Here is a 57,671-nt window from a genome sequence, read left to right as displayed (position 1 = left end):
TTTAATATTATGAGTGTATTCCAAAAGTTTTTTTGCTACTGCACCGCCTATAACATGACCTATCGTGGTTCTTCCACTACTTCTCCCTCCTCCCCTATAATCGTAATTACCGTACTTAATATTGTAGGTTAAATCCGCATGTCCTGGTCTTGGGGTATTTTTTATCTTGCTGTAATCCTTTGATTTTTGATTTTTATTATAAACCATTGCAGAAATTGGAGTTCCAGTTGTTTTTTCGTTAAAAACTCCTGAAAGCAATTCAACTAGATCTTCTTCCTTCCTAGGAGTTGAAAAAAGACTGTAACCTGGACGCCTTCTATTTAATTCCCTTTGAATATCATCCTGAGTTAAAGGTAAGTTTGCAGGACAGCCATCAATCACGGCACCAAGAGCTCTTCCATGACTTTCTCCCCATGCTGTAACCCTAAACATTTTTCCTATAGTGTTCAATTTATCACCTTTTCTATAAAATTAATGATTATTTACCATAAAAGTGTACAAACCCTAATATAGTTTAATTTATTATAGTATTATCATAAGTATATATTATAAATAGTTAAAATGGGGGATTAGTATGATTGCAGTAGTAGGGGGCGGACCTGCCGGTAGATTTTGCGCCATGGAACTGGTTAAAAGAGGTTTTGAGGTAGAAGTTTATGAAAAGGATAAAATAGGTGGCACCTGTTTAAACTATGGTTGCACATACCTACTAGCTTTAAGGGAAGTTGCCGATGTTATTGAGAATATTAATTCAATAAAGGGCTCTAAAACGGTTTTAGAAGATATAATATCATTTAAAGAACTACAAGAAAAGATTTCATCGATCCACAATAAAATAAGAAATGTGCTAACAAATGAGATGATTGAAAAAGGAATCAAAATTCATTTTAAAGAGTTTAGTGACGCAGATTTGCAGAATAACGACTACAGTCATGTAGTTTATGCAACAGGGCGAAACTATCCAACAGAATATGAAGGTATAAAATGTTTAACCCATAATGATATACCTAATTTAAAAGAGCTCCCTGAAAAGATTTTAATAATTGGGGGAGGCGTTGTCGCGGCAGAGCTTGCATCCATATTTTCAACCTTTGGAAGCGATGTAACTGTTTATGTCCGCTCAAAATTCTTAAAAATGATAGAAGACCCGGATGTAAGAAATTATATTAACAAAATAATAAACTTCAAAATCACAAACGATAAGGACGTTTTAAACGAGTTATTACATGATGACGAATATACAAAAATTCTTGCAATAGGAGGGGCTCCCAAATACAATAACAACGATGTTGATGAATATCTAAGATTAAAGAACGATAGCAACAATATTAAAAAATACGTCTGTGGCGATGCTGTCAAAGGGGGATTTACCCCAATAGCTCGAAGAGAGGGAAAAGTCGTTGCGGAAAATATATATAGGGAGTTGAATAATAAACCATTAATAAAAATGAACTATAATTTAATACCCTACTCTATAAGAATGTCATTAAACATATCAGCAGTAGGAAAGCAGACCAACGATCACAAAACAATACCGAACAGTGCTGGAAAGGGAACATACTATAGGGTACTAAACCACGTAGGTATTAATAGGATATACTATGAAAACGGAAAGGTTGTTGGCTGTGTGACTATGACTCCAGCAACAGAAACTGTATCGTACTTTGCACAGTATTTAAAAGGAATAGATGTTTATAAAGATTTTGTAGAAATACATCCATCTACAGATCCATTCTACAAATTACTACTTTAACTTTTTATTTGCCACCTCTTGACGATTTATCCTAACTTGGAGATAAAAAATGATAGATTTCGAAATATTCAAAACAGTAGGACTTGGGATTGTTGAAAATTATGGTATCTTGGGAATTTTTTTAATCGGATTCTCAGAACCTATATTTCAACCAGTTCCTACTGAAATATTTATAGTTGGAGGCGTAGCATTAGGGCTGGACTGGAAATCTGTTTTAATAGTTTCCACATTTGGCACCACTTTTGGTTCAATAGTTACATACTATCTTGCTTCAAAATATGGTGAAAAATTAGCTTTAAAATTATTTAATTCAGAAGATATGGAAAAAGGGGAAAAATTTTTGCAGAAATACGGCATAATTGGGGTTATAGTAATCAGTTTTACACCATTGCCCTTTGAAATTATATGTTGGATTTGCGGAATATTCGAAATGCCGTTTAAAAGGTATGTGACGGCGGTATTCTTAAGTAGGCTAATAAAACATGGGCTGTTCGTACTACCCTTTGTAGCTCTTACATAACCTAGTATTTACGATATTTTTAAATATGGTTTAATTATATATGGCTATATTACGGTCATCATTATACATTAGTTATTAATATTCCGGTGATTATTACTATGTGTTTAGCCATACCTTGTAAAGTAATAGATATATTTGAAGAAAATGGAGAGAAATACGCACTTGCAGAATATAAAGGCGTAAAACAAAAAGCAAAACTTGCATTACTTGAGGATGTAAAAATAGGTGACTATATACTTATCCACACAGGGTATGCTTTAGAGGTCCTAAGTGAAGAGGATGCAAAACTAAGTTTAGATACTTGGGAAGAACTATTTGAAGCCCTTGATGAGATGGATAACGAATCAGAAAGAGAATCCAAAAGTAATTAAATTTATTAAAAATTTTAAAAAAATAATAAAGATAATACTATCTTTTTTTAACAAAGCAAAAATATTATGGTCCAAAAGAACCTATTTTTAACACATTATTCTTTAACGGTTATCGCATCTGTTGGACATACATCTACACATACCATACAAAATGTACAGTCATCTTCTTTTGCTACAACTACTTTATCCCCTTGGATTTCAAATACTTCCATAGGACATGCGTTTACACATTCAGCACATTCTGGACCTTTACATTTATCGTAATCTATTGTTACACTCATTCTATCCACCTCTTTTAGGTTTACCTGTGTATCTATCTAATATGTGCTATTAATATTTTTCTATTCTTGTTTCATGGATTCTAAAATCTACTCATGTTTGGATTGTTCAATATCCTCTCTATGTTCCATAATTCATTGAGAACATTTGAATTAATGTTGGCCCTTAAAAGTGGTACTCTGAAACCAACCCCAATGTGTGAAAATGAGGTCTTATTTCCTTCGATTGTTGGAATTAATCCCTTTTCAAGGAGATAACTAATATAATGATACATTTCGGTAAGGGTGCCCATGTTGTACGGATTTATTTTTGAAAAATCTGCTTCTTCGTTGATACCATCTGTGCAGAGCATCCCATCAAATTCAACTATTTCATAGCTTTCCAGATAATCCAACTCAGAAACTCTATCATTATATTCCACAATGGCAGCTCCCGTTAGTATGTCTATATCTTCCTCATCAGCGATATTGTTTAAAATAGATTTAAATTCATCCATCTCATTAAAAACATTTTTACAGACGTATTCTCCATTAAAGTTCATAACATCGTATTTTTTGGATAGTTCATTTAAAATCCTATTATATATAAATGCCATTTCCCCTATGGACTCCACCATTGGGATAGCTATTAACTTATTTTCTTTATCTGTCAAAACTGAACAGCCTAAAATAGGAATTTCCGTTGATAGCACCCCACCAATGTGTTTAAACAATGGTATATCCATGCTGTTTGCCGCAGCTCTTGCAATGCTTAAAGAAACCCCCATTGTTATCTTTGGACTATCAACTGAGGTATCGCATATAAGCGAGTCTATAAAGTCTTGATCATGGGCAGGATATCCGACTAATTCCGGTGCTACTACATTTTCTACATCTGAAACTACATAATCAGGATTTTCTACATCAATCACATCATAACCTATCCCTGTTGTAGTAAATGTTGTGATTTTTACTTGGATTTTAGAGTTTTTAAAAACTTTTTTTGCACTTATTCTTTCAATAGTGGTAGTATTTTCCACAAGAATCCCCTTGAAAGTTGAAATCATCACATATTATTTAAAATTATTACAAAAATAAATATAACTTAAATTATTCGTTTTTCTTTGAAGGCCTTTTAACTTTCAGTGGAATTATATTATTTTCAAATTCCTCTCTTGCAATTTCCAATGAAGATCCTTTTCTAGATTCAATTACTAAGGGAGCTCCATTTGAAATCTGTAGTGACCGTGCGCCTAAAATTCTTGCACATTCGAATTTTGTGTATTTCATAAAATCACCATCTTAATTTAAGTTTAGTTACTTATGAGATATATGAAATATAAATGGTGGGGCCACCGAGATTCGAACTCGGGTCGCACGCCCCCCAGACGCACAGGATGGTCCAGGCTACCCCATGGCCCCTATTAATCTATTAAACAAAGATGTACTTGTTAAACTCCAAATATGGGATCTTAAGCCCTACAGACGTACATATTGACCACATATTTGTAAATAGTATAAGAATTAGGCGAAATCCAATGGATTTCGTTATTTTCCGTTCATTGATTTCCTGCTATTCTTCGTTTAGTCTATTTAAGTTTAGTTTATCAGTGATCATCTACTATTTTAATTAAATAAAATTAAATTATTTATAATTCATGATGTCTTCAAAGAGCTCTTTACCATCTTCCACTCTATGGGATATAAACATTCTCCTACAACAATATTTTTTAATTCCTAACTCATCTAAAATATCGTTGGGGTCATCTCCATTATTTAATTTGAAGATGTACTCGTCATAAACTTCAGAAATTACATTTCCGCAAGAAAAACACCTAACTGGAAATATCACTTTTACCACCTAAAATTAAATAAAAGTTAAACAAAAGCAAAGGCTTTTGCATGTTCCCTTTTCGGGAAAAAAGAAAAGCAATTATCTGTAGGATTTTTGTCTTTTTGCTCTCGGACCTTTTGTAGATCTACTTGGTTTGTGAGGTTCTGTCCTTCTTGCATCGCTAACAAGTAAGGTCCTGTCGTAAGCTACAAATTTCTCTTTTAATTCCATGTTTCCAGTAAACTCAACAATAGCTTTACCAATAGCAGTTCTTGCAGCTTCCATCTGACCTGCAATTCCACCGCCTTTAACAACAACATCAATATCAATGTTGTTTAAAGCATCTCCTGCCAATATAATAGGTTCCATTAATCTCATTTTAATGTATTTTGGTTCCATAATTTCTAAGGGTTTTTTGTTTATTCTAACCCTTCCATTACCTTCTTTTGCAACTGCCCTAGCAACTGCACTTTTTCTTTTACCAACGGTATGGATGATTTTCAATATACCACCTCAATTAAAATTTAGCTCCTAAATATTTACTGAGCTCTCCAATAGTTACAAATTTGTTCGTGTTTGGGTTGCTTGCAAAGTTAACATCTACAACTGTTCCCTCAGGAACTCCAACATTAACTTTAACTTTTTTGAATGCGTCTCTTCCTCTTGGTTTTTTGTAAGGGAGCATTCCTCTTATTATTCTTCTTACTATATCTTCAGGTCTTCTAGGGTATTTTGGACCCATTCTTCTAGGGTTTGTTATACTCTTTCTTGTTCTATTTTGCAAGTATTTTTTGAATATAAATTCTTTATTTCCTGTCATTATCGCCTTTTCAGCGTTTACTATAACAACTTCTTCCCCGCTTAATGCAAGTTTTGCAGCATAAGAAGCCAACCTTCCAACAACGGCATTTTCGGCATTTATAACAACCATAGTATACCTCCACTCGTGTTTTATCTGATTATGCCATAATTCTTACATTTGAACCTTTAGGATTTTCTTTAACTAATTCTTCAATTGTTAAGCACTTTCCACCTGCAGCTTCAACTGCCTTTTTAGCTGTTTCTGTGAATGCAAATGCTGCAATAGTCACCTTTTGTTTAAGTGATCCAGCACCTAAAACTTTACCTGGAACTATTACAACTTCTCCTTCTTTTGCATATCTGTTTATTTTACTCAAATTAACTTCAGCCCTCTTTCTTGCTGGCTTGGATAATCTTTTAGCAATTTCTTTCCAAATTTTTGCATCGTTTTTAAAAGCTGCTACTTTCAAATCTTGTACCAATTCGACAATTTGTGGATTGGTAGCCAATAATTTTCTCATAATTTCACCTTATGCCATTAAATCCCCATATTCAATCATTCGCTTAATTACAACTGATAATGTATAGATAATATAACCAATCTGTTTAGTACTTAATCTATAAAAATTATTGGTCTTTTAACTCATAACCTTCCAATTCATATAAAAAAATCTCTGCCTTGTTTTTTAATATTTCCACAGAGGATCTCAAAATATCTTCAGAGTCCATGTTTCCAAAAGATTCGACCAAAAACTCAACTTCATCTTCATCTGTTTGTTTATAAACAACATTACATGGCTGCCATTTGGCATGGATCTTTCCAATACCTACCAAAGCCTCACATTCCAACTCTACTTTTTGCCCTTCAGACAGCTTAACTATTGGAATGTTTTCAAATGCAACTTCACCAACTTCAGATTTTAAATCTGAAGAATAAACCGTACAAGGGCCCTCTTTAACAAGTGTGAAGGTTATTACTTCATCATTACTAACTGGTTTCCCCTTGATCGGAATTAAACCTAATCTATGGGCCAATACTTCATCGTACATTGAGGAAGTATTTTCATAAATATATACATTTTCAACTGCATAAGTAGGAACTTCAGATATCATGATCCTCCTTACTGCACTAGAAAAAGATAAGGGAGCTTTTAATTTAAACTTAAGTGATTCCCCTATCTTTGTTTTTTCTTTTTGAACATCATTAATCAAATAGATCACCAATTATCTATTCTTTCTTTTTGGTGTAGTTCCGTCATGAGGGATTGGTGTTGCATCTTCGATTCTTCCAATTCTAATTCCGGCCCTTGATAATGCCCTAATAGCAGCCTGTGCACCTGGACCAGGGTTTTTTGATTTTTGTCCACCTGCAGCCCTAACTTTTACGTGAACGTGATCTATACCTTTTTCTCTTATTAAGTCAGCTATTTTGAAAGCAGCCTGCATTGCTGCGTAAGGGGATGATTCATCTCTCTGGTTTCTTACAATCATACCACCGGAAATCTTAGCGATTGTTTCCGCCCCGGTTATGTCTGTAACGTGTATGATCGTGTTGTTGTATGATGCATAAATATGTACTACGCCCCATTTTTCACTCATCTAATCACCTTATTGATTTTCTTCTTCGCTAACGGCATTTGTTCTCTCAGGATGGTTTTCGGATGCTAGCGGGGAGTTTGGAACATATGATATAGTGTCTTCCTCACTTACTGGAACTAAGTAGCTTGGTGAAGTAACCCCTCTTCCGTTTACCGCTATATGTCCGTGTACGATGAATTGTCTAGCTTGTTTTGGTGTTTTTGCGAGACCTTTTTTGAATACAAGTGTTTGTAATCTTCTTTCCAATATGCATTCAACATCTAATGAGAGAACGTCATCTAATGTAGGGTCTTCTTTAGACAATATACCGTATCTTTTTAAAACATTGAATAACTGAACGGCTTCTTTTGCACCTTGTTTTGTGGTGTCGCTAATTAAGGTTCTAGCTTTACCTCTGTAGTTTCTTAATTTTGTTTCCATTTTCCAGAATTCTTTCTTGTTTACTAAGCCGTATTTCCTACATAATTCGTGTTCTCTTTTAATCCTATCTCCAATCCATGGATGGTTAGGAGTATCATACTTTTTACTTAATCTCCTTGGATCTCCCATGTTTTTCACCTTCTTTAATTTAATTTACTTTTTTAATTTATTTCCTCCTCTTAACACCAACTGTTGTACCGTGTCTGAATGAACCTCTTGTTCTTTGTCCTCTACATGGTAATCTCAATTCGTGTCTTATACCTCTGTAGCATCTTATCTTTTTCATTGTGGTTATATCCTCTTGGACAGCAAGCATCAAGTCTGTTTCAATTAAGTGTTTATCCACACCTGAATAAACATCTTTTCTTCTGTTAAACATCCATGATGGGATTCCATGTTTCGCAGGATCTAATAAAACATCCTCTATTTTTTTAACATCCTCATCAGATAAGTAACCTGCTTGTTGTTTTCCATCTAATCCGGTTACTCTTAATATGGCTTTAGCCATAGCCCTACCAATACCTGCTATATCTTGTAAAACATATTCTAATGGATATTGACCTTCAACATCGGTTTTTGAAATCCTAATTCTGTGTCTAAATTCTGTCTGAGTCAAGTTTGCACCTCCAGAGATAATCGTGTTTAGTGACTGAAATAATGAAATTAAAAAAAATAAGTGGCGCAGAGGGGGGGATTTGAACCCCCGCGGGGCAGTGCCCCATGGGATTTCCAGTCCCACGCCTTTCCAGGCTAGACTACCTCTGCTCGATCATAATGTCTAGACTAATAGTATGTTATTATTTCAGTCACTTTCTCGTGTTTTTTTACCAACCAATATCTTGGCAATTTCATTTATATATGTTTCGATTTGTGTATAACACATATATAAATTAAATATTCGTATTTCTGCCTCGTGTTTCATATCGGATGATTTTCAGTATAAATAACGATATTATAGTATATATCCTTTTCTATTTTATGATCACTTATTGATACATTAGTACTGTAAATACACTAATTATATACACCTGGTTGTTTGCGGATTTACGTAGTCATTCAGTAAATAAATTTTTGAAATAACAATAAATTATGCGTGAAAAATAAATAAAGTATGATTATACTTTTAATTTCATTGAAGATTGTGATCATCGAACGAAAGTTCGAGCTACAGAATTCAAAGATTTTATCTAATTTATAACGCAAAATAATATAAAAATTAAAACAAACCTTAATAAACGTACTTTCTCAAAATAAGATGGTTAAAAAATACCTATAAAATGAGGGTGAATTCGTGAAAAAAGCACTTATAATTATCTCAATATTTGCACTGATACTTGGTTTTGTATCGGTAACATTTGCCGATACCTACACTGGAGTGAACGCTTTCAACAGTAAAGCCATTATGACAATTATTATACTTATCATGGTAGCTGTCCTATTTCTTACAGATGCTTTGCCGCTACCAATAACTGCAATGCTTGCTCCAATTACACTTAGTTTTCCAGGTATTGACATACTAACAAGTGCAGATGCATTTAAAGAGTTTGGTAATAAATGGGTAGTTTTATTCATGGCCGCATTTATAATTGGCGAAGCAGTTTTTAAAACAGGGTTTGCCGATAAAGTAGGTAGGGCCACAGTTAAAGCGGCAAATGCCAGCCAGCTTAAATTAACAATTTTAATAATGATCACTATAGGTTTTATGTCTGCATTTTTGTCAAATACGGGGACCATTGCGGTTTTTATCCCCATAGTCATTGGTATCTGCGCATCTGCAAACATAAAACCAGGTAAAATTTTAATGCCAATGGCATTTGCTGCATCCTTGGGAGGTACTATGACCCTAGTTGGTACCCCTCCTAACGCGATTGTAAATAGTGCATTAGAAAGCGCAGGTTTGGAACCATTTGGTTTTTTTGAATTTGCCAAAATCGGTGCTATTTTATTTATTGCAGGTGTTCTTTACCATGCATTAATAGGTTACAGATTATTGCCAGATACCGACCCCATTACAAAATCATTTGAAAACAAGCGTTTAGAATACCGTACTGAAAAAATGTGGATTTCTGTTGCAATACTTGTGTTCGTTATATTAATGACAGCCACTAAGATGATACCGTTAGTAACTGCCTTTATGTTAGGTGCATGTTTAGCAGTATCTACCGGATGCATTACTATGAAGGAAGCATTTGATAGCATTTCTTGGACTACAATCTTTCTGTTTGCAGGAATGATTCCACTAGGTACTGCTATGAACACTACAGGAGCTGCAAAATTAATAGCCGATATAGTGGTCTCCCATGTTGGTAGTCCAATTGCCCTTTTAGCAGCTACCTTTATAATTACTGCAATAGTTACAAACTTCATGTCCAATACTGCAACCACAGTTCTAATGACCCCAATTGGAATTGCATTAGCCAATGGATTTGGTGTTAATCCAGAACCTATAGTTATAGGCATAGCCATGGCAGCTTCAGCCTGTTTCCTGACACCAATCGCCACACCACCTAATACCATAGTTTTAGAGTATGGAGGATACAAATTTATAGACTATCTAAAAGCGGGCTGGATACTACAAGTTATAGTTGCGATTTTGAGCATAACATTAATTCCAATAATTTGGCCATTTTAAAAAAGAAGCAATAAACAATGACTAAAAATAAAATATTAAAAAAGTAAAATGTAAAAATACTTCCTTACCTTCTTCTTCTATTATTGTTGTGGAAAGGTCTGTTTTTTCTTCTTTTATCTGTACGAACTTCCCTTATTTCATTATATTTTTCCTTATTCAATTCATCCTGGAATGAATATTTTAAGAGAGCGGCTAAAACTTTTTCAGCATCATCTACGTTCAGCATGTCCTGTGCAAGTTTAAGGTACTCGTTGTAGTCTCCCGATTCAATGATACTCTCAATTTCATTTTTTATTTTAGACTTTTTTGCATTTATTACGTCATCCACTTGAGGTAGTTGTCCTTTTCTAATATCTGCCTTTGCTATTTTTTTAATGTAACTGAGTTTTCTATATTCCCCAGGTTCTATGAAAGTTATGGCAGTTCCTTGATTTCCTGCTCTTCCAGTTCTTCCTATTCTATGTACATAGGATTCAGGATCTTGTGGTAATGCATAATTTATTACGTGAGTTAAATTATTCACATCTATGCCCCTAGCTGCAACATCGGTAGCCACAAGGATGTTAATTCTCTGCCCCTTAAATTTTTTTAATATTCTTTCTCTTTGATACTGGGATATGTCACCATGTAAAGCCTCTGAATTATAGCCTTTCTCTATAAGCTTGTTTGCAACATTCTCTACATCGAGTTTTGTTCTACAAAATATAATTCCGTAAAACTCTTTTTCAATGTTAATGATTCTACACAGTGCTTCAAACTTATCTAAAGGAGATACTTCAAAATAAAGCTGTTCTGTTAAATTTGTGGTGAGCTGTTCCTTTTTTACAGATACAAGTTCATACTTTCCCATGTACCTTTTGGCAAGGGCCAATATTCTTTTTGGCATTGTAGCAGAAAATAGAAGCATCCTTTTGTTTGGATTTGTATTTCTTAAAATTTCTTCAATATCATCTATAAAACCCATATTTAACATTTCATCTGCTTCATCTAAAACTGCATATGATATGTTTTCCAGTTTTAAAGTTCCTCTGCTAATGTGGTCCAATACCCTTCCAGGAGTCCCTACTACAATATGAGCTCCTCTTTTTAACATTCTAATTTGTTCTCCTATTGACTGGCCCCCATATATCGGCAATATATTTAATCTTTTATTACCTTTTAAAGAGTTTAACTCTTCTGAAACCTGAATAGCCAATTCCCTAGTTGGAGTAAGGATAATGGCCTGAACAGTTCTTGACGTATCATCTATATTTTCAATTAATGGTATTCCAAATGCTGCAGTCTTTCCAGTACCTGTCTGAGCCTGCCCTACAACATCCAGTTCCCTGTTTAGAAGAAGTGGGATAGTTTTTTCTTGAATCGGCGTAGGTTTTTTAAAACCTTTCTTCTCTAATGCATTTAATATATTTTCTGATAAACCAAGTGCTCTAAATTCACTCAATGTTTCCATACTTATTCCTCTTTTCTTTCAATTTTAACTATTTTTGGAGCATGTAATTCAAATTCATCAAGGTAATTCGTATATTTTTCCTATTCAACAAATATGCCTGTGTTACTACAACTCCAATCTTTAAAAGAGAGTTAAGGCCCTAAAAACACAATAACCTATCTATTTTACATAATACTTTTAAAATATGTATATTGCATAAAATAGCATTATTTCCTATATTTTAGCTTAGACTTTTAAAAACTTCCAAACTTAAAATAGGTACTGGAAGTTTCCATGCTAAAAAAGATGAGAGACATGTGGGATATTAATCTTAATCTCTCAAATAATTGATTTTGAAAATTCTGTTTCCATCCATATCAATTGGTGTTTTTAAACCCTTAACTTTCTCTTTTGTACTATGCTGGCATCACTTATATATCTTTCTAATATGTTGTACTACAGCTCACTATAAAAACATGTGAACCATGTAATTACCAGTTTAGTTTTTAGATAATTCTTCATCTAAAACTTTACCCAATCGTTTAATCCCTTCCACTATTTTTTCTTCAGGCATGTTTGAGTAGTTTAGACGGAGAGTATTTTCATGTCCCTCATTCGGGAAAAATGGGCCCCCGGGTACAAACGCCACATTCTTTTCAAGCGATTTTACCAGCAACTTCCTTGCATTGATGTGTTCAGGGAGCTCTACCCATATGAATAATCCACCTTCTGGATATGTGTATTTTACATCCTGTGGGAAATACCTTTCAATAGCTTCAATCATCAAATCACGGCGTTTTTTATAAACTTTTTTAAGTTTTTCAATGTGTAATTCTAGATCATAAGTTTCCATGAATGCGTTGAGCTCTCTCTGTGACATTGAATTACTTTGAAGGTCTGCAGCCTGTTTTACTAAAACATACTTTTCTAAAACACTTTTATCTGCACATACCCAACCTATTCTTAGGCCCGGGCAGAAAGTTTTCGAAAATGTTCCTAGAAATACAACCCTTCCTTCTTTATCAAATGATTTAATTGCAGGTGGTATTTCACCTTCGTACCTTAAATCCCCATATGGATTATCTTCTATTATTGGTAGATTGTATTTATTTGCCAATTCAATCAATTTCTTACGTCTATCTATCGACCAAGTTCTTCCAGAGGGATTTTGGAAATCAGGGATTACATAGATTAGTTTGGCATTTGGAGTATTTTCTAGTATTTTTTCAAGCTCTTCAATAATCATTCCATTATTGTCAGTGGGCACCTCTACAAACTTACATTGATACGCTTTAAATGCAGTGATCGCCCCTAAATAGCTGGGACTTTCGCATATAACAACGTCATCAGCGTCTAAAAATATTTTTCCACTAAAATCAAGTCCTTGCTGAGAACCGCTTGTAATCAATATATTATCAGCTGTTACATCTACCCCAAATTTACTCATCCTTTTTGCAATTTTTTCCCTCAGGGGCAAAAATCCCCTTGTAGGACAGTACTGCAGAGCTCCATGACCATCTTCATCTAAAACTTTAACTGAAATTTTTTTCATTTCATCTATTGGAAAGAGCTCAGGAGCTGGCAGTCCCCCTGCAAAAGATATAATTTCTGGGTTGGATGTTAATTCCAATATTTCACGAATTTCTGAAGTTCTAACTTCATTCATGCGGACTGCATATCTCAAAGTCATTTAAACACCTTTTTGCAATTTGAATGTATAATGGAATAATATATCCAGCTATTTTTACACATGTGGTGTGTTAATTAATCAAATATACTTAAATATTAAATTTTTTAATTAATATATACTATTAGCTATTGGTATCTTTTAGTGTCTTAAATTGTAGTCAAGACAATCACAACCGAAAAGTTTATATATTAGAAGAATAATCTTTATTGTGAATCTTACGAACAGATGATGAATCACGTAAAATAAGTCAGAAGTTGGTTAAGTGCCAGGGTAGTCTAGTCCGGCGAGGCAGCGGACTGCAGATCCGCTTTAGGAGGGTTCAAATCCCTTCCCTGGCTCTTTTTTTATTTTAGTAATAATCTATATATTTAAATTAATAATATTAATTTTAGTCATAGTGCAAATATATATAAAATACAATATATTAAATGCAAAAACAATAGTTTAATTTTGTTCGTTTAAAAAACATTTTAGATTTTATATTATTTATTATTTTAAGGAGGCGATTATTTGCATTGGGCTGATGGTATATCTGAAAAAATAGTGAATAAAAGAGAAACAGAAAAATACGTGGTTTCAAGCGGTATTACTCCATCAGGACACATCCACATAGGTAACGCAAGGGAAACACTAACTGCGGATGCCATATACAAAGGATTAGTTAGTAAAGGGGTTAATGCTGAACTTATTTTTGTTGCAGATACCTACGACCCACTTAGAAAGGTGTATCCATTTCTACCAGAGGAATATGAAAAATACATAGGAATGCCACTTAGTGAGATTCCATGTCCAGAGGGTTGCTGTGAAAGTTATGCAGAGCATTTTTTAAAGCCATTTTTGGACAGTTTGGAAGATTTGGGTATAAACTTAACAACCTACAGAGCAGACAAGTGCTATAAAGATGGATTATATGATGAAAAAATAATTTTGGCACTTGAAAACAGGGACAAAATCAAGGAAATACTGGACAAATATAGAAAGGAACCATTACCTGAAAACTGGTACCCTTTGAATGTTATTTGTGAAGAATGTGGAAAACAGAGCTCCACAAAAGTTATAGAATACGACAGTGAAAATCAAACTGTAACCTATGAATGTTCATGTGGTTTCAAAAACACTGTAAAACCATTTAAAGGAAGGGCAAAACTACCGTGGAGAGTTGACTGGCCTGCTAGATGGAGCATATTCAATGTTGTTGCTGAACCTATGGGTAAAGACCATGCCGCTTCAGGTGGTTCATACGACACAGGATTAAAGATAGCTAGGGAAATTTACAACTACCGAGCTCCAGAAAAAATAGTTTATGAATGGATACAGTTGAAGATTGGGGATAAGGCAGTTCCAATGTCATCTTCATCAGGTGTGGTATTTGCAGTTAAAGACTGGATGAAAGTATGCCATCCAGAAGTATTGAGATTCTTACTATTGAGAAGTAAGCCTACAAAACATATAGACTTTGATTTAAAGGCTATTTCAAACTTGGTGGATGACTACGACGAACTTGAAAGAAATTACTTTGCATTAAAAGATAAAGCGGAAAAAGAAGAATTAAATGAAAATGAAAAGGATAAAATTAGGCTTTACGAACTTATAACACCTAATATACCTGAGAAGTTACCTTTGCAGGTGCCTTATAGATTCTGTTCAATAATAGCCCAGATAGCCTACGATATGGAATCAAAAGAAATTAACATGGAAAGAGTAATGGATATACTCAGAAGAAACAATTACGATTTAGAATCAGTTGATGAATACGACCTAGAAAGATTAAAAACAAGGCTTTCAATGTCTAGAAACTGGGCTTTAACCTATGGAGAAAAGTTGGAAATAATAGACATAAATAAGGCAAAGGAAATATACGAAGAACTAAATGAAAAACAGAAGGAATGGATTAAAACATTTGGCGAAAAATTAAAGGATGTTGAATTCGATGCAATAACTCTCCATGAACTGATATACAACAGTGCAAAGGATTTGGAATTAAATCCAAAAGAAGCATTCCAAGCATCCTACAAGATAATACTTGGAAAAAAATACGGCCCTAAATTAGGAAGTTTCCTTGCTTCATTAAACAAAGACTTTGTTGTAGATAGGTATTGTCTTTCTAGATAACTAACTTACAAATATTTATTTACATTTTATTACTTTTTTATAATCTTGCGGGAATTTTATATACTATTGTGGTATACTTTTTTTATCAATGAGTTAAGGTCTAATTTTAATATAATATGTTAAAAACACCATTTTTCCATATGGGTGATTAAATGATCGAAGTTGTAGCCTATCAGGAGTTTAAAGGAAACGATAAAGAAATCATAAACTCCGAATTTGAAAAACTAATTGAAGAATTAAAAACCAATTACAATGCTGAACTATTATCCCTGGATGAAGAAGAGGGTGAACTATACACAAAAGTCGGAGAATTAAAGGTAAAATTCGATTCTTTTTTAGATTATATCAAGTTTTGTTTAAAATATGGCGTAGATTTAGACGTTGTTGAGCCTTCAAAACTAAAAATAAGCTCAAAAGAGTTTGGAGAAGCTATAGCACATATTATAGATTTTTTCCGAATATTTTGCAATAAATACGGAGTTATGTTTAATGTATATGTACGTGAGGAAAAAGAGTTCGAGCTCGATAAATACAAAGAAGGAATATATGATGAAGATGATATATTTGCTTTTCAGGATGAAGACAGTCTTTTAAGGATAAAGGCTGTTTTTGAAGGGGAAGGGAAATCAGAAGAGGATATTGTCAAAAAAATACTGATGTCATTAAATGAAGAAATGTTAGTTAATAAAATAATAACAAAAGAAATTGATGATAGCAAAGAAGGATTTCATGGATTGATTGCAGTTGAAATATTCTGCAAACCTTTCGATGTTGTAGAATTGGCGTACAAGTTCTTACCTGTAACAATTTCAATTGAAAATAAAGATATCGAAATTGACGCTTTGGAATTGCAGGACATAGGAAATGATTTAGGAGGTGCAGTTTTCGAACTATCCCATGCTGCAGCTACCATGAAGAAAAAATAAATTTTAAAATGATTAGAATAATCTATTTATTTTAAAGTTCCATCTATAACTTACCATATTTTTTTATAGACATAAAGTATATTATAAATCAATCCATTACATGACACTATTGATCATAATATTTTGTAGGTACGATACATTCTATAATACGATATATTCATCCATATATTATATAATCATCATAAAGTCATACACTCATTAATTTAAGATACTATATATTTCATATTCAGATTAAGGTGATAATATGCATCCAGCAATAAAATATATGAGAGAGGATAGACTCCCACACATATTCTGTGCAGGTTGTGGAAACGGTATTGTTTTAAACTGTTTTGTAAATGCAATTGAAAAATTAGACATAAAGCCTGAAGATTATATTGCATTATCCGGAATTGGCTGTTCTTCAAGAGTTCCTGGGTACTTGTACTGTGATTCAATCCACACCACACATGGAAGACCAATAGCCTTTGCAACAGGCATTAAGGTATCAAGACCTGACAAAAAAGTTGTAGTATTTACTGGAGACGGTGATTTAGCAGCCATTGGTGGAAACCATTTCATACACGGATGTAGAAGAAACATAGATATTACTGTCATCTGTATAAACAACAACATATATGGAATGACCGGAGGTCAGTGCTCCCCAACAACACCACATGATGAAAAAGCCACAACTGCACCGTATGGAAACCCTGAAAATAATATGGATTTATGTAAACTTGCAGAAGCTGCAGGAGCTACCTATGTTGCAAGATGGACAACTGCCCATCCGATCCAACTTGTAAATGCAATAAAAAAAGGTATGGAAAAGAAAGGATTCTCATTTATTGAAGTAGTATCTCAATGTCCAACATACTATGGGAGATTTAATGTTTCAAGAAAACCTGCCGACATGATTAAATTCTTAAAGGAAAACTCAGTTAACATTAAAAAGGCCGAAACATTATCCAATGAAGAATTAAATGGTAAAGTAGTAGTTGGCGAGTTTTTAAACATTGAAAAACCAGAGTACATTGAACAGTTGAAAGAATTATTACATTAATTGCAGTAAAACCTATATGGAGATGTAACTGAAAATAAAATATCATCATTAAAGGTGAATAAAATGAGAAAAGAAGTGAGATTTTCCGGTTTCGGTGGCCAGGGAATTATACTTTCAGGAGTTATCCTTGGTAGGGCAGCTTCCCTTTACGATAAAAAAGAATCCGTTCAAACACAATCTTACGGTCCTGAAGCAAGAGGGGGAGCAAGTAAATCTGAAGTGGTAATTTCAGACGAGGAAATAGACTTCCCTAAAGTTATAGTACCAGATGTTTTAGTATGTATGTCACAACCAGCATTTGATAAATACGGTATGGATATTAAAGAAGGAGGATGTGTTTTAGTCGATAAAGACCTTGTAACCATTCCTGAAAACTACGACAACGGAAGCTTCAAAGTTTATCAAGTCCCATTTACAGAAATTGCAAACAAAGAAGTAGGATTAGGGATAGTTGCAAATATTGTTATGCTCGGAGCATTAACAAAAATAACCAAACTTGTTTCAAAAGAATCCATGGAAAAAGCCATACTTGATAGCGTACCTAAAGGAACCGAAGAAAAGAACATCAAAGCGTTTGAAAAAGGATACGATTATTTCTAGATTATAATATAGGGCAAAACCTTTTAGAAAAAGGTTTTGATTCCAAAATCTGATACCTACTCAACTTCGTTGAGTAGATATATTTTAGTCCGTTTATGTCAGAGGTAGTATTAATTGTTATGCACCGGACTATATAAGAATAAATCATTTCATTTCAAAAATCAAAAAATCTACTTTTTTGACTATATGGTATCTACCATATATATTCATTAAATTTTTATAACTAAAGACCTAATTATTCTACAATATTTAACAATATTGATGTGGATAACTCAATTTTCACAACTTATCATTAAAACAATATGAAATAATTATTACGGGTGTAACGATGATAGATAACTGCAAAATATGTGGTGGATCTGGAAAAAAAATTATTAATTATAAAACATGTCCGGAATGTGATGGGACCGGATTTTTAGAGGAATTTAACACTAAAGAACATTTTAAAAGGGCTTCTAAAAACACAAAATATGATTTGGATATTGCAGAAGTGCCTTGTAGTAACTGTAATGGTTCTGGAAAAGTGCCAATATATGGAGATTGTGACTACTGCGGTGGAAGCGGTAAAGTAGTCAAATGTGATAATTGTGGAAAAGAAATTGGAAGGTATCCACAAGATAAAGACAAAAAACTCTGTGAAAAATGTAAAAAGGAAGAAGAATCACGTAGAAGTAATTTAAAAACAGTATATGTTATAGACGAATTATGTGGGATGGGAGATTTAGAGGAAGGTAAATTCTACAAAGGTAAAGTTTCAAGGATTGAAAAGTACGGGATATTCATATCATTAAACAACCAGACAAGGGGGTTGTTAAGGGCAAGAGAAATGGTTGGAAAAAGGCTAAACGATTTCAAATTAGGGGACGAGGTAATAGTCCAAGTTTCTGAACTTAAACTTGGAAAAAGAGAAGTTGATTTTAGATACCTGCCAATTACAGACTATCAAATTGAAAAACTTGAGAAAGAAGTTCAATTAACCACCCTAAGAGAAATAATAGATAAAGGAATACTTGAAATGAAGGATAAAGTTGTCCATATCCAAGGTGAGATAGTTCAAGTTGTCCAGACTCCAGGTCCTACAGTATTTACAGTAACTGATGGAACCGATGTAACCTGGGTAGCTGCATTTGAAATGGCTGGTTTAAGAGCTCACCCTGAAATTAAAGTAGGAGATATTGTAGATGTTGTAGGTTCTGTTTCAGTAAGGGATGGAAAACTCCAAATTGAAAGAATTAAAATGGCAAAACTTGAAGGAGAAGAAGCAGAACGTGTAAAAAATAAAATCGAACAGGAAATAGATAGAAAAGCAGAACCTGCAAGGGACATTGAATTCCTTGTTGAAAGTGAGGTTCTAGAAAAATTAAGGCCAAAAATGGCAGATGTTGCAAAAAGAATAAGAAGAGCAGTATTGGATGGAAGACCTATAATAATAAGACATCATGCTGACACCGATGGCTACTGTGGAGGGTTGGCATTAGAAAGGGCCATATTACCGATACTTGAGGAGTTCTCAATAGATACAGATGCTCAATGGCATTACTTCAGAAGAAGTCCTTCAAAAGCTCCATTCTATGAACTGGAAGATGCCACTAAGGATTTGGTATTTTCGATAGAAGATTACCTTAGATTTGGTCAAAAGATGCCTTTAATTGTACTGGTGGATAACGGAAGTACTGATGAAGATATTCCTGCAATATCAAAAGTTAAGGCATACGATATAGAAGTTGTTGTAGTTGACCATCACTATCCTGGTGAGGTAATAGATGGTAGGGTTGAAATAGACGATTATATAGATGCCCACGTGAACCCATACCTTGTAGGTGGAGATAGCAACTTGACCGCAGGGGTTCTAGCAACTGAAGTAGCTAGAATGATAAACAAAGATGTCACCGAAGAAATAAAGCATTTACCTGGTATTGCCGTAGTTGGTGACCATGCAAAAGGAGATGAAGTTGAAAGTTATATTAAAATAGCATTGGATAAGTTAACAAAGTGCAGTAAAAAATACGATATTGGAAAAGAATACACAAGAGAAGATTTAGAAAAAATAGCACTTTGTATGGACTTTGAAGCATTCTACCTAAGATTTATGAATGGAAAGGGTATTGTGGATGATATATTAGGAAAAGATGAAGAATCATTTAAAAGACATAGAAAGTTGGTAGATATACTGTATGAACAAGCCATGAAGATGGTTGATAGACAGATGAAGGCTGTTATTCCAGCAATAAAAACTGAAGAGCTCGAAAATGGAATAATCCTAAACATACTGGATGTTGAAAAATATGCCCATAAATTCACATTCCCTGCACCAGGTAAAACCTGCGGTTTTGCCCATGATTCAATAGTTCAGAAGTATGGTGAGGAAAAACCTATAATTACAATAGCTTATGGACCTGATTTCGGTGTGGTCAGAGCTACCGATGCCGTTAGCGAGAAATTCAACTTTAACTTAAACCATATTGTAACGCAGCTCATAGAGGAAATTCCTGAAGCTTCCTTAGATGGTGGGGGACACGAATGTGCAGGAAGCCTGAAATTTGTTGAAGGGCTTAGGGGAAAGGTATTGGATAGGTTCTTGGAAATTATAAAGTCCATGAAATAATTCAAAATAAAACCTTTTTCAGTTTCTCGACAAAAATCTTCGAATTTGTGAGTCTCAACGATCCACCGCAACACAGTTGCGAGGAAGTTGAATAATCTATGATTATTCAACTAAATCAAAGATTTTCGTGAGTTAGTAGGTCCTTCGGATTTACTTCGACAGCAAATCCTTCGGAATTTGTCTCGATAGCCAATATGTGATACATTCTCCTTAGTTAAATCTAACTTTTTTGGTGGAACAATGGGAGTTCAATTCAACGACATAATCCCAAGAAAGGAAATTACCTTAAAATTTTTAAAAAATAAAACTGTGGCAATAGATTCAATGAATGTACTCTATCAATTCCTGTCAAGTATAAGATTAAGGGATGGGAGCCCGTTGACAAACTCAAAGGGTGAGATAACTTCCACATACAACGGGGTATTCTATAAAACAATACACATGCTGGAAAATAACATAACTCCTGTATGGGTATTTGACGGAGTAGCTCCAGTACTTAAAGAGAAAACCAGAGAAGAACGTAGAAAAATTAGACAGGATGCTTTAGATAGTTACTTAGAAGCGAAAAAGAAGGACGATATTGAAGAAATGCAAAAATATGCAAAAAGAGCCAATTTCTTAGATAGCACCATCGTAGAAAACTCAAAAAAATTACTTGATTTGATGGGAATTCCTTATATAAATGCACCGTCTGAAGGGGAAGCTCAGTGTGCCCACATGGTTAAAAAAGGAGATGCATTTGTAGTTGTCAGCCAAGATTACGATGCAATACTGTACGGTGCTGAAAGAATCGTTAGAAACATGACTTCCAACAAAGCTATTGAATTAATTGAACTAAAAGATGTTTTAAAAGAATTGGACCTAGATTTAGATCAGATTATTAATATTGCAATACTAATTGGTACTGACTATAATCCCGGGGGAATTAAAGGTATTGGACCAAAAAAGGCCCTTGAAATTGTAAAAAACAATAAAGTTCAAAACTACATAGATAAAATAGAAAACTATGAAGAGATATACAACATATTTAAGAATCCAGCTGTTACGGATGAATACAATATAAAGCTTAAAACTCCTAAAAAAGAAGAATTAATTGATTTTTTAGTTAACAAAAATGATTTCTCATACGATAGGATAGTGCCATACGTGGATAAATTGTGTAAAATTATAGAAGAGAAAAATACTCAAACCAGTTTGGAAGCTTGGTTTTAAAGTGATACTATGTTAAAAGTTTATAGATTAAATGGACTTTCACTGATACTTTTATTGCTACTAATCTTGGGAGTTTTTATAGTTGGCTTAATGCTACTTGGACCCATTGTATTGGCGGGATTATTTCTAATTTTCCTTTATATAGGCTATATGAAATTTAGAAGGTCCATTAATGAGTTCATAAAGAATATCAAGAAAAAGAAGATAAAAATAAAAAACGAATCCGACAATGGGGAGGTAAAAATAAACTTTGCAAAAACTATTGAAATTAATGATGAAAATAGTAATAATGAAAATAAAAACAAAAAAGAAAGTGGTACCATAACTTTAGATAAACAGAATGACCCTGCCCAAAAGTATATCGAAAAAGATCAAGACCTTTCTCAATTCATTAACTATCTTAAGGAGCATGGATTTGAATTAAAAGATGGTATTTTATACCATGGCGATAAAATCGCTTATCCGATCTATAAAAAATCCTATCCAGTAAATGAAATCATAAAATTGTATGATGAAAGACCAGTATGCGATATTGTTGTTATAGGACTTAAAGGAGAGCCTTCAAATCCCAAATTTATATATATTCTTCCAATTGATAAAACAGAAAACAGAATGGGTATTGAAGAATTGAAAAAATACGAAACAAAATTAAAATAGTGAAACCATGACGATGGTAATATTAGATAATTGTGTTGGATGTGGTGGATGCGTCCCATTCTGCCCTTTTGATGCCATTAGCACATATGGAGTGGCAACAATTGATGGGGAAAAATGTACAGAATGTAAAACCTGTATAAGCTACTGCCCATTAAATGCAATAATATATAATAAATAGCCAATATATCGAGTTAAATAATATAATATCGATAATAATTAGAGGTGACCTGACGTGTATATTGGAAGATTTTTAGTTGTAGGAAAGACAAGCGAAGGAAAGCCGTTTGTATCATACAGAGTTTCAAGTAGGAGTTTCCCAAACAGAGAGGCAAAAACTCTAAACGAAAGTACTGTTTCAATTATACCTAAGGACCTAAATGAAATATTTTCAAACCCATATATTACCTACAACTGTGTAAAAATAGTAAACAACAATATAATAGCAACTAACGGCTCCCATACCGATGTTATTGCTGATAAAATAAAGTTAGGACTTCCAATAAGAGACTCATTGGCCTACTCATTGGTTACAATGGACTACGAAAAGGACGACTACAACACCCCAAGAATAGCGGTGGTTTTAAACGAAAACGAGTGCTACATGGGTTATGTTGCAGATAAGGATATAAGAATCAAAAAAGTTGAATTAGAAAATGGAAAAGGCTACTATTTAAGTACATATGAAGCCTGCACCATTTCAGAAGATCAATACATACCAGTTGAAGGAGAATCTCCAGAAGAAATCTGTAAGTATGTAATGGACTACAAAGAATTTGAACATCCGGTTACTTGTGCAACTGCAGTTATTGAAGGGGATAAAATAAATATAGCAACGTTATAATGACTATTCCCCAGGATAAGAAATACAAATTCCCTTGGGATTTTATTAATATTTTTATATTTATTACAAGTGGAAAGATGAATAACCATAAAATTCCCTATAAACACCCGACTAAACTTTTCATTGGAGGTTTACACGGGGATGAAGGGAACTACACTGAGCTGATACTTGAAGATCTAACAAAGGAAAAGAATTACAAAGGAAAAGTTATTATTATACCAAAACTAACTGAAAATAGCAAATACGTAAGTACGCTGCATAAAGAATACTACAAAACAGGAGAAGGCAAATATTTAATAGATATCATTGACAAATATAAACCTAATTTTTATTTTGAGCTCCATTCCTATAGTGATAAATCATATTCTAAACTAACTGATCCCAATAGGGCCGATAAAATAGGAATTCCACCTTTTATAGATATTGGAGACAGAGTTCTTATAGCATCAATATCACCTGTGTTAAGGAACAAATTTACTCAGGATGACTTTTGTATGACTATTGAAATCCCAAAATGGAAGGTAGATCAGAGCAAAGGTCGAGTTTTAGAAATCTTAAAAATGGGGCTCGATAGTGAGAGTAGAAGAGAAATGATAGAAAGACTTGAAGAAAAGTATCCTGAACAGGTGAGAATAGCAAGATATCTCTCTAAAAAATATAACTTGATATTGTTTTAAACTATGGTTAGAACTATGGTATAACATAATATATATTTAATAAAAGTCAATATTCATGAGAAACTACTAAATATAACTAAAAAATATTATGAAAGGTAATTTGAAACATCGGTCCTAAAGAGACGTGAAAATCAGAATTGTTTATAACATATATACCGAAAAACTACAACTTAAAAACTTGTTTAAAAAACTAAAAAGGTGAAATAATGAAATTTTTCTTAGACACTGCAAATGTAGAAAAGATCAAAGAATTTGCTGAATTAGGAATTGTAGATGGAGTTACAACAAACCCTAGTTTAATAGCAAAAGAAGGAAGAGACTTCCACGAAGTTATTAAAGAAATATGTTCCATCGTAGATGGCCCAGTTAGTGCAGAGGTAATTTCGTTGGAAGCTGAAGGAATGATAAAAGAAGCTAGAGAACTTGCAAAGATTGCAGACAATGTTGTAATAAAAGTTCCAATGACCAAGGAAGGATTAAAAGCCGTAAATGTTTTATCAAAAGAAGGAATAAAAACAAATGTTACATTGGTATTCTCTGCAAATCAAGCTTTAATGGCTGCAAAAGCTGGAGCAACATACGTTTCACCATTTGTCGGTAGATTAGACGATATCGGACATGATGGAATGAAGTTAATTGAGGACGTTGTTAAAATATTCAGAAACTACGACATAAAAACAGAAGTAATCGTAGCTTCAGTAAGACATCCAATACATGCTTTAGAATCTGCAAAAATAGGTGCAGACATTGCAACAATACCATTTGATGTTTTAGATAAGATGTTCAAACACCCACTAACAGACATTGGTATTGAAAAATTCTTGAAGGACTGGGAATCACACATTAACAAATAATTCTTTTTTATAATATTTTTTTATATTTTTCATTTCATTAGATTTGTTATTTTAGGTGATTTAATGAACCATATTGAGATAGACAAAAGAGCGTATGGCTCTATTACCAATTTTTCAAGAGTAATTTACAGAAATGGAATCCTGAATAAAGAGGACCTACCTGAAAAGGAAGATATTATATCACTAAATTACAAAAATAAATTTGTAGCTAAGGCGATATACATTCCAAAGTCCCCCATAATCAAAATATTGACGCTAAAAAACGAAGAGATGGATAAAAAGTTTTTTTACGATAGGATAAAAAAAGCCAATGATTACAGGACCAATATATTAAATTACAAAGATACCTATAGGATGATATATGCTGAAGCCGATTATCTACCTACAATTATTTTAGACAAATACAATGAAATAGCTTCAATGCAAGTTTCATCAAAGGTTATGGAACGTTATTTGGACCTAATATTTGAATGTCTGAGTGAAATAACAGATATTGAAACACTTTATGTTCAAAGAGGTAAAAAGGGAGACAAAATAAAAAGCAGAATATATGGAAATAAAAACAAAATGGAAACGACCATAGAAGAAGGAAAAGCCAAATTCAAAGTAAATCTAAAAGGCCATAAAACAGGGTTCTTCCTGGACCAGAGGGAAAATAGAATAGATTTAGAAAATTACATAAAAGAAGGCGATAGAGTACTCGATATATGTTGCTATACTGGAGGTTTTTCAGTCCATTGTGGCATAAAAGGTGCCAAAGTCGTCGGGGTTGATCTATCGGATAAAGCCATTGAGGTTGCCAAAGAGAACATGGAACTAAATAATTTAAAGGACTATGAGTTCATAGTTGGAAACGCCTTTGATGTTATGAAGGGCATGATAAAGAAAGGTGAACAATTTGATGTTGTAATACTCGACCCTCCTGCATTTACTAAGACTTCAAAGGATATTAAAAATGCGTTGAGTGCATACAATACATTAAACTACTTGGGGCTAAAACTTGCAAAGAGAATGCTTGTAACATGTTCTTGCTCCTTCCATGTTGATAGGGAAAAATTCAAAAACACAGTAGTTTCCTCTGCATTTAGGGCAAAAAAAGAAATTAGGCAGATTGGACCCTACAGAACTCAAGCCCCTGACCACATAATTACGATGGTAAATAAAGATCTGGAATACTTAAAATGTTTGTTCTTTAGTGTATGTTAAAATTCAAAACACGTGGATGGTGGAAAAATGATAGTTAAAAAAAATAATAAATTTTGTAGTTTTTCAAGTGATAATGAGAAAACCGAAAGTATTGTTCCTAAAACACATCCAAGATATAAATCATTGTTAAATCGAGAGAAAATTGTGGAAGCTTTTGAAAGCGGAGTATTGGCAAAAAGTGGAATGATTGCCCATGGAAGAGGCGAAACATTCGATTACTTGATAGGTGAAAAAACCACAGAAATGGCATTGGAGTCTATAAAAACTGCAGCTGCGATGTTGGTGTTGGCAAAAAATCCAGTTATATCAATTAATGGAAACTGTGTTGCACTTGCAAAGGACGAACTTGTAGAACTTGCAGAGGCACTAAACGGAAAAATAGAAGTCAATTTATTTTATAGAACAAAGGAGAGGGAAGAAAAAATAAAAGAACTATTTGAAAATGATATCCAAGAAGGTAGAATAAAACTACTTGGTGTAGATGATGCAAATAAACAGATACCTAATTTAGATAGTTTAAGGGGAAAGGTTTCAGAAGAAGGAATATACACTGCAGATGTGGTTCTTGTACCTTTGGAAGATGGGGACCGTGCAGGAGCTCTTGTTAACATGGGGAAAAAAGTCATTGCAATAGACTTAAATCCACTCTCCAGAACTGCAAAGACCTCAACGGTAACCATTGTAGATGAACTAACTAGGTGTATACCTCTTATCACAAAATACGTCAAAGATTTCAAAAATAAAAATACAGATGAATTAATGAACATAATAAATAGCTACGACAACAATAATAACTTAAAGAAAGTATTGGCACATATTTCAAAAAGACTTGAACAATAAAAAGGATAATAGAAAAATGGATAAAACGACCAGACTAATAATTTAGCAGATTTAAAAAAGTTTTTATTTAATTTATTTTTTATTTAAATCCAAATTTTAATAGTAATTTCCCAAACTCTGTTATTTTTACCATTGCATGATTTTTTTCAACAAAACCATATTGAAGAAGCGGCTCTACCCTATCGTATGCGGTTCTCCTATGGATCCCAAGTTCTTTTGCGAGCTCATCGATTTTTGCCGAACCACCCATATCATTAATTTTTAGGATTGTTTCTTTTGTTGCAGGGTGTTTTGTAATCATGTGAATTCCTTCTTTTGCACTGATTGAAATTAAATCAGGAATTATGGAACACATTGAAACAGTGTAGTTCATATACTCTTTGAATATTATTTCCCCATAGGATGTAAAACCAAACATCGGATTTAAAGGACATTCCTTTAAACTGTTTTCTACAGCATCTTTAGATACTTCAGGTAAAAATGCAGAAATACAGCAGAAGGTCACGAATGGAGAATATTTGGGGGGAGTATTTAGTATCAAATCAATGGGCTTTTTGAATAAACTTTCAATGGTTTTGTTGTCAATATCGACAAGTTTTAACTCATTGTCCTTCATAATATTCGAGCCAAACACCAGCATATCATTCTTTATGGAGATAGGACCTTTTAGGTAGATTTCACCATCTGAATTGATTACACCAAATGGATGGGAGAGATAAAAACTTCTATTTTTTCGAAGGTCCTCATTGGAACCTCTAAAGTTTGAGATGTCATTATAATACTCTATTGCATCGATATTATTCAATGTATAGACATATCTCTTGTTGGTTTCCGTTACTATGGTTTTATCCTCTTTTCCACCTAAATCCATTTTTAAATTTTCCTTATGTTCATAACCCTGTGTCAAAATTTTTGATTTTGAGGATATTTGCGACTCTTTTGTGACATACGATGATATATTTGAATAACTTCCAAAGGATATCTTTGGTAAAATATCTCCTCCAAATGCGGCACAAACTACACTATCAAAATAAACATCATTACAGTATTGATAAGTTTTTTTAAATTCAAAATCATCCGAAGTGGTTCCTCCAAAAATTGGGGTTGTAATCCCTATGATGTCAACAATTCCCTTTAAAACATCTTCCTCAAACTTACAATAATCCATGAAAACCATCATTAATTTGGGCATCATTCCTAGATTTTCTATTGCATCATGTGCCGCCCTTCTTCCAGATTCTCTCGGATTTATGGAAACTCCTAAACCAACACCCAAGCCTACATTGAAATATTTTGAGGCTAAAATCCCAACTGAAACTCCATCTTCAACCATATCGTTGTTTGTTATCCCAAATTTAGAAGTACCGCCAACTATTGGGGTTTTATTACCCAAAATTAATTTTACCCCATTTAAAATTTCCTCCGGATCATAATCTGGTGAAGAGAATAAAAATGCAACTTTTGATTTTTCCGCATATTCATCTAAATACTTTAATGCATCCGATGTGGCATGAGCCCCTGCTTTTAGTGGGTTATCATCATTTGACGTTCCATGCCCAAACTCTATGAACTTCACGCTAACACCAATCATTACTTTCAGCTTTTATATTTATAATTCTGGATTATTAATACTTTATTCTATATATACTATATCCGTATTGGCAAACTTTAAATACAAAAATTAGAAAACTTAGTACAATAGTTTGTGATTAGTGACCCACAACACCACAAGATGTAATATAGATTAGATACATAATCCATACCCATAATACTATGCAAGTATTGTTTATATGCCACAGTGAACTGTGAATATTTATGAATATTTAAGTATACTATGGATATACAGGGTTATATAATAGGTTATATGGGGATAGTATGTCTAAAATTTTGATAGTTGAAGATGAAGAAGATATTTTGAATTTAGTAAAAATAATTCTAGAAGTAAATGGGTATGAGGTACTAACGGCCAACAATGGATATGAAGCCATAGAGCTCATGGAAGAAAGACCTGATTTGGTGCTACTGGATATAATGATGCCTGGGATGAGTGGTTGGGAAGTGCTAGATACCTTAAGATCCAAGGATGATTGGAAAAAAACTCCTGTAATAATATTAACCGCAAATGCTCAAATAGAACATATAGAAATAGGTATCAAAAAAAATGTTGATGGGTATATTATAAAACCATTTGAGAAAGAAGAGCTATTGGAAAGACTAAAAGAAGTTTTATCAAACAATACGGTGTGATTCTATGAATACTATCCCAACTATCAAAAAACTTGGAACAAAACTTACTATTTTTTCAATAATTATTGCAGTAATTCCAATTTTGACGCTGGGAATGGTATCAACAACTACCATAACAGACACAATGGAAATACAGGCCCAGCAAAAAATTACCAATGATCTAAAAATTGCAGAAAATATTGTAAACAACAAAATAGAAAAATTACATGTGGCAGTTGTACATACGGCAAATGCTGAAGAAACTGTGTCCGCCCTTAAAAATGGGGATAGTAAGAAACTTAAAGAAATGGCCAAACTAACAAAAGAGTCAGCAGGTGCTGATTTTGTAACAATTTTTGATAATCGGGGGCGAGTAATTGCAAGGTCCAATAACGAAGTTATTGGGGATTATGAACTACCAAATTTAATTAAAAAAGTATTAAATGGGACTGAAATAAATTCCATTGAAATGTTGGATGAAGAAACCCTTAAAATGGAAAATTTGGAAAATGATGTAGAAATAAATATTTCAAAGACGTATAACTCAGCTGATGTCGATAAATCCATTGAAAACAAGGGGATGGCGTTAGTATCAATTAAACCAATTAAGGACCATGATGGAAATATTGTTGGGGCGATAGTGGCTGCAGATGTTTTAAATGGGGATTACACTGTTGTGGATAAAGTAAAAGAAATTACTGGAGATACCGCCACAATATTTTTAGAGGGACTTAGAATATCCACAAATGTTCAAAAAGAAGATAGCCGGGCCATTGGGACATTGGTTTCTAAAGAAGTATATCATGAAGTGATAAATAATGGAGAAACATACTATGGAAGAGCATTTGTTGTTACAGATTGGTATTTAACAGCATATAAGCCCATTAGAAATAGTGAAGGGGACATCATAGGAATGCTCTTCGTAGGTACGCCTGAAAAGCCATTCATAACCCTTGAGAACAATATTAGAAATCAGTCTATAATAGTTGGAATTATTGGTTTGTCAGCTGCTTTAGGGGTTTCCCTTGTATTGAATAGAAAAATCACCAGACCTCTTGAAGAGTTGAAAAAAGGAGCTGAACTAGTAAGTAGTGGGAATTACAACTCCAGGGTGGAGGTTAAAACCGCCGATGAATTTGGAGAACTTGCCAAAGCATTTAATAAAATGGCAGAGGAAATACGGATATCACATGAAAAACTTAAAAAACATGCTGAGGAACTGGAAAAGTCATATAACGAGTTAAAAGAACTCGATAAAATGAAATCAGACATTATAGTAATAGTCTCTCATGAATTAAGAACACCATTAACCTCAATTAAAGGTTATGTGGAGCTCGTTTTAGATGGAACTATAGGGCCTATAACTGAATCACAGAGGAAATGTCTTGAAATTGCAGAAGACAATATTAAAAGATTAAAAAGACTCATAGAAAGTATGCTCGACTTATCCAAGATTGAGCGTGGAGAACTTGAAATGAATATGGAAGAAATTGGTATAAAGCATTTTGTAGAAAAAATTTTAAGTTCCCTAAAACCACTGGCCGATGAAAAAAATATCAACATGAACCACGATGTTGAAGATATTGCCATTAAAGGGGATAAAGATAGAATAGCTCAAGTGTTAACCAATTTAGTGGAAAATGCTATAAAATTCACACCCATAAACGGGAATATTGGAGTTAATGCTTTTAAAGAGAATGAGTACGCTCACATAACTGTTACCGATAACGGACCAGGAATTCCTGAAAAGGATTTGTGCAGAATATTTGACAGGTTTTATCAAGTTGATTCATCAGCAAAACGGAAAAAGGGCGGTTCCGGATTAGGCTTGGCAGTATGTAAGAGTATCGTTGAAGCCCATGGTGGATCAATTTGGGTCGAAAGTAAACATGGAAAAGGAAGTACATTCCACATATTGTTACCTTTAAATCAAGACGAGGTATAACAATATATTCTATTTATTCTATTTTTTATTAATAACTTTTATAATGGGTAACTGAAATTCTCCTTTCATGGAGATTTTGAATTATTCTAAAATTTAAACAATCTAATACCTTCCCATATTTTTTAAACAATAAGGTATATATAATTGGAAAAAAAATAGATCTTATTGTGGTTTTGTGGGGCACTATATTCACAATTGGGGTGTCTCAATGAATAAAGTTATGGAAAAAAAATTTATAATTGCAACAACCTGTGAAATTCCAGGAATAGATGTCTATATATTGGATATAATATCAGTAACAGTTGATGATCTAAATATGGAAGAGGTAATAAGCAAAATAAAAGAAAAAGCACGATCTATAGGGGCCAACGGAATAGTTGGATTTAATGTAGAAGCTGCAAATGATGGCAATTCAGTTAAGTTAATAGGATATGGTACAGCAGTTAAGTTTGTTGAAGGCCAGTGGGCGATAGATTAAAATACTTCTATAAAATAGCGAAAGTCTTATTTTATTACATTTTATATTTATATTTTTGTTTTTTAGGATCTATCTGGAAATATTCACAAAAATATGTATTATTTAGTAACTAAAAAGAATTTCTTTTTTTAAATTTAGTTAAGTTCCTTAAATTGCTTCCAAATTGGAAATAAAATATTATTTATAGTTTTTGATATGATTTTAATCGAAAATTATATATTGATATAATCTTATATGTGTGGTTAGTACCCCACAAGACCACAACTACCATTATATAGGAGGTATGATTATGGACTTAAATCCCCCAGATAAAGTAGTAGAATTAGCAGGAAATGTAGGACAATATAAAGCAAATTTAGGGGTAAATCAACTCCTATTAAGGGGAATTATGGGAGGGGCCTATATTGCCATGGGTGCTGGACTTTGCACCATCTGTAGTACAGGTATAGCTCAATATCTAGGTCCAGGATTTGCAAAACTCATAGGAGCTTCAGTGTTTCCTGTTGGGCTTATTTTAATCATACTAACAGGTATGGAACTTGTTACCGGAGACATGATGCTTTTACCTATAGCAATGTTTCAGAAAAAGGCATCACTCTCACAGCTTCTGAAAGTCTGGATTTGGGTATATATCGGAAACCTTATAGGTTCCTTAATATATGTGGCAATAATGATATACGGTCCGCTTAGAACATTCAACACCGGAACAGGAGAATTTGCAGTTAACGCATTTGGTCAAACCGCAATCAAAATAGCTGAAGCCAAAATTCTTCCATACGTGGCTGGTGGAGCCTTTGGATGGCTGTCCTGCCTTCTGAAAGGTATTGGATGTAATTGGTTAGTTAATCTAGCTATAATGGGTTCAATGGCATCTACGAGTGTCCTGGGGAAATTTTTCATGATATGGTTCCCAATAATGACATTCGTTGCATCAGGATTTGAGCACTGTGTGGCCAACATGTACTTTATCCCTGCCGGAATGTTACTTGGAGCAAATGTTACAGTCGCACAATGGTGGATATGGAATATAATCCCTGCCACAATAGGAAACATAATTGGAGCAACATTATTCGTAGCTATGGTGTATCAATATGCATATGGTAAAAAAATCTAATACAAGTATGAAAGAGATAATAAAGCATGCTAAAACCACTCCGTCTGCAACTCTATCTTTAATAGTCTGGTCTTTAATAACAATTTGGGCCACAATCTACTCAAAAAATATTTGGGTATTTATTTGTTCTTTACCCTTTATAGTAGGTTTAACTATAATTCCACTAAAAATTTCAGAAATGAACAGTGAACTTTCCCAAAAACTCAGTGCACTATATGGGGCCAGCTTAACTATCAATAAAATTGAAGATGTCACTAAAGATATGCTAAACAGCCAGGTTAAAATAGCAGGAATTATAGAAAAAATAACCTATGGGATCTCGCCCAAACCCACAATTAAAATTAAAGATGAAACTGGAGAAATATATTCCATGCTATTTACGCCATTACCTGACGGTGTAAAAAAGGGAGATAAAATAGAACTTTATGGTGTTGTAACTAAGCACTATAAGTTTTTTGGATTTATGGGGATTCCACGACTCTGGAAACCAAAAATCTATGGTATTGGTGTTAAAAAGTTGGATTGATGGAGGTTAGACCTTGAGCTCCGATGCAAAACCTAAGAAGAAACTTGCAATAGTTACTTGTATGGATTCTCGTCTGGTAAACTTTCTCTCTGAGAAACTTGGAATAAAGAGAAATGATGCCAAGGTTATTAAAAATGCCGGAAATATCGTAACCGATGATGTAATAAGATCCCTTGTAGTGTCGATATATCTTCTTGATGTTGAAAAAATTATGGTTGTGGGACACACAGATTGTGGTATGGCTTCAGCAGATGCTGAATTGATTAAAAAGAAGATAATCGAAAGAGGCGGAAATCCTCATTTCACTCCTAACTTTGAATGCTGGTTAGGTAAAATGGAGTCCATAGAAGATAACGTAATTGAAGGAGTTAATTTAATAAAAAATCACCCTGCAATTCCAAAGGATGTTACTGTTGAAGGATATCTAATAGATATTGAAACTGGAGATCTTGAAAAATTGTGTTAATCCCTTGTGGATGATGCTTTTGCTGACACACTTAAAAACTACATGCCCGTAGAGTCACCATAAATGCATAAAATACCATTTTTTATCTTTAGTATTTATTATTTTATTATTTGTATCAATTAACAATCATGACACATATAAATGTACAAAAATAGCACCCGCTATTTGTGAACCTTTTAAGGAACAGGTAGCGAAGAAAGACCCAAAACTTCCCTACGTTACTTATGATTAATATAGGTGATTATAAATGAAGCTGGAATTTGTCCACACAATTTGTCCTTACTGCGGTACTGGCTGCGGTGTGGATCTAGTTGTAAAGGATGGAAAAATTGTTGGAACAGAGCCCTTCAAAAGACATCCTGTAAACGAAGGAAAAACTTGCATTAAAGGAAATTATTGTTACGAGTTTGTCCACCGGGAAGACAGATTAACAAAACCATTAATCAAGAAGAATGGTGAGTTTGTTGAAGCTACATGGGACGAAGCTTTGACTTTAATTGCAGATAAATTGAAAGGTTATAGCCCAGATGAAATCGGATTTTTTTCATCTGCAAGATGTACAACCGAAGATAATTATGCCCTTCAAAAGTTTGCAAGGGCGGTAATGAAAACTAATAACATAGATCACTGTGCAAGGCTTTGACACTCTGCAACTGTTAAAGGTCTTGGGGAAGCTTTTGGGTCCGGTGCTATGACAAATTCAATTGGAGACATTGAAGATGCAGATTGTATATTGATAATAGGTTCAAATACATTTGAACAACATCCACTTATTGCAAGGAGAGTAATTAAGGCAAAAGAGAAAGGTACCAAGGTTATTGTTATTGATCCTAGGGAAACTCCAACTGCAAAACAGGCCGACTTATATCTCCAAATAACTCCAGGTTCAAATACTGCATTTTTAAACGGTCTAATGAACGTTATCATAAATGAAGGTTTGATTGATGAAGAATTTATAAGAAATAGAACAAAAGGTTTTGATGAATTAAAAAAGACTGTGGAAAAATATACTCCAGAATATGTCTCAAAGATTTGTGGCGTATCGCCTGAATTAATTGTAGAAGCAGCAAAGATGTATGGGAGTGCAGACAAAGCTTCAATACTTTACTGTATGGGTGTAACTCAATTTATACATGGGGTGGACAACGTAAAATCATGCTGTAATTTAGCAATGATAACTGGGAACATAGGTAAAAGAGGAACTGGAGTCAATCCATTAAGAGGTCAAAATAACGTTCAAGGAGCCTGCGATATGGGAGCTCTACCTAATGTATTCCCAGGGTATCAAAAAATAGAAGAGGCTTATGAAAAATTTGAAAAGGAATGGGGTGTTGAATTAAACCATGAACCTGGTTTATCAATTCCTGAAATCCTTGAAAAAGCAGGAAAAGAAATAAAATGCATATACATTATGGGTGAAAACCCAATGGTTTCTGATCCAGATGTTAACCACGTGAAACACGCTTTGGAATCTTTAGATTTTATGGTTGTTCAGGATATATTCCTAACTGAAACTGCTCAATTAGCCGATGTAGTTCTTCCAGCGGCGTGTTGGGCAGAGAAAGATGGAACATTTACAAACTCTGAAAGAAGGGTTCAAAGAGTAAGAAAAGCGATAGATCCTCCTGGAGAAGCACTTGAAGACTGGAAGATAATAAAGAGACTTGCTGAAAAAATGGGGTATGGCGAACTGTTCGACTTCAACTCTCCGGAAGAAATTTTCGAAGAAATAAGAAGAGTCACTCCGCAGTATGCAGGAATTAGCTACAAAAGATTAGGCGTTGATGGATTACACTGGCCATGTAAAACTGAAGATGATCCCGGAACCCCAATTTTACATACTGAAAAATTCTTAACAAGTGATGGATTAGGAAATATATTCCCTGTTGAATATGGGGATCCTGCAGAGCTCCCTGACGATGAATATCCATACATACTTACAACAGGAAGGATAATATTCCACTACCACACAGGAAGTATGACTAGGAGAAGTAAGCACATGGCCGACGAAATAAACGAGGGATTTATTGAAATTCATCCTGAAGATGCCAGAAAATTGGGAATTAAAAACAAAGATCTTGTAAAAGTAGTTTCAAGAAGAGGAGAAGTAACTGTAAAAGCAAATGTTACTGAAAACATTAAAAAAGGTGTAGTATTCATGCCATTCCACTTTGCAGAAACTACTGCAAACACATTGACAAATCCTGCTCTTGATCCAAACTGTAAAATCCCGGAGCTCAAAGTTTGTGCAGTTAAAATAGAAAAAGCCGAATAAATACCAATACCTCCTATTATATATTCTGGTAATTGAGGGATAATATGAATGAAACGTACTACTATGTACAAGCCGCTGATGAAGAAATACTTAATAGAGGAGAGTGCGGCGGTGCGGTTACTGCATTATTCAAGTATCTCCTTGACAAAAAGTTAGTTGATGGAGTTTTGGCCCTAAAAAAAGGAGAAGATGTTTACGACGGTATTCCAACATTGATAACATCCTCTGAGGAACTACTTGAAACTGCAGGTTCCCTTCACTGTGCTCCAGTACTGTGGGGAAAAATAATAAAGAACTACTTAAAAGATTTAAAAATTGCAGTTCCTGTAAAACCCTGCGATATGAGGGCAATAGTCGAACTTGCAAAAAGAAATCAAGTCAATTTGGATAACATCTATATGATAGGGTTAAACTGCGGTGGGACAATTCCTCCAAAGACTGCCATGGAAATGATAAAAGCCTACTACGAAGTTGACCCTAAAGATGTTGTAAAAGAAGAGATTGACAAAGGAAAATTTATAATTGAATTAAAAGACGGGACCCACAAAGGGATTAAAATAGACTATTTAGAAGAAGAAGGTTATGGAAGAAGAACAAACTGCCAAAGATGCGAAGTTAAGATTCCAAGAAAAGCCGATTTGGCCTGTGGTAACTGGGGAGTTATCGGTGAAGATGCTGGAAAGTGGACCTTTGTAGAAGTTTGTTCAGAGAAAGGTAAAGAACTAATAAAAAATGCTGAAAAAGAAGGATACATAAAAACAAAATCACCTTCTGAAAAAGGCATAATAATAAGGGAAAAAATCGAAAATAGTATGATAAAATTAGGTAAAAAATACCAGAAAAAACATCTTGAAGAAGAATACCCCAACCTTACGGAATGGGAAAAATACTGGAGCAGATGTATGAAATGTTATGGTTGTAGGGATGCATGTCCAATATGTTTCTGTGTGGAATGCGAATTAAACAGTGAATACATGGATAAAGGAGAGGTTCCTCCAAATCCGCTTATGTTTCATGGTATAAGAATGTCCCATACGGCATTCAGTTGTATAAACTGCGGACAGTGTGAAGATCTCTGTCCAATGGAAATACCTCTTGCGTACATATTCCACAGATTACAGTTAAAAATAAAAGATATGGATGGATACAATCCAGGATTGGATGATAAACTACCGCCAATACTGGATCCTTCAATCTAATTATTTCTTTTTTGTTTATTTTTAAGCAGAGATATGCAGCCGATAAACACTCCGGCAGATATTGTATCTCCCAATCCTACGGTACTTTTAGGATTTTTAACAATTCTTGATGGCACTAAAACCATTTTATAATCCTGATTTTCTGGTTCTTTACTTAATTTTTCCACTATGGAGCTCAGTAGTTCCCCATACTTATTATGAGGAATTTCAAGTCCGGCTTTTAAGTCGTTAATATCACTTATATTACCCAATACCGCCTTAGTTGATGCAAGTACTGTGGCAAACTCAAGAGTTCTTTTCAATTCTTCTTCAGTTAATGGACTTTCTCGCCTACATAGATACATTATATAGTACATGGTATGGACCTGCACTGCTTCGAGGTTGTACTTATTCATTAGAATCTTTGAGGCCTCAATAATATCTTCAACATGGCTTTTTGATAGTATTCTCTCACTCAAGTCATCGTACCCAATTACATGGACAATATTTGCAATCTCTGTTTCATCCATTCCAACACAATCCACATTTGGAAGCAATTTAGTTACTATTTTCCTTCTAATCTCTTTGTTTTGAATGGATGCAAACTCAAGATGTATCTTCAAATTTTTGTTGTTTTTTCTTAGGAGCTCGATATCTTCAATGGCCCTATTTAAATAATAGTCTGCAGTTTTGCCGTCGTTATATTTCTCTTTAATAGCCTGATAACCAGAGAGTATTGCACAATCCACCATTTCTCCAATTTCCGGTAATTTTTCTTTTAACTCTTCTTTTATTTCTATCCTGAGTTTTTCAGGCCTTGAAGCTACTATAAATCTATTTGCCTGGGGGGTAACTATTTTTTCATCACCCAGCTCAAATTCAAGACCTTTTTTATATTCAAAAATCCGGTTTATCTTAAGGGGGTCTTCCCTATATGATTCTATTGGTTTTTTTAAAATGAGCTCCCCATTTTCAACTGAAGGGTAAAGCAAATTATCTTTATTAACGAACATTTCAGCCTGTTTTTTAGATAGGATTGGAGAATATGCTATAACCTTCCCTACATTCAGAGTTGAAAGTAAATTTGAAATTATGCCAACTTGACCTCCCATTCTTTCTTCATTGTAATTAAGTCCATTGAACCATTCGTTTAACTCTTTGCTATCAAAAAGAGGTACTTCTGACGGCTTTCCTGTCTTCATAGAATGAATAAGCCTTGCAATAAAATCTATGGGACTTTCTATTGTTCTAGGATACTCTTCAATCCTCTTCTTTATCTCATCGGCATCAAATTGATCAATTATGGCCATTATGTCTTCAGGCGTTTTAAAATACTTTATGGCATCTACATTCACATTGTATGCTAAAAAAACACTCACGTCTAAAAAATTATTAAGGTGTTCTTGAAAATTATTAAACATAAAAACCCCCCATTAATCACAACTTATGGTGTACTTGCCGTTATACTGATAATTTTCTATACACATTAACTCTTCCAAAGGAGTCCCTCTTAATATTTCACGGGCAATCTCTTTTTCCTGTTCAACTGCAGGTTGGTTAAATGCATTAACTCCGTGGAGTTCTCCAGAGAATGCTGTTTGTAACTCATACATATATAACAGCTTTCCTAAGGATAATTCATTTAATTCCTCAAGAACTACCTTAACATTTGGAACCCCATGACATGTCAAGGAGGCTTCGGTAGCACTTTGTTCTGAATTTATTATTTCTGATAGGTTGTGATTGTTCAGATTACTTTCGAGCTCGTGGTTGATTTTTAAGTCATACTTAAATTTATTTACCCTCATAAATGTTACAATCTTATCCTTTGGACCGTCTATATAGAGTTGGAGCTGAGAATGTTGATCTTTTGCCCCCATTGAAACTATAGGGGTTTGTCCTTTTCCATCCTTTCCCAAACTTTCAGCCCATAATTGCCTGTACCACATACCAAACTTATGCAATCTTTCAGCGTATGGCATGATAACAGACATGTTTTTTCCCTTATTATACATTAGATAATGAATTACTGCATTCATTAGGGCAGGGTTTTTAAACACATCTTCATTATTGCAGGAGTTGTTCATTTTTATAGCTCCCTTTACCAGCTTTTCAATATCTATACCAAGGCAAGATAATGGAGCTAAACCTACCGCAGAAAGTACGGAGTATCTTCCACCAACGTTTTCAGGGATTTCAAAAAACATGTAATTTTCTTTTTCCGTAAGTTCTTTTAACGTTCCACCATTGGCTATAGCCACTATATTTTTTTCATAATCATCCACTTTTTTCATCATCAAGTTCCTTATGATAAAAAAGTTAGCCAGCGTTTCTACAGTATTTCCAGATTTACTTACCGCAAATACCAAAGTTTTCTCCAAATCCACCAATTTAAGAATTCGATATGTTTTCTCGGGATCAGAATTGTCTAAGAAATAAACTTTTGGAGAACTATATTCATTATAATACAATCCATTTATTGCCTCGTGTACCATTTGGGTACCTAGTACTGAACCCCCCATTCCTACAACTATAATGTACTCAAAATCTTTTGAATGCTCCTTTACTTTATCATACTGGCTCAAATCGGAGTCGAGTATGTCTATAAAACCCAATTCTCCAGCTTCAGCTTTTTCTAATATGCCGTTATATGCACTTTCTATTTTATTTTCGATCTTTCCTATGTCTGCTATTGATATTCCGTCTTTACCTATAACCTCATCCATTACATTGTCGTATTTAAACATGTAGTCCCTGTTCATCGTTTCCCCCATAATACTGTACCTAAAACATTATAGTTTATCTTATTTTTAAAAGTAATGTTTGTATATTGCTCCTCCAAACAATGCCTTGTACTTGTCTGCACTATCGTTGTTTTGCCAGCTCAGGTTTCTATATGCATGATAATAACAATTCTTCATCATTAATGAAAGTGGAGCGTTTGTATCATATGGACTTTTTGGGCAGTTTACATGATTATAGTTGATAAATAAACAAATCTCTCCCAGTTTATAAAATGTCCAATTTAAGGCATGTTCTATACCCCATTTTAAACCATTTTTATCATAATCTTTAAAGAGAACTCCTGTAGCTACGTCAAAATTAGGATCGTTATGTGGATCAGGATTTAAGGATATTACAGTGTCTTTTAAACCACCAGTTTCCCGAGCTACAACTGGGGTACAGTAGGCCATTGACTCCATCTGAATTAAGCCACAGGGCTCCCAAAGGGACGGAACTATGGTCCAATCGCTTCCGGCATACACCAGCGATGTAAGGGGGGGACAGAAACCCACCATGGAAATTACTTTTCCAGGATAGCTTTCGGCTAAGTCTTTCATACCTTCTTCAATCCGTTTTTCCCCCTTGGAAAGCATGACAAATCTTATATCGTGTTCATCGAGTATTTCGGGAAGTGCCTGGAATATTAAGTCAAATCCTTTTTGATACGTGGCCCTCCCAACAAATCCGATTAATGGAGTATCAAGACCATCTTCAAGATTTCCATATATTTCTACATCTGTTCCAGTAATTTTGGTTTTATCCATATTATTCCAATCTTCAACATATCTTGTTAAACATTCAGAGTTATAAAACCATGCGAACTTTATTTTGGGTTTTATAGCATGTGCATCTTCTGAGCTATAGTTACTTATAAATGCGTATTTTCTAGGGTCCAACTTTCCATCACTCAAATTAATCATCCTTTCTATCATACTAGAAGGACCATGAGATTCAAAATCTATTCCATTAATAATACCATGAAAAGGTTTTATACTACTCTGTTTGTTTATGAGCTCAATGGATTTTATTTCTTCTGCATGGGTTGGACTCACAGTATTAAAAGCATTACTAAAGTAAATACCGAGCTCTAAATATGTCATTACATGCCCCTTATAGTTCCTGACCGGCCCCCTGAAAGCTTCGTTGTGTATCGTCATAGTAGTTGGTAGATTGAGTTTTTCGTGGCATTTTGCTACAGCAAGCCCACATGGCCAATCATGCCCTGAAACACAATCTATATCATCAAAATTACTCAAATAACTTACGACCAAGTCTGCAAATAGATCATATTTTACAGGATCCCAAGTATCTAATTCGTTAAAATTTTTGTTACTAAATGCAATTATATCCAAACCAGTAATTGGATGTTTTACCTTTATCACGTCAAATTTAAACTTGCTCCCTTGATACTTAATATTTAATTCAGTTACTTTTTCATTTGGTAGGTTTGAAATCTTATTTTGATGGTCAAAAGTTATACTAACTACTTCATTCCCAATTGACTTTAGAAATTTTGGCAAATATTGTAACACTTCACCTAAACCCCCAATTGATGTCAAAGGTGCTATGGTAGGCATTAATATTGCTATTTTCACAAAACCACTCCCCTTAGATTTAATATATATACTAGTAATATATGTAAATATTATATATAAAATAATATTAACCCGATATTCGACGACAGGGCAATATAATTAAGAGTTGTGAAAAAATGAAAATAGCCATGGTAACTTGGGAATATCCTCCAATCATGGTGGGGGGGCTGTCAGTACACTGCAGAGGCCTTGCTGAAGCGCTTGTTAGAAATGGACATCAAGTTGATGTTATAACAGTAGGTTATGAACTACCAGAATATGAAAATATCAATGGAGTTAATGTTTATCGTGTAAAACCTATAGGACATAATCATTTCTTAACTTGGGCCACATTTATGGCAAACTTTATGGAAAAGAAATTGGGTATGTTGGGAATTAATAACTACGACGTGATCCACTGTCACGACTGGATGACATCATTTGTTGGAACAAACATAAAACACCTTTTTAATAAACCCTACGTACAGTCCATTCATAGTACAGAGCGGGGACGATGTGGAGGAATTCATTCTGAAGACTCACGGGCCATTAATGATATAGAATGGTGGAGCACATACGAATCCCATGCAGTTATAACTGTAAGTAATTCAATAAAGAGCGAAATATGTGGTGCATTTGACACACCTTGGGAAAAAGTGAATGTTATTTACAATGGAATAAACCCTTGGGAATTTGACATTCCTTTAAGTGACTACGATAGGAATGAATTTAGAATGAATTTGGGAGTACACCCTCATGAAAAAATGATACTATTTGTTGGAAGATTGGTTTATCAAAAAGGTGTAGAATATTTAATTAGAGCATTTCCTAAAATACTCAATAGTCATCCTGATTCAAAACTTGTAATTGCCGGAACTGGAGATATGAAGGATTACTTAGAAGGTATAGCTTCCCAGCTAGGATGTAGAGATAGAGTTATTTTTTTAGGATTTACCAATGGAGATTCTTTAAAGAAATTATACAAATGTGCAGATATTTGTGTTATACCATCTGTTTATGAGCCTTTTGGAATTGTGGCTTTGGAAGCCATGGCGGCTGGTACCCCAGTAGTAGCCAGTAGTGTGGGAGGATTGAGTGAAATTATTCAACACGAACACAATGGAGTTTGGGTTTATCCAGAAAATCCTGATTCCATTGCATGGGGTGTAAATAGGGTTCTTTCAGATTGGGGTTTTAAAGAGTATATTGTAAGTAATGCAAAACATGATGCATATACAAAATATAGTTGGGATGTTATTGCAAACCATACAGTTGACGTATATCATAAAGTTTCAGAAATGACAAAATATTAATAAAATTAAAACCATAATTTAGTATTCAACAAATGAAGTTATATATTCTATATTACTAAATTTTTATTAAAAATTTAGGAAATTTTAGTTTAATAAGAAGAAAAATGAATTAAGAATTGTACGGCCCACATCGAGGATATGATTGAACGAAAATCGGGGATTTCATAGCTCGAAACTACTTCGTTCGTTTCAATACTCTACTTTGTATGACTGTACTTCACATGAGGTGAAATTATGGAGGAAATGTGGGGTAAAATAGGCGAAACTGCCGGTGAAATTTACCATGTTTTAGAGGGGGGCGAAAAAAACCTCACAACACTAACAAAAACCTTGAAAAAAGGAGGGTGTAATGAAAATATTGTTATAATGGCTATTGGATGGCTTGCTAGAGAAGGTAAAATAAATGTAATACGTGATAATAGAAAATGGATTATAAGTCTTAAATAATTTCAGTTGATTTACAGTTACATGATCGAATATTGTCGTTCTGCAATGATGTTATAAATATTTATTAAATTTATTGCATAATGACCCCATATTTACAAAGCAAATTAATGTAATAAATTATATAATATGTCCAAAAATTAACGAGTGGTTAGCATGGTAGGAATTATTGGGAATGGGAAAATCCTCGCAAAGATTGATGACTCAGGCTCTTTGGAATACATATTTTTTCCACATTTGGGGCATGAGAAACATATTTTTGATTCATCATTTGCCATATTTTATGATAATAAGTTGAAATGGAATTGGGACAATTCCTGGGATATTAATCAGAACTATTTAAAAGATACAAACATATTGAAAACATCATATGAAAACGAGGATTTTCTAATAGAATCAAAGGACTACGTGCCTATATCCCATAACTCGATAATTAAGCAAATATCAATATTAAACAAATCCAGCGAAAAAAAGAATTTAAAACTGTTTTTTTATGAAAATTTAAGAATGGGAGAAATTCCTGAAGTAAGTACTGTAAAGTATAGAAAGAACAGGGAGTGCATTATTAAATACGATAAGAATTATGTTTTTTGTATCGGCAGTAATAAAAAAGTATCTTCATACCAATGTGGTGTTAGGTCATCCGAGAGTAGTGCCCTAAATGATCTCAAAAATGGTATTTTAAAGGAATACGATAGTGCTGAAGGCCTAATCACAGATAGCGCACTGGGTTGGGACCTTGAGTTGAGTCCAAATCAGGAACAGAAAGTCTCAATATTTATATTTGCAGATAAGTATGGTGGGGATTATACCAAAATTATGAATTTATTGGATACACTAAATATAGTTATAACCAATCACGCAGACATATATGATCTTACAATGGCATACTGGAAGAACATGATTGAAACCACTGCGAATAGTCTATGCAATTCAAATCAAGCCTTTAAAGATTTAACACATATAAAAGACGACGCAAATATTTCAAATTTAAAAAGAATAAAACAGTATGAAGCTATTTGTAAAAGATCCCTATTAACCATTTTACTCCTTTGTGATCATAATGGTGGAATAATTGCATCACCATCACTCTATCCAGATTATAGATATGTATGGTGTAGGGACGCAGGTTATATGGCCGTCGCACTTGACCTATGTGGTCAGCATGGAATAAGCGAAAAATACTTTGAATGGTGCAAAAAAACACAAAATAGTGATGGCTCATGGGTTCAAAACTACTACGTAGAAGGAAATCCAAGGCTTACGGCAATTCAAATTGACCAAGTTGGTACTACAATCTGGGCCGCACTTGTACATTATAGAATAACTAGGGACAAATTATTCCTGAACAGATATTGGGAAATGATTAAAAAAGCAGGGGATTATTTAAGTAGTGTTGCCAATCCACCATCACCAAGCTATGATTTATGGGAAGAAAAATATGGTGTATTCGCATACACACTTGGCGCAATTTATGGAGGATTAAAATCTGCCTACAACATTTGTAAAATACTGGGCAAGGAAGAACACGATATCCAAAATTGGAAAGAGAGCATGGACTTCCTTAAAAACGAAATGGTAGATAGGCTTTATTTAAAAGATGAAAATAGATTTGCAAAATCATTGGATCCATTGGACAAAGCTCTAGATGCTAGTATTTTAGGGCTCAGTTTTCCATATAATTTGGTACCTGTTGATGACCCTAGAATGATTAGCACCGCCAACCAAATTGAAAATGCGTTTAAGTATAAGGTTGGAGGTATAGGAAGGTACCCTGAAGATGTTTATTTCGGAGGGAATCCTTGGATAATAACCACAATATGGCTCCATATGTACTATGAAAACTTGATTAAATCATTATCTAAACATGGTAAAAATGCCATACATTCTGATCAAATCCCTGATTCTTCAGGGGACCTTAAGGATTTTGTCTCAATTATAGGGTCCATTGAAAACCATGGTGAAAAGTCAGATGAAACCCCTAGTTCCGACACACTCCTTACTTATGCCCAAAAATGTAACAATTTGTTTGATTGGACTTTAAAGTATAACTTTAATGAACTATTTCCAGAACAGGTTCACAAAGATCTTGGAGCTCCGATATCTGCAATTCCACTTGGGTGGTCACATGCAATGGTCATAATTGCCATCCATGGTAACTTTGATATATTAATACCTTAATTTGATTGGAAAATGTATCTTGTTCTTTGTTTGTAGAAAATAAAATTAGGAAAATTAAGCATACTTTGAATTAAATAACTATCATATTTTTATTTATTTAATCTTATAACTTTGATCGGAGGATATTATGTTGGTTTCTTTTAACTTTGAAGTGCACCAACCACATAGATTGAAGAAATCTGTAGATATTGGTTGTAAAAATTTATGGGAACGGTATATTGATACGAATTTAAACAAGGATATTTTTAATAAAGTAGCCAATAAGTGTTATATACCCGCAAATAGGACTATTCTCGATTTAATTGATGAATATGACATTAAAGTATCCTACAGCATAACTGGAGTATTTTTAGAACAAGCCATGGAATTTAACGATGAGGTTTTAGATTTATTTAAGGATCTGGTAAAAACTGGAAATGTAGAGCTCATTGGAGAAACATACCACCACTCCCTTTCAAGCTTTTTTGAAGACCATGGTGAGTTTAGGGAAGATATAAAACTGCACCAAAAAATGATAAAAGAATTATTTGGTTATAAAACAGAGGTTTTCAGAAATACTGAATTAATATACAACAACAAAATAGCAGAAACTATCAAAGATTTAGGATTTAAAGGCATATTTACAGAAGGTACTGAAAGAATACTTGGATGGAAATCTCCAAATTACGTTTATAATGCACTCTGTGGACTAAAAGTCCTATTAAGAAATTATAAACTAAGCGATGATATAGGATTTAGGTTTTCTTGTCAAGATTGGGAAGAATATCCCTTAACTGCAGATAAATATGCAACATGGCTTTCAAAAACTCCTGGAGACTGCATAAACCTTTATATGGATTATGAAACATTTGGGGAACACCAATGGAAAGATACGGGAATATTTGAATTTTTAAGACATCTTCCCCAAGAGCTCCAAAAATACGATCATATAGAATATGCCACCCCTTCTGAGATCTTGGAAAGATGCATCCCGAGGGGAAATATTGATGTACATGAGTTTTCAACCATTTCTTGGGCAGATACTGAAAGAGATGTAAGTGCATGGATAGGCAATAGAATGCAGCAACTTTCATTTAGTAAATTAAAAGAGATAAGAGAACATCTTGGAAGATATATGTCAATGAAAGATAAAGAAAACCCTGAAAAATCGAAGCAAATTTCAAAAAATTCACCGATCGAGACAAATTCCGAAAGGAATTTGTCGATTCACGAACCCAAAGGTTTCGTCGAGACTTTAGAATACAAAATATATAAAAACCTTCAAACAAGTGATAATTTATATTACATGTGCACAAAAGGTTTCAATGACATGAATGTACATTCTTACTTCAGCCATTTTGAGAGTCCATTTGACGCTTATGCAGCATACTTAGATGTAATGTATGACTTTAAAAACCACCTAATGATCGAACCTATTTTAAGAAAATATTTAAAATACAAAAACCATAAATAACCTCCCTAAGAATTGAAATTAAAGCATGGATATAAACTTAGTTTTATCTAATCTTTATATAACACAAAACACGGAAAGTGGTAAAATGGTTGGAATAAACACAGAAAAAGATTTTGACATTGAAAAATTCAAAAAGATGATAAACCCGAAAAGAAACGAAAATGAAAATAAGCCCAAAGTGATAGCAGTAGGACGCTCTAATGTTGGTAAATCCACTTTTGTAAGACTAATGACTGGAAAAAGCGTTAGAGTTGGAAAAAAGCCGGGAGTCACATTGAAAATAAGAGAATACGATTTAGGAAACTATTTATTGGTTGACCTGCCAGGATTTGGATATATGCATGGGCTTGATAAAACAGCTCAAGAACAGATAAAAAATGAAATAATAAGATATATTGAGGATAATCAAAAATCTATTGTAGCTTCAGTTCTAATAATCGATGCAAAATCATTCCTTGAAATAGTTGAAAGATGGGATAAGAGAGGAGAAATACCAATAGACATTGAAATGTTCGACTTCTTAACTGAATTGGAACTCAACCCAATATTGGTTGTAAATAAGATGGATAAAATCAAACGAAATCAGTGGGACAGTCATCTTGATAAAATAGTTGAGACACTAGGATATCTTCCACCGTGGAGACAGTGGTTGGATTTTGTTGTTCCCACGATTTTAAAAAATGAAATTGGTTTAGAGGCTGTAAAAAATAAAATAAATTACCATGTCAGGTCATCAACTAAATCTGGCCGTTCTGCGGATGATTAACACTTACTGCAGAATGCAGAACGACCATAATTGAGCCCATACCGGGCCTGTTCACCATAATACCAAAAACAATAACAGAAAAGAAATAAACAAAGAAAGATTTATATACTATTAGATAGAGTTATAATTAGTTTTCTAAGATAGTTTTTTTATACTAAACACGACGGATTATGGAGGAATATTATGGCACTAAGACCAGGTAGATGTTACAGAAGCACAGATAAACAAGCATATACAAGAAAAGAATACGTAAGAGGAGTACCTCAGCCAAAAGTTGTTCACTACATAATGGGTAACTTAAGCTACGACTTCCCTGTAGAAGTGCATTTAGTATCTAAAAACGATGTTCAAATAAGACACAACGCATTAGAATCAGCAAGGATCGCAGGAAACAAGTACATTTTAAGTAAATGTGGTAGGACAGGATACAAATTCCAAATAAGAGTGTACCCACACCAAATCTTAAGAGAAAACAAGATGGCTGCTGGAGCTGGGGCAGACAGGATTTCCGATGGTATGAGATTGGCATTCGGTAAACCTGTTGGAACCGCTGCAAGAGTTAAAAAAGGTCAAAAAATAATTACAATATACGTAAACCCTGACAAAGTTCAAGATGCTAAAGAAGCTCTAAGAAGAAGTGCTATGAAGCTCCCTACAGCATGTAAAATAGAAATAGGAAAAGGAGCAGAATTAGTTAAAAATTAAATAATATAAATTATTTTTTATTTATTATTCATCTTCTTCAGGCACTTCAGCTCTTATAAACTCTTTTTTACCTTTTCTAAAACTTATGGTTGCGTCAATACCTATTTTTGCTGTTAATTTATTTTTGTGATCTGCAGAAGGGTCTAAAGATGAACCCTTGGCACCTTTAATTATTATAACGTCTTCATCAGCCTGAGCTCTTGTTGCAATTGCATATTCAACATCGTTTGGATCGTAGATATTAATATCATCATCAACAATTACAACGTGTTTTAAACTTGGATGTGCAGCAAGTGCAGCAAGTATGGCGTTTTTACCGTCCCCTTCTGTTTTCTTCTCAATTGAAACTACGGCATGAAGCCAGCAACATCCCCCTTCTGTTAAGGCAACATTTTTGATTGATGGAACTGTGTTTCTAACCCCTTTGTAAATTCTTGGTTCCTGAGGTAGCCCCATAAGTATTTTGTGTTCAGTCCCTCCAGGAAGTAAAGCATGGAAAATTGGTTTCTCTTTCCTTCTCAAGGATGTGATTTTTATTACTGGTTGTTTCCTAACTATATCGTATGTTCCGGTTATATCAACAAATGGTCCCTCATCATCCATTTCTTTCGTTATCTTTCCCTCAATTATAAATTCAGCTTCAGGAACTTCTAAATCTACAGTTTCACATTTAACCAATTTTAAAGGTTTTCCCATTAACGCTGATGCATACTTTAACTCATTGAATGATATATCTCCAGAAGTGGAAGCTGCCAAAAGCACTGCAGGATGAACACCTATGGCAATTGCTACATCAACGTCTCCTTTTTCAATATTCTTTGTATAGATGTAATGCAAGTGTCTCTGTTCTACCATTCTTATTACTAAACTACCGTCTTCTTTAACTAAAATTCTATGTATTGATGCATTTATCCCGTGTTCTTTATCCTTGACTATAACTACCCCAGAAGTTAGATAAGGTCCTGCATCTTTGCCATAGTATGTAGGTATTGGATATTCGTTTATCTTTTCCAAATCATCTTTAACGTATAATTTATTTAGGTCATCATCCACTACCAATTCTCCACTCTTTTCATTATCCATGGCTTTAATCATGTGTTTCATTAAATCTTCCTGATTTATCCCTAGGCTCTTTGCAATAACTTCCCTAGTACAAAGATTACCAATAACCTCATAACCGTTTACATCTTTTATATAAACTGGTTTTCCATCGTTTTCTTTTAAAATCCTTGAAACTCCATATTTTTTAGTAGATTTTTCCACCATTACTTTATCAATTGAATCTATTAGCTCTCTTAACATATAACCACCTATCATTTACAGTTTAGTATATAGCAGTTTACGTTTACGTCATGATACATATAGACATTCAATAATTTAATAAAATTTAAAACATCCTCTAAAAATTACAAAAATCATAATTTATTAGATTTATAAACCTATAAACAACTATACTTTAAAATAGTATATAAATATACATAAAACACTTAAAAGAAGCTCGTACTATATATTCGTAAAAATAGCAAATCACGCTTTTCAACTATGACTACAGAGAATGTAGTAAGGTTCTTAGACCCTAAATACTTCAATCGAGTCTATCTCTTTTTCCTGGCGATTTCCTTACCTACCTTTTCCCCAGTATCTTTTAACCTACTCGCCACACTTCTTGGAACATTTCCATTTTCAGAAAGTATCTTTGCGATACTACTTGAAAGTAAAAATATGGCATAGGTATGTTCTGATTTTGTTCTATGAATGTGATGAGGATGAATATTCAACTCATCATACTTTGCAAAATCCTCACTAAACTTCCCATTTAAATTTTTTCTCATATAAACCAAAAGTTGGTGTAACTGGATGAGCTCATCTTTATGCATGCAACCACCCAAAAAGTTATAAAAATATTAAGCTAGTATTTCGTCAAAAGAAAACAATCTTAAATCCACAGGTTTTTTAGTAACCTTTATTTCCCTCCCTACTATAAGGGGTGTCTTTCCATAAAGTAAATCAACGATTCTCTGAGTAATTGGCCCATCTACAACGAGGAAATCCATATTATCTATATTTTTTATGTTATTTAATATATCCTTAAGATCCTTAATTTCCTCATCCCCATTAATTATCACTTTTACCATACTGGTCCCCATAACTTCCCTAACAGCAGATTTAATATTATCAAATTTGTTTTTCTCAGTTTTCTCAGTTTTAATTCTATCCACTGGTTCGGAAACTGCAATATCTTGGGCCGGCGTACATTTTTTCTCCCCAGTTTGGCAAGAAGTCTCAACTGAGTTTTCAATATGACTTATGTGATTTATATTATCTTGAGTATCAGCGACTGAATTGGGTGAAACCCCTTGGCTTTCGCCATGTTCTGTTTGTACGCACCCATGACTTGAAGATTTTTCATGTTTTTGTTCCGCAGGGGATTCCTCTGCAATACTGCCTAGAATATCATCTTTAATAACGCTACCTGGATGAAACACCTGTTCAACAGGTATTTTTGATCTTAAACACTTTACTATCTCTTTTTTAGAAAGCTCTTCAACTTCTCTTCCATGCGGAGCTCTTGCAATACAGTCAACATCACATGTTTGAAGTAATTCCTTTAATATTAGCTCTCCGCCCCTATCCCCATCTGTGAATACAGTTGTAGTTTTCTTTTTTGAGAGCTCCACTATAGTCTTAGGTACCGAGGTACCTTCAACTGCAATAACGTTCTTTATTCCACATCTTAAGAGATTCAAAACATCTGCCCTTCCTTCAACCACAATTATTGCATCAGAATAATCAATGTTAGGTCCTGCAGGAAGTTTTTCGTCACCATACTCTATTATCTCTTCAGTCCGTATCTGCTCTTTTATTTCCTCTGTAATTTCATAGGTATCCATCATATTGTCCATAAGGGACCTTAAAATATCTCTTGCCCTGTTCGTTATGTACTGTCTCTTTGTAACACGAATATCTTCAACATAAGTTACTTTAACAGTTGCTAGGCAGGGTCCGACCCTATCAATTGTTTCCAATGTTGCTGCAAGTATGGATGTCTCAACTTTATCTAAACTCGATGGAAGTGTTATCTTTGCAAAGGACTTCCCGTTCACATTTTCAAGTTCAACATCTATTCTTCCTATTCTTCCGCTTTTTTGAAGATCTCTTAAATCAAGTTCACTACTTAGCAACCCTTCTGTCTGCCCAAATATTGCCCCTATAACATCATGTTTTTCTACGTATCCATCAGCCATGAGCTCTGCATAAATAATATATTTGGTAGTACCTAGATCCATAAATAAACCTCCTGAAACTTATAAACCTACCCGCCTCACAAACCTAGATTCTCATATACCAAAATATTCGTTTTGATAATATTTTAGATTATCGTCTTTTTATATAAATAATGATCTATTAACCATCTAGTACCTTTGTGGACGATAGAACACGATGATAGAACAATGGTAATGACATAAAATCACACAACCGAAAAGTTTATATATGAGATAGTACATTCTATTGTTTGCCCTTGAAACGGGGAAAATAGAAGGAAACATAGCGGCCTTGATGTAGCCTGGTATCATACGGCCCTGCCACGGCCGATACCCGGGTTCAAATCCCGGAGGCCGCATTGAAAAATTTTATGTGCGCCAGTGGTGTAGCCTGGTATCACTCTGGCCTTCCAAGCCAGTAACTCGGGTTCAAATCCCGACTGGCGCACTTTTTATTTTAGATGGTTATATTTATAAGTTTATATATATGGATAATATAAAATAATATATATTTTAACTACTATTTTTTTATTATATTCAATTATATCAATTATGCAATGATATTCATTCAAAAAATGTGAATAGGTGGCTAATTTTTAGGCTATTTTAAACAAAATTAAAAATCTGAGGGGGAATATGAGGTTTTTAAAATATAAAAAATATGCCAGTTTATTTTTAGCATCTTCAGTTACTTTGGTTATTTTATCGACACTGGGACAGTTTGCTGATTTTGGAAACAACAATCACGACGATATTCCTTCTGAAAACATTGAAAACGCTAAAAATAGCAGCTACATAAACAGCACTACAGATAATACAGAACATGAATCTCAAAAACCTATCCTACTTGTGCATGATGTGTCTCCTCCCTACTTCGATGAGCTAAAAGAAATTGTAGAAATTATCGATAAACACAATTATGGCAGAAGTACAGTTTTATTCGTGATTCCAGACTTTGAAAACATGACATATGACGGAAAATGGGATTTAAGAAAAAATAAAGAATTTGTAGATTATCTCCACGAATTAAAAGAAAGAGGCTATAGGATTGAGCTTCATGGATACAAACATACATACCATGAATTTAAATGTCCAAAAAATATGGCTTTAGATAAACTTCAAAAAGCAACTATTATTATGAGAGATTGTGGTTTTAACAATACGACACTATTTCTTCCGCCTGCATGGGCATTGAGCAACGAATCCATAGAAATACTTACAGAAAACAACTATACAATAATACTAACTGACAAAATTATCCTTCCAAACGGCACTACCAAGAAAATTTCAAATCATGAATATACCTGGTATCTTAAAAATCACAGTGTAGAATCGTATCTAAAAAAAGCTAAATTGGACTACTATATTGCATCCAAGAATAAAATCCCATACTATATCTCGATGCATCCTGGTGTTGTTAATTATGGTGGGGGGCCAATATTTTTAGATAAATTTTTAAATGAAACTGAAAAAATGTAAAAAAGAGATTTTTATATTTATTTTAATTAATTTATTTTTTTGTTTTTCTGCCATTGTTTTTGTTGCTTTTGTTACCTTTAACTTTTTTAGATGTTTGATTTTTATAAGGATTTTCTATCTTTCTTTTTATTTTGGCAGTTTCAGCTGATTTATTCTCATTAAATATGTATGCTATCCTTTCCATAGCATCCAAAATTTTGATTGTATTTTCTAAATAGGAATAAATATCCCCAACATAAGTTTGAAGCCTGAAATTCTCATAAAGTATTCTTGAGATTTGTAGTGGTGTTTTTTTATTCATCCTTAAATTAAGGATACTCTTTGAAATATGGCGTATTATATCCTCCTCAATCATACCATCAAATTCAATCATCCATAATGTTACCTCATCCCTCAGAGCTCTGTCTTTTATTTTTTCAAAGTTTTCCTTTATAATTTCAAAGGCATCTACAAACTTTGTAGGAATGTTTGAATTGATAACTTTGGACAGCTTATTTTTAAGATTGTTTGGAACGTATATGCTTTCAAATGGAGATATTAGAACTGCCAAATCAATAACATCCATGTTTAAATTGTTTCTAATATTTTCAGCATCTTTTGGATAAAGAAAAGACACTGCCGTAGCATAACCGTACTTTGTAATACGTATATTTTTATTTTTACCGCCATCGTAGTTTAGGCTTATCATCTCATAACTATCCAGTTTTTCAAGGACATAATCCAAATCTAAATTTCGTCCCATAAGTGGAACTTTATTTATTTCCCATTTGTCAACTGATTTCTTGTATCTTTGAATGGAGGATATTGTTGACAGTACTTGCTCCAATTCTTCATCTTCATTATACTCGATAAAAACATCTGCAGGTTCTGAGTTTAAAAGTTTAAACGCAATTTCATCCTCTGTTAATTCCATCTTAGCGTGGTATTTTCTTCCAATCTCAACAAGCATATAGACCTTTCCTGTGTCATGCATTCCCTTTCTTCCAGCCCTTCCACACATCTGTTGAAATTCAGAAGGATTTAACCAATCTCCACCCATGGCCAAACTTTCGAGAACTACCGTGGATGCAGGGAAATCCACACCTGCTGCAAGAGCTGCGGTGGTTACTACACACATGGTTCTTTGATTTAAAAAATCGTCCTCAACTTTTCTTCTTTTGGAATATTCCATCCCACCGTGATAGTAGTCAGCTTTTATGCCCTTTGTATTCAAAAAGTTGGAGATGTATTCTGCCCTCTTTCTTGAGTAAGTAAATATTAAGCTCTGACCTCTAAAACCATATTTTGACCTACTGTTAAATTCCTTTTTGACAATATCTTTTATTAAATTAAGTTTGTTGTATTCGTTCTTCGCAAAAATAAGGTGCCTCTCAAGTGGAACAGGTCTGCCGTTGTAGATAACCACGTTTGCACCTAACTTCTTTGAAAGTTCTTCGGGATTACCTATTGTAGCAGATAGATAGATCATTTGACATTTGAACAGATGTCTAAGCCTACCTATTAAACCATCCAATCGAGCTCCCCTTTCTTCCATATTCAAAGAATGAACCTCATCGATTACTACGGTACCTATATCCCTCAACTTCCCAGACCTAATCATAAAATCTATTCCTTCGTAGGTACCTACAATAATATCCGAATTTATATCGGTATTAATATCCGAGTATTTACCTTCAGATAATCTACCTGTTCCAACTCTTAAACTAACCGATAAGCCTATTTTTTCATATCGTTCTTTAAATTCAAGATACTTCTGGTTTGCCAGTGCCACCAAAGGTACTAAAAATAGAAACCTTCCCTTACCTTCAATTAAATTCTTTATACCTGCAAGTTCTCCGATTAAAGTCTTTCCTGAAGAAGTTGCCGATGTTATTATTAGATTTTCTCCTTTTAGAAGTCCTCCCTTCACTGAAAGAGTTTGAACTGGAAGGAGCTCTTTTATACCTCTCTCAACTATAACCTCTTTTAGTTCATCAGGTATTGGGAGCTCATCTACCTTGTAGTTCTCAATTTTATCTTCTTCACTACTCGTTAAAACATCGTATTTAGTTAAGTCAGGATTATCCAGTGGATTGGCTGTTTTAAAAAGACTTAGTACTTTATTTGCATCTTTAAATCTCCTTAAAAGCTTTCTAATGAACTCTTCGTTAATGTCGATCTCATTTTTTATTTCATCTAACACACATTCAAGACAGACTTCGCTGTTATAAAGACGATATTTCTCCTTAATCTCATTATAATTTCCCTTAATAATACAGAACGGACAGAGCTCTATATATCCATACTTTAGGTTATTTTGCTTTAAAAATTCTTCAAGTTTTAATGATTCTTCGTCCTTACTTAAAAGTAACTTACTATTTCTGATAATATTCAGGAGCTTCGACGGCTGGATAGGTTTTACATTGTTTTCCTTTTCTTCTCTACATTTATAAAAAACCGTCCTGTTTCCCGCCTTTCTCAAAAGTCCATAGTACGTTTTTTCATCGGTTAAATCCACAATTTCAATCTCATCCTTTTTCTTTTTTAATTTCCGCATGATAAGCATGATAATCACCAAAGTATTTACTAATATTTTCCATTATTTGTTTTGACTAAGAAACTGATTAAATAAAAGGTATAAAAGTTATAAAATGTTATATATTAGTTCATCTCGTATATCTTTCAATGAGTAATAATTTTTTTAATAATTAATGAATTTTTATTCTTAACAATCCCATATCTTGGTTTTTAATAAAATTATATGTATTAAATAGTAGAGATAAACTATAGTTTGGGAGCATATATTCCAATAGGGTGGTGAAAATGTCGTTATTGATAAGAAAACTTTTTTCTTCTAGAGGGCAGCTTAGTTTAGAATTTTCTATTCTTATACTTGCATTAGTCGCTGCCGCTGCAATTTTAGGATATTATATGATTTCAAGTTCAAAAGAAGTTCAAAAACTCCATATAAACAGCATAAACAAAACCTACAATGCTACAATGGAAAACCTTCAAACAGTGGATTAATTAACTATAGGGGATAACATGAAGCTAATAGGGATTACAGGAATGCCAGGCTCTGGAAAGAGTGCAATAAAAGAAATAGCTGAAAAATACGGGATAAAAGTAGTTTCTATGGGTGACGTAGTTAGACATGAAACAAAAAAGAGAGGATTAGAATTAAACCCTGAAAATGTTGGAAACACGGCGATAAAATTAAGGGAAATGTACGGAAAAGAGGCCGTAGCAATCCCATGTATCCAATACATTGAAGAACATTATAGGGATGAAGATATCGTTATCATTGAAGGAATCAGGAGTCTTCATGAAGTTATTTATTTTAAAAAACACTATCCTCTTGAAATAATTGCAATTCATTCCTCTCCAAAAACTAGATTTAACCGACTAATGGAAAGGAATAGGAAAGATGATACAGCAGATTGGGAAAAATTTGTTGAAAGGGACATGAGAGAAATAGAATTCTCCATTGGTGGGGTAATATCGCTGGCTGATTACATGATTATAAACGAAGGTAGCTATGAAGAATATCTGAAAGAATTGGAAAAAACCTTGGCTGAAATAATAAAAAATAAAACTTAACAAATAAGTAAAAAAGTGAGCCCGGAGGGATTACCACCCAACCTTTAGAAATCGAAGCAAATCCGAAGGATTTACTGACTCACGAAACCTTCGGTTTCGTCGAGAGGTTGCATCCCAACCCTTTTTAAAAGTGTTGGATCCCAAAATCTGAAAGCTTAATCGTCCAACCGAAGTTTCGTCGAACTCACGAAACTTTTTGCATCAAAGCTTTTTTAAAGCTTTGGGTTGGATCCAAAAGTTACTATAATATAAAAAAAGCGAGCCCGGAGGGATTTGAACCCCCGACTACAGGGTCCGAAGCCCTGCGTCCTATCCTGGCTAGACCACGGGCCCAAAAATAGATATACCATGTTTCATGTTTAAACTACTGCATGGATATTTTATTGCATTATGTTTCTATGAGCTCCTTATTTAAAAGATACCATATGCCATATGTGTTATTTAGTATATAAATATTTTAGTCACAATAATAACTTTTTAATGGGATATGCACATTTAAGTCATTTACTACTATGGTGGTTAGGTGAGAGAACTTCTATTAATAGGTATTGGAGGATTTTTTGGAGCAATGCTTAGATATTTAATAAGTGGTATATTGCCTACAAAATTTGGGTTGCCAACTGGAACGATGATGGTAAACCTTATAGGGAGTTTTTTAGTAGGCATTATTATGTATTCCTCAATGTTTTTTCAAATTTCTCCAGAATCGAGGTTGTTTATTATCACAGGATTCTGTGGGGCCTTAACAACGTTTTCAACGTTTAGTTATGAAACCTTTTCATTGATCGAACATGGGTATATAATAAAATCTGGGTTAAATATAGTTTTGAACCTATTTGGATGCCTCTTTATGATTTACTTAGGGAGAGCATTCTCTTTTATTCTCTTTGGGTGATTGAACAAAAACCGTTAGGTTTTTGTAACTCACCTTCACTACTCGACGAAACCGAAGGTTTCGTGAGTCTTAACGAAAACCTTTCAGGTTTTCGTAAGTCAGCGAATTTTTTGAAATTCGCTTCGACTCGACAAAAATTCAAAGAATTT

The 57,671-nt window shown here is 33.8% G+C and carries 57 protein-coding genes and 6 tRNA genes (1 of these 63 running past the window's edge); 38 read left to right on the top strand and 25 right to left on the bottom strand.

Features of this window, described 5'->3' with window-relative positions; translation table 11 throughout:
• A protein-coding gene (gene aroC, locus F555_RS0106740; protein ID WP_018154459.1) for a chorismate synthase crosses the window boundary here: on the bottom strand, positions 1-450 show its beginning. The gene continues 696 nt to the left of window position 1, outside the view; the window shows 450 of its 1,146 coding nt (coding positions 1-450); the start codon lies at positions 448-450; its stop codon lies off the left edge, out of view.
• Positions 451-574: 124 nt separating this feature from the next.
• Here aroC and F555_RS0106735 point away from each other — a divergent pair, with 124 nt between their 5' ends.
• The 3 genes from F555_RS0106735 (at position 575) to F555_RS0106725 (ending at position 2,644) form a co-directional block, all read left to right on the top strand.
• The gene (locus F555_RS0106735) at positions 575-1,753 is read left to right on the top strand and encodes an FAD-dependent oxidoreductase (RefSeq protein ID WP_018154458.1); all 1,179 of its coding nucleotides are present in this window, start codon (positions 575-577) and stop codon (positions 1,751-1,753) included.
• Between the two features lie 49 nt (positions 1,754-1,802).
• Positions 1,803-2,273: a YqaA family protein gene (locus F555_RS0106730; protein WP_018154457.1), complete on the top strand. Its 471-nt coding sequence runs from the start codon at positions 1,803-1,805 to the stop codon at positions 2,271-2,273.
• 98 nt (positions 2,274-2,371) lie between these two features.
• Positions 2,372-2,644, top strand: coding sequence for a HypC/HybG/HupF family hydrogenase formation chaperone (locus F555_RS0106725; protein ID WP_018154456.1), 273 nt, complete (start codon positions 2,372-2,374; stop codon positions 2,642-2,644).
• A 95-nt stretch (positions 2,645-2,739) separates the two neighbouring features.
• Here the strand turns inward: F555_RS0106725 and F555_RS0106720 are convergent, their stop codons facing one another.
• The 13 genes from F555_RS0106720 to F555_RS0106660 form a co-directional block, all read right to left on the bottom strand.
• Positions 2,740-2,925: a 4Fe-4S dicluster domain-containing protein gene (locus F555_RS0106720; protein ID WP_018154455.1), complete on the bottom strand. Its 186-nt coding sequence runs from the start codon at positions 2,923-2,925 to the stop codon at positions 2,740-2,742.
• A gap of 80 nt (positions 2,926-3,005) precedes the next feature.
• The gene (locus tag F555_RS0106715; RefSeq protein ID WP_018154454.1) at positions 3,006-3,941 is read right to left on the bottom strand and encodes a phosphopyruvate hydratase family protein; all 936 of its coding nucleotides are present in this window, start codon (positions 3,939-3,941) and stop codon (positions 3,006-3,008) included.
• A gap of 70 nt (positions 3,942-4,011) precedes the next feature.
• On the bottom strand, positions 4,012-4,191 hold the full coding sequence (locus F555_RS0106710; RefSeq protein ID WP_018154453.1) for a DNA-directed RNA polymerase subunit K: 180 nt from the start codon (positions 4,189-4,191) through the stop codon (positions 4,012-4,014).
• Between the two features lie 54 nt (positions 4,192-4,245).
• Positions 4,246-4,323, bottom strand: a tRNA-Pro gene (locus F555_RS0106705).
• Between the two features lie 223 nt (positions 4,324-4,546).
• Positions 4,547-4,753: a DNA-directed RNA polymerase subunit N gene (locus F555_RS0106700; protein WP_018154452.1), complete on the bottom strand. Its 207-nt coding sequence runs from the start codon at positions 4,751-4,753 to the stop codon at positions 4,547-4,549.
• An 81-nt stretch (positions 4,754-4,834) separates the two neighbouring features.
• Positions 4,835-5,239, bottom strand: coding sequence for a 30S ribosomal protein S9 (locus tag F555_RS0106695; protein ID WP_018154451.1), 405 nt, complete (start codon positions 5,237-5,239; stop codon positions 4,835-4,837).
• A gap of 13 nt (positions 5,240-5,252) precedes the next feature.
• Entirely contained in the window at positions 5,253-5,666 is a 414-nt protein-coding gene (locus F555_RS0106690) for a 50S ribosomal protein L13 (protein ID WP_018154450.1), read from the bottom strand.
• Positions 5,667-5,694: 28 nt separating this feature from the next.
• Entirely contained in the window at positions 5,695-6,057 is a 363-nt protein-coding gene (locus tag F555_RS0106685; RefSeq protein ID WP_018154449.1) for a 50S ribosomal protein L18e, read from the bottom strand.
• 106 nt (positions 6,058-6,163) lie between these two features.
• Complete coding sequence (locus tag F555_RS0106680; protein ID WP_018154448.1) at positions 6,164-6,748, bottom strand: DNA-directed RNA polymerase subunit D; 585 nt, start codon at positions 6,746-6,748, stop codon at positions 6,164-6,166.
• Positions 6,749-6,760: 12 nt separating this feature from the next.
• Positions 6,761-7,135 carry a 30S ribosomal protein S11 gene (locus F555_RS0106675; RefSeq protein WP_018154447.1) on the bottom strand — a complete coding sequence of 125 codons (375 nt, stop codon included), beginning with the start codon at positions 7,133-7,135 and terminating at the stop codon, positions 6,761-6,763.
• Positions 7,136-7,144: 9 nt separating this feature from the next.
• Positions 7,145-7,684 carry a 30S ribosomal protein S4 gene (locus F555_RS0106670; RefSeq protein ID WP_018154446.1) on the bottom strand — a complete coding sequence of 180 codons (540 nt, stop codon included), beginning with the start codon at positions 7,682-7,684 and terminating at the stop codon, positions 7,145-7,147.
• A 37-nt stretch (positions 7,685-7,721) separates the two neighbouring features.
• Positions 7,722-8,171 carry a 30S ribosomal protein S13 gene (locus F555_RS0106665; protein ID WP_018154445.1) on the bottom strand — a complete coding sequence of 150 codons (450 nt, stop codon included), beginning with the start codon at positions 8,169-8,171 and terminating at the stop codon, positions 7,722-7,724.
• Positions 8,172-8,232: 61 nt separating this feature from the next.
• A tRNA-Ser gene (locus F555_RS0106660) sits at positions 8,233-8,320 on the bottom strand.
• A gap of 526 nt (positions 8,321-8,846) precedes the next feature.
• Between F555_RS0106660 and F555_RS0106655 the strand changes: the two genes are divergently transcribed.
• A complete protein-coding gene (locus F555_RS0106655) occupies positions 8,847-10,187 on the top strand; it encodes an SLC13 family permease (RefSeq protein WP_018154444.1) in 1,341 nt (446 codons plus the stop codon).
• Between the two features lie 64 nt (positions 10,188-10,251).
• Here the strand turns inward: F555_RS0106655 and F555_RS0106650 are convergent, their stop codons facing one another.
• Positions 10,252-11,637 carry a DEAD/DEAH box helicase gene (locus F555_RS0106650; protein WP_018154443.1) on the bottom strand — a complete coding sequence of 462 codons (1,386 nt, stop codon included), beginning with the start codon at positions 11,635-11,637 and terminating at the stop codon, positions 10,252-10,254.
• Between the two features lie 478 nt (positions 11,638-12,115).
• Positions 12,116-13,306, bottom strand: a complete 1,191-nt coding sequence (locus tag F555_RS0106645; protein WP_018154442.1) for an aminotransferase-like domain-containing protein — start codon at positions 13,304-13,306, stop codon at positions 12,116-12,118.
• Between the two features lie 264 nt (positions 13,307-13,570).
• On the opposite strand from F555_RS0106645, the gene F555_RS0106640 reads away from it, so the two are divergent.
• The 14 genes from F555_RS0106640 (at position 13,571) to F555_RS0106575 (ending at position 26,878) form a co-directional block, all read left to right on the top strand.
• A tRNA-Cys gene (locus F555_RS0106640) sits at positions 13,571-13,644 on the top strand.
• Between the two features lie 172 nt (positions 13,645-13,816).
• The gene (lysS, locus tag F555_RS0106635; protein WP_018154441.1) at positions 13,817-15,418 is read left to right on the top strand and encodes a lysine--tRNA ligase; all 1,602 of its coding nucleotides are present in this window, start codon (positions 13,817-13,819) and stop codon (positions 15,416-15,418) included.
• Positions 15,419-15,570: 152 nt separating this feature from the next.
• Entirely contained in the window at positions 15,571-16,344 is a 774-nt protein-coding gene (locus tag F555_RS0106630) for a hypothetical protein (RefSeq protein WP_018154440.1), read from the top strand.
• Positions 16,345-16,588: 244 nt separating this feature from the next.
• Entirely contained in the window at positions 16,589-17,386 is a 798-nt protein-coding gene (locus F555_RS0106625) for a 2-oxoacid:ferredoxin oxidoreductase subunit beta (protein ID WP_018154439.1), read from the top strand.
• Positions 17,387-17,449: 63 nt separating this feature from the next.
• Entirely contained in the window at positions 17,450-17,986 is a 537-nt protein-coding gene (locus F555_RS0106620; RefSeq protein WP_018154438.1) for a 2-oxoacid:ferredoxin oxidoreductase subunit gamma, read from the top strand.
• A 328-nt stretch (positions 17,987-18,314) separates the two neighbouring features.
• On the top strand, positions 18,315-20,591 hold the full coding sequence (locus tag F555_RS0106615) for a DHH family phosphoesterase (protein ID WP_018154437.1): 2,277 nt from the start codon (positions 18,315-18,317) through the stop codon (positions 20,589-20,591).
• 240 nt (positions 20,592-20,831) lie between these two features.
• The gene (gene fen / locus F555_RS0106610; RefSeq protein ID WP_018154436.1) at positions 20,832-21,803 is read left to right on the top strand and encodes a flap endonuclease-1; all 972 of its coding nucleotides are present in this window, start codon (positions 20,832-20,834) and stop codon (positions 21,801-21,803) included.
• A 9-nt stretch (positions 21,804-21,812) separates the two neighbouring features.
• A complete protein-coding gene (locus tag F555_RS0106605; protein WP_018154435.1) occupies positions 21,813-22,460 on the top strand; it encodes a hypothetical protein in 648 nt (215 codons plus the stop codon).
• 7 nt (positions 22,461-22,467) lie between these two features.
• Positions 22,468-22,638 (top strand): DUF362 domain-containing protein, encoded by a 171-nt coding sequence (locus tag F555_RS0106600; RefSeq protein ID WP_018154434.1) that lies wholly within the window; start codon positions 22,468-22,470, stop codon positions 22,636-22,638.
• Between the two features lie 54 nt (positions 22,639-22,692).
• Positions 22,693-23,301 carry an IMP cyclohydrolase gene (locus tag F555_RS0106595; protein WP_018154433.1) on the top strand — a complete coding sequence of 203 codons (609 nt, stop codon included), beginning with the start codon at positions 22,693-22,695 and terminating at the stop codon, positions 23,299-23,301.
• Between the two features lie 77 nt (positions 23,302-23,378).
• Entirely contained in the window at positions 23,379-23,978 is a 600-nt protein-coding gene (locus F555_RS0106590; protein ID WP_040682821.1) for a DUF2119 domain-containing protein, read from the top strand.
• Positions 23,979-24,184: 206 nt separating this feature from the next.
• Positions 24,185-24,832, top strand: coding sequence for a fructose-6-phosphate aldolase (gene fsa / locus F555_RS0106585; protein WP_018154431.1), 648 nt, complete (start codon positions 24,185-24,187; stop codon positions 24,830-24,832).
• 63 nt (positions 24,833-24,895) lie between these two features.
• Entirely contained in the window at positions 24,896-26,038 is a 1,143-nt protein-coding gene (locus F555_RS0106580) for a class I SAM-dependent rRNA methyltransferase (protein WP_018154430.1), read from the top strand.
• A gap of 90 nt (positions 26,039-26,128) precedes the next feature.
• A complete protein-coding gene (locus tag F555_RS0106575) occupies positions 26,129-26,878 on the top strand; it encodes a 4-phosphopantoate--beta-alanine ligase (RefSeq protein ID WP_026182994.1) in 750 nt (249 codons plus the stop codon).
• Positions 26,879-26,957: 79 nt separating this feature from the next.
• Here F555_RS0106575 and F555_RS0106570 read toward each other — a convergent pair whose 3' ends face one another.
• Entirely contained in the window at positions 26,958-28,454 is a 1,497-nt protein-coding gene (locus tag F555_RS0106570; RefSeq protein WP_018154428.1) for an FIST N-terminal domain-containing protein, read from the bottom strand.
• Between the two features lie 299 nt (positions 28,455-28,753).
• Between F555_RS0106570 and F555_RS0106565 the strand changes: the two genes are divergently transcribed.
• The 8 genes from F555_RS0106565 (at position 28,754) to F555_RS0106525 (ending at position 37,107) form a co-directional block, all read left to right on the top strand.
• Positions 28,754-29,125: a response regulator transcription factor gene (locus F555_RS0106565; protein WP_018154427.1), complete on the top strand. Its 372-nt coding sequence runs from the start codon at positions 28,754-28,756 to the stop codon at positions 29,123-29,125.
• A 4-nt stretch (positions 29,126-29,129) separates the two neighbouring features.
• On the top strand, positions 29,130-31,049 hold the full coding sequence (locus F555_RS0106560) for a cache domain-containing protein (RefSeq protein ID WP_018154426.1): 1,920 nt from the start codon (positions 29,130-29,132) through the stop codon (positions 31,047-31,049).
• Positions 31,050-31,257: 208 nt separating this feature from the next.
• Positions 31,258-31,527: a selenium-binding protein gene (locus F555_RS0106555; RefSeq protein WP_018154425.1), complete on the top strand. Its 270-nt coding sequence runs from the start codon at positions 31,258-31,260 to the stop codon at positions 31,525-31,527.
• A 289-nt stretch (positions 31,528-31,816) separates the two neighbouring features.
• The gene (locus tag F555_RS0106550; protein ID WP_018154424.1) at positions 31,817-32,641 is read left to right on the top strand and encodes a formate/nitrite transporter family protein; all 825 of its coding nucleotides are present in this window, start codon (positions 31,817-31,819) and stop codon (positions 32,639-32,641) included.
• Entirely contained in the window at positions 32,619-33,167 is a 549-nt protein-coding gene (locus F555_RS0106545) for a hypothetical protein (RefSeq protein WP_018154423.1), read from the top strand. Before F555_RS0106550 ends, F555_RS0106545 begins: the two co-directional genes overlap by 23 nt.
• Positions 33,168-33,180: 13 nt before the next feature.
• Positions 33,181-33,633, top strand: coding sequence for a beta-class carbonic anhydrase (locus F555_RS0106540; RefSeq protein WP_018154422.1), 453 nt, complete (start codon positions 33,181-33,183; stop codon positions 33,631-33,633).
• Positions 33,634-33,880: 247 nt separating this feature from the next.
• Positions 33,881-35,908, top strand: coding sequence for a formate dehydrogenase subunit alpha (gene fdhF, locus F555_RS0106530; protein ID WP_083876336.1), 2,028 nt, complete (start codon positions 33,881-33,883; stop codon positions 35,906-35,908).
• 44 nt (positions 35,909-35,952) lie between these two features.
• Complete coding sequence (locus F555_RS0106525) at positions 35,953-37,107, top strand: Coenzyme F420 hydrogenase/dehydrogenase, beta subunit C-terminal domain (protein WP_018154419.1); 1,155 nt, start codon at positions 35,953-35,955, stop codon at positions 37,105-37,107.
• On the opposite strand, the gene pfkC is transcribed toward F555_RS0106525, so the two are convergent.
• From pfkC to F555_RS0106510, 3 genes are read right to left on the bottom strand one after another with little or no spacing between them, the layout of a single operon-like run.
• A complete protein-coding gene (gene pfkC / locus F555_RS0106520; RefSeq protein ID WP_018154418.1) occupies positions 37,104-38,507 on the bottom strand; it encodes an ADP-specific phosphofructokinase in 1,404 nt (467 codons plus the stop codon). The genes F555_RS0106525 and pfkC overlap by 4 nt on opposite strands.
• A gap of 12 nt (positions 38,508-38,519) precedes the next feature.
• Positions 38,520-39,848, bottom strand: a complete 1,329-nt coding sequence (gene pgi, locus F555_RS0106515) for a glucose-6-phosphate isomerase (protein WP_018154417.1) — start codon at positions 39,846-39,848, stop codon at positions 38,520-38,522.
• Between the two features lie 48 nt (positions 39,849-39,896).
• The gene (locus F555_RS0106510) at positions 39,897-41,465 is read right to left on the bottom strand and encodes a glycogen synthase (protein WP_018154416.1); all 1,569 of its coding nucleotides are present in this window, start codon (positions 41,463-41,465) and stop codon (positions 39,897-39,899) included.
• A 116-nt stretch (positions 41,466-41,581) separates the two neighbouring features.
• Between F555_RS0106510 and F555_RS0106505 the strand changes: the two genes are divergently transcribed.
• The 6 genes from F555_RS0106505 to rplJ all read left to right on the top strand — a co-directional run bounded on the left by F555_RS0106505 (position 41,582) and on the right by rplJ (position 48,306).
• Positions 41,582-42,757 carry a glycosyltransferase family 4 protein gene (locus F555_RS0106505; RefSeq protein ID WP_018154415.1) on the top strand — a complete coding sequence of 392 codons (1,176 nt, stop codon included), beginning with the start codon at positions 41,582-41,584 and terminating at the stop codon, positions 42,755-42,757.
• Between the two features lie 234 nt (positions 42,758-42,991).
• A complete protein-coding gene (locus F555_RS0106500) occupies positions 42,992-43,204 on the top strand; it encodes a winged helix-turn-helix domain-containing protein (RefSeq protein WP_018154414.1) in 213 nt (70 codons plus the stop codon).
• Positions 43,205-43,357: 153 nt separating this feature from the next.
• The gene (locus F555_RS0106495; protein ID WP_018154413.1) at positions 43,358-45,382 is read left to right on the top strand and encodes a glycoside hydrolase family 15 protein; all 2,025 of its coding nucleotides are present in this window, start codon (positions 43,358-43,360) and stop codon (positions 45,380-45,382) included.
• A gap of 127 nt (positions 45,383-45,509) precedes the next feature.
• Positions 45,510-46,835: a glycoside hydrolase family 57 protein gene (locus F555_RS0106490; protein ID WP_018154412.1), complete on the top strand. Its 1,326-nt coding sequence runs from the start codon at positions 45,510-45,512 to the stop codon at positions 46,833-46,835.
• A gap of 58 nt (positions 46,836-46,893) precedes the next feature.
• Positions 46,894-47,601 (top strand): GTP-binding protein EngB, encoded by a 708-nt coding sequence (engB, locus tag F555_RS0106485; protein ID WP_394296281.1) that lies wholly within the window; start codon positions 46,894-46,896, stop codon positions 47,599-47,601.
• A 183-nt stretch (positions 47,602-47,784) separates the two neighbouring features.
• Positions 47,785-48,306 carry a 50S ribosomal protein L16 gene (gene rplJ, locus F555_RS0106480; protein ID WP_018154410.1) on the top strand — a complete coding sequence of 174 codons (522 nt, stop codon included), beginning with the start codon at positions 47,785-47,787 and terminating at the stop codon, positions 48,304-48,306.
• Between the two features lie 24 nt (positions 48,307-48,330).
• On the opposite strand, the gene F555_RS0106475 is transcribed toward rplJ, so the two are convergent.
• From F555_RS0106475 to dnaG, 3 genes are all read right to left on the bottom strand, one after another.
• Complete coding sequence (locus tag F555_RS0106475) at positions 48,331-49,608, bottom strand: UbiD family decarboxylase (protein ID WP_018154409.1); 1,278 nt, start codon at positions 49,606-49,608, stop codon at positions 48,331-48,333.
• 293 nt (positions 49,609-49,901) lie between these two features.
• The gene (locus F555_RS0106470) at positions 49,902-50,183 is read right to left on the bottom strand and encodes a UPF0058 family protein (protein ID WP_018154408.1); all 282 of its coding nucleotides are present in this window, start codon (positions 50,181-50,183) and stop codon (positions 49,902-49,904) included.
• 27 nt (positions 50,184-50,210) lie between these two features.
• Complete coding sequence (gene dnaG, locus F555_RS0106465) at positions 50,211-51,551, bottom strand: DNA primase DnaG (protein WP_394296280.1); 1,341 nt, start codon at positions 51,549-51,551, stop codon at positions 50,211-50,213.
• A 304-nt stretch (positions 51,552-51,855) separates the two neighbouring features.
• Between dnaG and F555_RS0106460 the strand changes: the two genes are divergently transcribed.
• The 3 genes from F555_RS0106460 (at position 51,856) to F555_RS0106450 (ending at position 53,048) form a co-directional block, all read left to right on the top strand.
• A tRNA-Gly gene (locus tag F555_RS0106460) sits at positions 51,856-51,928 on the top strand.
• 16 nt (positions 51,929-51,944) lie between these two features.
• Positions 51,945-52,017 (top strand) — tRNA-Gly (locus F555_RS0106455).
• Positions 52,018-52,205: 188 nt separating this feature from the next.
• Positions 52,206-53,048 carry a DUF2334 domain-containing protein gene (locus F555_RS0106450; protein WP_018154406.1) on the top strand — a complete coding sequence of 281 codons (843 nt, stop codon included), beginning with the start codon at positions 52,206-52,208 and terminating at the stop codon, positions 53,046-53,048.
• A gap of 31 nt (positions 53,049-53,079) precedes the next feature.
• Here F555_RS0106450 and F555_RS0106445 read toward each other — a convergent pair whose 3' ends face one another.
• The gene (locus tag F555_RS0106445) at positions 53,080-55,593 is read right to left on the bottom strand and encodes a DUF5814 domain-containing protein (protein ID WP_018154405.1); all 2,514 of its coding nucleotides are present in this window, start codon (positions 55,591-55,593) and stop codon (positions 53,080-53,082) included.
• A gap of 257 nt (positions 55,594-55,850) precedes the next feature.
• Between F555_RS0106445 and F555_RS0106440 the strand changes: the two genes are divergently transcribed.
• Together F555_RS0106440 and F555_RS0106435 are read left to right on the top strand one after the other, a co-directional pair.
• On the top strand, positions 55,851-56,054 hold the full coding sequence (locus tag F555_RS0106440; RefSeq protein ID WP_018154404.1) for a class III signal peptide-containing protein: 204 nt from the start codon (positions 55,851-55,853) through the stop codon (positions 56,052-56,054).
• 18 nt (positions 56,055-56,072) lie between these two features.
• Positions 56,073-56,627 (top strand): AAA family ATPase, encoded by a 555-nt coding sequence (locus F555_RS0106435; protein WP_018154403.1) that lies wholly within the window; start codon positions 56,073-56,075, stop codon positions 56,625-56,627.
• Between the two features lie 258 nt (positions 56,628-56,885).
• Here the strand turns inward: F555_RS0106435 and F555_RS0106430 are convergent.
• Positions 56,886-56,960 (bottom strand) — tRNA-Arg (locus F555_RS0106430).
• Positions 56,961-57,150: 190 nt separating this feature from the next.
• On the opposite strand from F555_RS0106430, the gene crcB reads away from it, so the two are divergent.
• Positions 57,151-57,522 (top strand): fluoride efflux transporter CrcB, encoded by a 372-nt coding sequence (gene crcB / locus F555_RS0106425; protein ID WP_018154402.1) that lies wholly within the window; start codon positions 57,151-57,153, stop codon positions 57,520-57,522.
• The last annotated feature ends 149 nt before the right edge of the window (positions 57,523-57,671 follow it).

It is taken from the genome of Methanothermococcus thermolithotrophicus DSM 2095, from assembly GCF_000376965.1.
Taxonomy (GTDB): Archaea; AGJL01; Methanococci; order Methanococcales; family Methanococcaceae; genus Methanothermococcus; species Methanothermococcus thermolithotrophicus.
The sequence above is the reverse complement of the archived record's forward strand: the minus strand, read 5'-3'. Positions and strand labels throughout refer to the sequence as shown.

Coding starts and splice junctions, on each gene's coding strand:
- F555_RS0106445 (WP_018154405.1), bottom strand. CDS start 55,593: ATGCTTATCATGCGGAAATTAAAAAAGAAAAAGGATGAGATTGAAATT.
- F555_RS0106675 (WP_018154447.1), bottom strand. CDS start 7,135: ATGAGTGAAAAATGGGGCGTAGTACATATTTATGCATCATACAACAAC.
- F555_RS0106545 (WP_018154423.1), top strand. CDS start 32,619: ATGCATATGGTAAAAAAATCTAATACAAGTATGAAAGAGATAATAAAG.
- F555_RS0106710 (WP_018154453.1), bottom strand. CDS start 4,191: ATGAAATACACAAAATTCGAATGTGCAAGAATTTTAGGCGCACGGTCA.
- F555_RS0106560 (WP_018154426.1), top strand. CDS start 29,130: ATGAATACTATCCCAACTATCAAAAAACTTGGAACAAAACTTACTATT.
- dnaG (WP_394296280.1), bottom strand. CDS start 51,551: ATGGCTGATGGATACGTAGAAAAACATGATGTTATAGGGGCAATATTT.
- F555_RS0106625 (WP_018154439.1), top strand. CDS start 16,589: ATGCATCCAGCAATAAAATATATGAGAGAGGATAGACTCCCACACATA.
- F555_RS0106475 (WP_018154409.1), bottom strand. CDS start 49,608: ATGTTAAGAGAGCTAATAGATTCAATTGATAAAGTAATGGTGGAAAAA.
- F555_RS0106620 (WP_018154438.1), top strand. CDS start 17,450: ATGAGAAAAGAAGTGAGATTTTCCGGTTTCGGTGGCCAGGGAATTATA.
- F555_RS0106720 (WP_018154455.1), bottom strand. CDS start 2,925: ATGAGTGTAACAATAGATTACGATAAATGTAAAGGTCCAGAATGTGCT.
- F555_RS0106435 (WP_018154403.1), top strand. CDS start 56,073: ATGAAGCTAATAGGGATTACAGGAATGCCAGGCTCTGGAAAGAGTGCA.
- F555_RS0106650 (WP_018154443.1), bottom strand. CDS start 11,637: ATGGAAACATTGAGTGAATTTAGAGCACTTGGTTTATCAGAAAATATA.
- F555_RS0106645 (WP_018154442.1), bottom strand. CDS start 13,306: ATGACTTTGAGATATGCAGTCCGCATGAATGAAGTTAGAACTTCAGAA.
- F555_RS0106600 (WP_018154434.1), top strand. CDS start 22,468: ATGACGATGGTAATATTAGATAATTGTGTTGGATGTGGTGGATGCGTC.
- F555_RS0106670 (WP_018154446.1), bottom strand. CDS start 7,684: ATGGGAGATCCAAGGAGATTAAGTAAAAAGTATGATACTCCTAACCAT.
- pfkC (WP_018154418.1), bottom strand. CDS start 38,507: ATGTTTAATAATTTTCAAGAACACCTTAATAATTTTTTAGACGTGAGT.
- F555_RS0106550 (WP_018154424.1), top strand. CDS start 31,817: ATGGACTTAAATCCCCCAGATAAAGTAGTAGAATTAGCAGGAAATGTA.
- F555_RS0106525 (WP_018154419.1), top strand. CDS start 35,953: ATGAATGAAACGTACTACTATGTACAAGCCGCTGATGAAGAAATACTT.
- F555_RS0106580 (WP_018154430.1), top strand. CDS start 24,896: ATGAACCATATTGAGATAGACAAAAGAGCGTATGGCTCTATTACCAAT.
- F555_RS0106440 (WP_018154404.1), top strand. CDS start 55,851: ATGTCGTTATTGATAAGAAAACTTTTTTCTTCTAGAGGGCAGCTTAGT.
- F555_RS0106495 (WP_018154413.1), top strand. CDS start 43,358: ATGGTAGGAATTATTGGGAATGGGAAAATCCTCGCAAAGATTGATGAC.
- F555_RS0106490 (WP_018154412.1), top strand. CDS start 45,510: ATGTTGGTTTCTTTTAACTTTGAAGTGCACCAACCACATAGATTGAAG.
- F555_RS0106505 (WP_018154415.1), top strand. CDS start 41,582: ATGAAAATAGCCATGGTAACTTGGGAATATCCTCCAATCATGGTGGGG.
- F555_RS0106605 (WP_018154435.1), top strand. CDS start 21,813: ATGTTAAAAGTTTATAGATTAAATGGACTTTCACTGATACTTTTATTG.
- F555_RS0106450 (WP_018154406.1), top strand. CDS start 52,206: ATGAGGTTTTTAAAATATAAAAAATATGCCAGTTTATTTTTAGCATCT.
- F555_RS0106685 (WP_018154449.1), bottom strand. CDS start 6,057: ATGAGAAAATTATTGGCTACCAATCCACAAATTGTCGAATTGGTACAA.
- fen (WP_018154436.1), top strand. CDS start 20,832: ATGGGAGTTCAATTCAACGACATAATCCCAAGAAAGGAAATTACCTTA.
- F555_RS0106590 (WP_040682821.1), top strand. CDS start 23,379: ATGAATAACCATAAAATTCCCTATAAACACCCGACTAAACTTTTCATT.
- F555_RS0106735 (WP_018154458.1), top strand. CDS start 575: ATGATTGCAGTAGTAGGGGGCGGACCTGCCGGTAGATTTTGCGCCATG.
- F555_RS0106725 (WP_018154456.1), top strand. CDS start 2,372: ATGTGTTTAGCCATACCTTGTAAAGTAATAGATATATTTGAAGAAAAT.
- pgi (WP_018154417.1), bottom strand. CDS start 39,848: ATGAACAGGGACTACATGTTTAAATACGACAATGTAATGGATGAGGTT.
- fsa (WP_018154431.1), top strand. CDS start 24,185: ATGAAATTTTTCTTAGACACTGCAAATGTAGAAAAGATCAAAGAATTT.
- F555_RS0106615 (WP_018154437.1), top strand. CDS start 18,315: ATGATAGATAACTGCAAAATATGTGGTGGATCTGGAAAAAAAATTATT.
- rplJ (WP_018154410.1), top strand. CDS start 47,785: ATGGCACTAAGACCAGGTAGATGTTACAGAAGCACAGATAAACAAGCA.
- F555_RS0106565 (WP_018154427.1), top strand. CDS start 28,754: ATGTCTAAAATTTTGATAGTTGAAGATGAAGAAGATATTTTGAATTTA.
- F555_RS0106470 (WP_018154408.1), bottom strand. CDS start 50,183: ATGCATAAAGATGAGCTCATCCAGTTACACCAACTTTTGGTTTATATG.
- F555_RS0106730 (WP_018154457.1), top strand. CDS start 1,803: ATGATAGATTTCGAAATATTCAAAACAGTAGGACTTGGGATTGTTGAA.
- F555_RS0106555 (WP_018154425.1), top strand. CDS start 31,258: ATGAATAAAGTTATGGAAAAAAAATTTATAATTGCAACAACCTGTGAA.
- F555_RS0106500 (WP_018154414.1), top strand. CDS start 42,992: ATGGAGGAAATGTGGGGTAAAATAGGCGAAACTGCCGGTGAAATTTAC.
- F555_RS0106690 (WP_018154450.1), bottom strand. CDS start 5,666: ATGGTTGTTATAAATGCCGAAAATGCCGTTGTTGGAAGGTTGGCTTCT.
- F555_RS0106630 (WP_018154440.1), top strand. CDS start 15,571: ATGATCGAAGTTGTAGCCTATCAGGAGTTTAAAGGAAACGATAAAGAA.